Below are 56,040 nucleotides of genomic sequence, written 5' to 3'. Positions count from 1 at the left end.
GCCATCCGGGCCGGTTCCGCGACCCATGCGCTGGTCATCGGGGCGGAGAAGTTCACCGAGGTCGTCGACTGGACGGACCGCTCGACCTGTGTGCTGGTCGGCGACGGGGCGGGCGCCGCGGTGGTCAGTGCCTCGCCGGAGCCGGGGATCGGTCCGGTGCTGTGGGGCTCGGTGCCGCAGATGGGCGGTGCGGTACGCATCGAGGGCGAGCCGGCCCGGTTCTCCCAGGAGGGCCAGACCGTCTACCGCTGGGCGACCACCCAGCTGCCGGCCATCGCCCGCAAGGTGTGCGAACGCTCCGGGATCACGCCCGCCGACCTCGCCGGCGTGGTGCTGCACCAGGCCAATCTGCGGATCATCGAGCCGGTCGCGGAGCGGCTCGGCGCGGTCAACGCGGTGGTCGCCAAGGACGTCGTCGACTCCGGGAACACCTCCGCCGCCTCCGTGCCGCTCGCCCTGTCCAAGCTGGTCGAACGGCGCGAGATCAGCGCCGGTGATCCGGTGCTGCTGTTCGCCTTCGGCGGCAACCTCTCGTACGCGGGGCAGGTCATCCACTGCCCGTGAGGCGGGCGGCGGCGCGTCCGATTCGTTCAAGACCGGGCCGCGGCGGGCTGCCTACGCTCACCGCATGACCACTTCTTCCTCCACCACACCGTCCACACCGCGGTTCGCTGCCATCGGGATGGTGGTGGCCGACATGGCCGCGGCCCTCGCCTTCTACCGCCGCCTCGGACTGGACGTCCCCGCCGACGCGGACCACGCCCCGCACGCCGAGGCACAGCTCCCCGGCGGTCTGCGGCTGATGTGGGACACCCACAAGACCGCGCGTGCCATCGACCCGGACTGGACGCCGCCGCAGGGCGGCACGCCGACGGGGCTGGCGTTCGAGTGCGCCGGCCCCGACGAGGTCGACACCGTCTACGCGGAGCTCACCGCCGCCGGCTATACGGGCGAGAAGCCGCCCTGGGATGCCTTCTGGGGGCAGCGCTACGCCGTCGTACAGGACCCGGACGGCCATGGGGTCGATCTGTTCGCGCCGCTGCCCTAGCGGACGGCCGCTGCCATGGGGCGGGCGCTGCCTGGCGGCCCGGCGCCTTCCCCGTACGGGCCGTCATGATCCCGGCGGCCCCCTAGCCGATGTCCCCGGGGTGCTCGCGCAGGTACATCGCGCCGCAGCTGTGGCAGAAGGGCTCGCCCTTGGGCGTGCCCCAGACCGCGGCCGTTTGGGTGGCGGCGGACGGTGCCAGCTCCCGCCCGCACATCGCGATGGTGCCTTCCAGCCGCACCATGTGCCAGATCTTCACCGGCGTGTCCGCGTGCGGCAGAACGCCTTCCTCGTACTCGGCGCGCATCTCGTGCTCCATGGCGGTGCACCTCCCTACGCCCACGATGCGCCAGCGGATCGGCGGCCACAACGGCAGGCGGGACCGGCACCGGGCCGGAAACCCGGTGGCCGGGCCGGTCAGAACACCGACCACCCGGTCAACGTCGTGAAGTGGTCCAGGGCCGCGGCGCCCGCCACGGAGTTGCCGCGGGCGTCGAGCCCGGGGCTCCACACGCACAGCGTGCAGCGGCCCGGGATCACGGCGATGATGCCGCCGCCGACACCGCTCTTCGCGGGCAGCCCGACCCGGTAGGCGAACTCCCCGGCCGCGTCATACGTCCCGCAGGTCAGCATCACCGCGTTGATCCGCTTGGCCTCGCGGGCCTCCAGCAGGCGGCTGCCGTCGGCGCGCAGCCCGTGGCGGGCGAGGAAACCGCCGGCGACGGCCAGATCCCGGCAGCTCATCTCGATCGAGCACTGCCAGAAGTAGTGCTCGATGACGCTGGGAACGGGGTTCTCCAGGTTGCCGAAGGACGCCATGAAATGCGCCAGCGCGGCGTTGCGGTCGCCGTGCTCGGCCTCGGAGTCGGCCACCGCCTGGTCGAAGGCGAGGTCCGGGTTGCCGCTCTCCTCCCGCAGGAAGTGCAGCATCGAGGTGCTGGCATCGCCGGTGAGGGTCTGCAGCCGGTCGGTGACCACCAGCGCACCCGCGTTGATGAACGGGTTGCGGGGGATGCCGTTCTCCGCCTCCAGCTGGACCAGCGAGTTGAACGGCGTACCGGACGGCTCGCGGCTCACCCGCTTCCAGATGTTGTCGTGGCCGTCATGGCTCTCCGCCATCACCAGCGCCAGCGAGAAGACCTTGGAGAGGGACTGGACGGAGAACGGGACCTCCCAGTCGCCGACCCCGTACACCTCGCCGTGGATGTCGGCCACCGCGATCCCGAACCGGTCCGCTGACACCCGCTCCAGCGCCGGTATGTAGTCGGCGACCCGGCCCTGTCGCACGAACGGCCTGGCGAGGGCCGCCACCTCTTCGAGAACGGCCTGGTAGTCCATGACGGACACGCTAACCCGCGGCGAGCAGCACCCCCATCGGGGCCCCCGCCAGCGACTTCACCTCGCGGGCGAGATGCGCCTGATCCGCGTATCCGGCGCACGCCGCGACCTGTGCGCCGGGCATCCCGGAGCGCGCCAGATCGAGCGCACGGACGAACCGGAGCACCCGGGTCAGGGTCTTGGGGCCGTAGCCGAACGCGTCCAGGCTGAGCCGGTGCAGCTGGCGTTCGCTGAGCGCGACGCACCGGGCCACCTCGGCGACGGGACGGCCGCGCGCGAGCGCCGCGGCGACGGCGGCGGTGCGGCCCCCTGTCGTGGTGGCGTCCTGGAGGCGGACCGCTGCGGTCTCCTCCAGGACGCGGCCGACGCTGTCCCCGCTGCCCGGCGCCCCGGCCGCCGCCAGCCGCCCGGCCAGCTCGCGCACCCGGCCTGCGGGCCACAGGTCCGTCAACGGCACCCGCTGATCGCGTAGTTCATGGGCCGGTACGCCGAAGACGGCCGGGCCCTGGCCCGGTGCGAAGCGCAGCCCCACGATGGGGGCACGTCCTCCGCCCCCGAGGGTGCCGGGCACGTCCCCTCCCGGGAGGAACGGCCCGGTGTCCGGGCCTGCCACCAGCAGCCGCTCCTGGCTCCAGATCAGGTCCGTGCAGCCGTCGGGCAGCACCGGCCGGCCCGAGGGCAGCCCGGCGCGGGTCCACAGCACCGCACCGGCCAGCCGCGATGCCCGCTCCCGGTACCGGCCGGATACGCCGGGTGGCCCATCCGTGTCGCGCTCTTCGCCCACATGCCCCAGCCTGACACGGGAACCCCACGGCCGACCGCGCCGTTGATCCCTTACGACACGGACCTCACGGAGGTGGCACATGTCAGGGTTTCTCGACCGCGCGAAGGAACAGGCCCAGAGCGCGCTGAACCAGGGCAAACAGAAGGTCGACGAGGTGCAGCAGAACCGCGCCGGCAACGACCTGCTGAGAAAGCTGGGCGCCGCGTACTTCGCCGAGCGGCGGGGCAGCGGTTCACCCGAGGCGACCCAGGACGCGCTCAACGTCCTGGAAGCACATGTCAACGCGCACGGTGACGCGTTCCTGCACACGAGCGGGTAGCGCACCCCGTCAGGTGGAGGGCACGGCAGGGCACGGTCCCGGCGGACCTCCGGACGGCCAGGGCGCGGCGGGCGGCCGAAACCGCTCGCACATGCCCGAACGGCTGGTCCGCTTTCTGCCGTTCCCCTCCCCCGGTACGGCACCGTCCCGTACAAGCGAGGCATGAGGCGGTGCGCGGTCGGCGGCCGCCGCGTCCGCATCGGAGTGGGCCATGTCCGTACCGCTGTCCGCCGCCCGGTTCCTCCACGCGCTCACTTCCGAAGGGCTGCGGGTCGACGAGATCGCCGGCTGGGAGACGCACAACCGCAACGCGAAGGGTCCCTGGGGCCCGGTGCACGGCGTGATGGTGCACCACACCGGCACCTCCGGCGCCGCGAGCACCGTACGGCTCTGTCACGACGGCCGTCCGGACCTTCCGGGGCCGCTGTGCCATGGCGTGATCACCAAGGACGGCACGGTGCATCTGGTCGGCTGCGGCCGCGCCAATCACGCGGGCCTCGGCGACAGCGACGTCCTGCGCGCGGTGATCGCCGAGAAACGCCTGCCGCCGGACAACGAGGCCGACACCGACGGCAACCCCGCCTTCTACGGCTTCGAGTGCGAGAACCTCGGCAACGGCACGGACCCCTGGCCGGCCGCCCAGCTGGACGCGCTGGAGAAGGCCGCGGCGGCGGTGTGCCGGGCACACGGCTGGACCGAGCGTTCGGTGCTCGGGCATCTGGAGTGGCAGCCGGGCAAGGTCGATCCGCGCGGCTACACGATGGACTGGCTGCGCGGACGGATCGGCGCCCGGCTGAAGTGAACGCCCGACGGTACGGAACGCGCCCGCCCCGCCGGCACCCGGGACAATGGACGGCGTGACCAGCACCGCCCCCGGCCCGCTGCCGGATCCGCGATCCCTGCGCCCGCGCCTGCCCTCGCCCCTCCAGGAGATCGAGGACGAGCCGTTCGCGCGCCGCGGCGTACGGCTGCTGCTCAAGCGGGACGATCTGATCCACCCGGATCTGCCGGGTAACAAGTGGCGCAAGCTGGCGCCGAATCTGCGCGCCGCGGCCGCGGCCGGCGACCGTGCGCTGCTGACCTTCGGCGGCGCGTACTCCAACCATCTGCGGGCCACCGCCGCGGCGGGCCGGCTGCTCGGCTTCGCCACCATCGGTGTGGTCCGCGGCGACGAGCTCGCCGAAGCACCGCTCAATCCGTCGCTGGCCCGCTGCGCCGCCGACGGTATGCGGCTGCACTTCCTCGACCGGGCCCGCTACCGCCGCACCGGTGACCGGGACGTGCTCGCCGCGCTGCACGACCGCTTCGGCGCGTTCCGCGTCATACCGGAGGGCGGCAGCAACTCCCTCGCCGCACAAGGCTGTACGGAGCTGGGCCGGGAGCTGCGCGGGGCCGCGGACACGGTCGCGGTGGCCTGCGGAACGGGCGGCACCCTCGCCGGGCTCGCCGCGGGGCTGGGTCCGGGGCAGCGCGCCCTCGGCCTTCCCGTACTCAAGGGCGGCCACCCGCACTTCCTCCGGGCGACGGTCGAGGAGCTGCAGCGCGCGGCGTTCGGCGGACCGCGCGGCGACTGGCGGCTGGACGCCCGCTTCCACTGCGGCGGCTACGCCCGCCGCACCCCGGAACTGGACGCGTTCGCGGACGCCTTCGAGGACCGGCACGCACTGCCCCTGGAGCGGATCTATGTCGCCAAGCTGCTGTACGGGCTGACGACGCTGGCCGGGGAGGGCGCCTTCGCCCCCGGCAGCACGGTGGCCGCCGTGATCACCGGCACCCCCTGGGCCGAGCCTTCGGCCGAGGGCCGCCGCCGGTCCGCGCACTGCCCGTGAGGCGGCGCCCCGTCCCGGCCGTCGGCCACGGCTACGAGGCCTCCTCCCGGTAGGCCGTCGCCTCCTCCAGGTCCAGCCTGCGCAGCAGCGTCCGCAGCATCTCGTCGTCGATCCGGCCGGCGTCCCGCAGCTGGACGAACACCCGCCGCTCGGTGTCGATCATCTCCCGGGCCAGCCGCCGGTAGGTCTCGTCGGCCGACTCCCCGGTCACCTCGTTGACCGCGCCGAGCCGCTCCCACACGGAGTTACGGCGCCGCTCCATGATCGTGCGCAGCCGGTCGGCGAGCGGCCCGGGCAAGGCGTTGCGCTCGTCCCGGAGGAGCTCCTCCAGACGCTCCTCGGCGGCGCGCGAGGCCTCGTTCTGCGCCTGCGCCTCGGCGAGCGTCTCGGCCTGGGGGTCCGGGCGGGCAGCTTCAGCACGCGGATCAGCGGCGGCAGCGTCAGCCCCTGGATGACGAGGGTGGCGATGACCGTGGTGAAGGTCAGGAAGAGCACGAGGTTGCGGGCCGGGAAGGAGCCGCCGCCGGGCACGGTGGCCGGGATGGAGAACGCGATGGCCAGCGACACCACCCCGCGCATCCCGGCCCAGCCGACGACGACCGGTGCCTTCCAGCTCGTATCCGGCTCACGGGCCCGGATCCGGGCCGACAGGGCGCGCGGCAGGAAGGTCGTGGGAAAGACCCACACGAAGCGCGTCAGCACCACGACGAGGAAGATCACGGCCGCGTACCAGAGCGTCTGCCCCGCGCTGAAATCCCCCAGTCCGCGCAGCACGACCCGCAGCTGCAGCCCGATCAGCGCGAAGACGGCGGACTCCAGGACGAAGGAGACCACCTTCCACACGGCGTCCTCCTGGAGCCGGGTCTCGAAGTCGACCTGCCAGGAGCGGTGCCCCAGGTAGAGGCCGACCACGACGACGGCGAGCACCCCGGAGGCGTGGAGCTGCTCGGCCGCCGCGTAGGCGAAGAACGGGATGAGCAGCGAGAGGGTGTTCTCCAGCAGCGCCGACTCGCGCAACCGGATGCGCAGCCAGTGCAGCGGCACCATCAGAACGACACCGACGCCGATACCGCCCAGAGAGGCGAGGGCGAATTCCTTGATCCCGTCGCTCCAGGTGGCGCCGACCCCGAGGGCCGCGGCCAGCAGGACCTTGTAAGCGGTGATCGCGGTGGCGTCGTTGAACAGCGATTCGCCCTGCAGGATCGTGGTGATCCGGTGCGGCAGCCCGAGCCTGCGGGCGATGGCGGTGGCCGCGACGGCGTCCGGCGGGGCGACGACGGCCCCCAGGACGAGCGCGGCGGTCAGCGGCAGGCCGGGGAGGACGAGGTACGCCACATAGCCGACCACCAGCGTCGCGAACAGGACGTAGCCGACCGACAGCAGCGCCACCGGCCGCAGATTGGCCCGCAGGTCCAGATACGAACTGTCCAGCGCCGCGGTGTGCAGCAGTGGGGGCAGCACCAGCGGCAGCACGATGTGCGGATCGAGGGTGTAGTCCGGGATCCCCGGGATGAAGGACGCCACGAGCCCTGCGGTGACCAGCAGCAGGGGCGCGGGGACGGGGGTACGGCGGGCCAGCCCGGCGACCGCCGCGCTCCCCGCGACCAGCAAAAACAGCGGCATCACAGCCATCGGACCCGTCCCGTCCCCGAACCCTTCGCCACCCGTCCCGGCGATCTAACCTGGCCATCATGAGCGAGTGCACACACGTTGCCGAGCAGCCGCGCCCCGAACCGGGCCCCCTGAGCGCCACCTGCCTGGAGTGCCTGGCCGTCGGCAGCCACCCCGTACAGCTGCGGAAATGCCTGGCCTGCGGCCACGTCGGCTGCTGTGATTCCTCGCCGTACCGGCATGCGACCCGGCACTTCGAGGAGACCGGCCATCCCGTGATGCGGACGCTTGAACCGGGCGAGTCCTGGCGCTGGTGCTTCGTCGACCAGCAACTGGTGTGAAGTACCTCAGGGCGCCCGTTTAGCCTTCACCTATGATCCGCGAAGCGACTCCCGACGACGTCCCCGTCATCCTGGCCATGATCGGCGAGCTGGCGGCGTACGAGCGTGAACCCGAGGCCGCGCAGGCCACCGGGCCGCAGCTGAAGGAGGCCCTCTTCGGGCCGCAGCCGGCCGCCTTCGCACTGATCGCGGAGGCCGAGGGAGCCCCGGTCGGCTTTGCCCTGTGGTTCCGGAACTTCTCGACGTGGACGGGCACGCACGGTGTCTACCTGGAGGATCTGTACGTCCGCCCCGAGGCGCGCGGCGGCGGCCACGGCAAGGCGCTGCTCGCGGCCCTCGCGGAGATCTGCGTGGCCCGCGGATACGAGCGTTTCGAGTGGCCAGTCCTGGATTGGAATGAACCGTCCATCGGCTTTTACCGGTCCGTCGGCGCTTTGCCCATGGACGAATGGACGGTCTTCCGGCTCACTGGAGAGGCACTGCACAACCTTGCGGGCAGCTCACGTGTCAACGGAGCGTAATCGTCATCGATTTGACAGTGCACACCTCTAGCCACTGTCCGTACCCGTGGCTTTACAATCAGTGACAGCGATGGCGCCGGGCGAACCGGGGCCGGATCGCCGCCGGCAGGCAGCCGTGCTCCTTCCGGGCGACACCGGCCCACAGATCGCGATAGCGTCACAGCCGAACCATGTGTCGCGCCGGATCGTTCTCCTTTCGTCCGAGGGGAGAAGGGACCGGCGCGCATATCCCGAACAACGCGAATATCGCGCATTCCAGCTCAACCAGCTTGTGCCACCTTGGAGGTGAGGGTGTCCCAGATCGCAGGCGAGCCCGGGACTCAGGACTTCGTGGAAGTCCGTCTGCCCGCTGCGGGTGCCTACCTGTCCGTGCTGCGTACGGCTACTGCCGGACTCGCAGCCCGCTTGGACTTCACCCTCGACGAGATCGAGGATCTGCGCATCGCGGTCGACGAGGCCTGCGCGATCCTGCTGCAACAGGCCGTTCCCGGCAGTGTGCTGAGCTGCGTCTTCCGCCTCATCGACGACGCACTGCAGGTGACCGTTTCGGCCCCGACAACCGATGGCCGCGCCCCGGAGCGCGACACGTTCGCCTGGACGGTGCTCTCCGCACTGGCCGGCAAGGTCGATTCCACGGTCGCGGAGGACCGCACGGTCACCATCAGTCTGTACAAGGAGCGCGGCACCGGTCCCGGACCGTCATGACCGAACAGGGGGCCCCGTGAAAGATCTCGAGCGCGGCGGGCGGATGGCGTCCAGTGCGACCATCCCCGAGCAGCAGGCCCAGCCACATCCGGTGGGCGTAGACGACCACGGCGGCCGGTTGGATGCGGCGGAGCAGGCAGAGCGGGCGGACCACATGGAGCAGAGCGAGCAGCCGGGCCGGCAGGCGCATCAGCACGATGCGCCGGCCCCCGAACACCAGCGGCAGAATCAACAGCATCCCCACGAGCCGCACGACCGCAGCGGCGCCCGGGCGATGTTCTACGAGCTGCGCAAGCTGCCCGACGGCTCCCCGGAGCGCGCGGAACTGCGCAACGCCCTCGTCCGTATGCACCTCCCGCTCGTCGAGCATCTGGCCCGGCGGTTCCGCAACCGTGGTGAGCCGCTGGACGATCTGACCCAGGTCGCCACCATCGGTCTGATCAAGTCCGTGGACCGCTTCGACCCGGAGCGCGGCGTGGAGTTCTCCACGTACGCCACCCCCACCGTCGTCGGCGAGATCAAACGGCACTTCCGTGACAAGGGCTGGGCGGTCCGCGTCCCGCGCCGCCTCCAGGAGCTGCGGCTGTCGCTGACCACCGCGACCGCCGAGCTGTCCCAGCGGCACGGACGCGCACCCACGGTCCATGAACTGGCCGAGCATCTGGCGATCTCCGAGGAGGAGGTCCTGGAGGGGCTGGAGTCGGCCAACGCCTACAGCACGCTCTCCCTGGACGTCCCGGACACGGACGACGAGTCCCCGGCCGTCGCCGACACCCTCGGCGCCGAGGACGAGGCGCTGGAGGGCGTGGAGTACCGCGAGTCCCTCAAGCCGCTGCTGGAGGACCTCCCGCCGCGCGAGAAGAAGATCCTGCTGCTGCGCTTCTTCGGCAATATGACCCAGTCGCAGATCGCCCAGGAGGTCGGCATCTCCCAGATGCACGTCTCCCGGCTGCTGGCCCGCACCCTCGCCCAGCTGCGCGACAAGCTGCTCGTCGAGGAGTGAACGACGACTGAGCGGGGCGGGCGGGGCTCTTACGGGCTCCGCCCCTCGTGCGTTCCGGGCCCGGTCCGTGTCCCTTCAGACCCGGCCGTCCGCCCGTCCCTTCAGACCCGACCGTCCGGACGGTCGGGTCTCGGGACGGTCCTCAGGGCGTCTCCCGCGGCCCGATGCCCAGCGCCTCGGTGGCCGTCGGATTGACCAGCAGAACGAGCACGGTCAGCGCGGCCACGGCCAGCCCGACCCCGGCCGCGATCAACGCGCCACCGCCGTTGACGAGCGTCCAGGCCACCGGCAGCGCCACGATCTGGGTGATCAGCGAGGGCCCCCGGCTCCAGCGGCGGCGCAGCCACAGCCCCCGCGCGGCCACCAGCGGCAGCACCGCGAGCGCCAGGACGGTCAGCCCGCCCATTTCCGCCTGCTGCGGGCTGTCCGGCGATCCGGCGAGACCCATGATCAGCATGTACGCACCGAGGGCGGCCAGCGCGAGACCTTCGACCGCGGTGAGCGCTGCTGCGGCGCTCAGCCGGGCGGGCCGCGGGCCGGTCGGCTCGGGCGCGGCGGGGGCGTCGGCGGCTCGGGACGCGGACTGCTTCTGCTGACTGCTCACCCCAGCAGGGTAGCGCCGGCAGCCACGGCGGCCGGGGCTGCCCCGGAGCCGGACGGGCCGTATGGCCGGTACCAGCAGGTAGGTACGCTGCTCCATATGCGCGCACTTCTCGTGGTCAATCCCGCAGCAACCACCACCAGTGCCCGCACCCGTGAGGTACTCACCCACGCGCTCGCCAGCGACCTCAAGCTGGAGGTCGCACAGACGCGGTACCGCGGGCATGCCCGCGATCTCGCCCGGCAGGCCACCGAGGGCGGGGAGACCGACCTGGTGGTGGCGCTCGGCGGCGACGGCACGGTCAACGAGGTCGTCAACGGTCTGCTGGCGAACGGCCCCGATCCGGACTCGCATCCCCGGCTGGCCGTCGTCCCCGGCGGCTCCACCAATGTCTTCGCCCGCGCGCTCGGGCTCCCCAACGACGTCGTCGAGGCGACCGGCGCCCTGCTGGACGCACTGCGCGACGGCAGCGAGCGCACGATCGGCCTGGGGCTGGCCGCCGGCACCCCGGGCAGCGAGGACGAGGGCGTACCGGAGCGCTGGTTCACCTTCTGCGCCGGGTTCGGTTTCGACGCCGGTGTCGTCGGCCGGGTCGAGCAGCAGCGCGAACGCGGCAAGCGTTCGACCCACGCCCTGTACGTGCGACAGGTCGTACGGCAGTTCCTGGGCGAGGCGAACCGCCGGCGGGGCGTCATCACCCTCGAACGCCCTGCCGGGGCCGAGGGCTCCGCGAAGCGCGTCGAGGACCTCGCGCTGGCCATAATCTGCAACACCGCTCCGTGGTCCTACCTGGGCAATCGGCCGATCTACCCGTCACCGGACGCCTCGTTCGACACGGGCCTGGATCTGTTCGCACTGAGCAAGCTCTCGCCGCCCGCGGTGACCCGGTACGTCACCCAGCTGCTGACGTCAACACCCCAGCGCGGACCCCGGGGCAAGCACGCACTCTCACTTCATGACCTCACGAACTTCACCTTGCATTCGCAGGTTCCCCTGCCGTTCCAGATGGATGGTGACCACCTGGGACTGCGTACGAGTGTGACGTTCACAGGCGTTCGCCGTGCACTGCGTGTGATTGTGTGAGCAGTAGAGCCTAAAGTCCTTTCACTCGAACGTTTAGGCTGGTTCCCACCCCCTGGAATGACGGCTGTGAGCTAGGCGACACCAAGGAATCAAAAAAAAGTTTCCGGAAGGGGTTGTATCCGCAGCCGAGGTTTGCGAGTCTCTTCATGGCGATCGGGACGGCCGCTTTACCGGCCCCCTTGAGAGCCCGAATCCTCCTCCTCATTCCACAGGACCGCGCCAGTTCTCGACTGGAGTTCGGCCCTTCCCTTGTGGAGGGATTCGTGAAAGCGTTCACATTCACAAGCAACGATCCCGTCACACGAGGAGATGGAGCAGCCATGGACTGGCGTCACCGCGCCGTTTGCCGCGAGGAAGACCCCGAGCTCTTCTTCCCTATCGGCAACACCGGTCCTGCGCTGCTGCAGATCGAGGAAGCCAAGGCCGTCTGCCGCCGCTGCCCCGTCATGGAGCAGTGCCTGCAGTGGGCGCTCGAGTCCGGCCAGGACTCCGGCGTCTGGGGTGGTCTGAGCGAGGACGAGCGCCGCGCAATGAAGCGCCGTGCAGCTCGCAACCGGGCGCGCAACGCCAGCGCCTGAGCCAGCAGCCCCGTGGCCCCCGAGCCGCAGCGCGCAGTACCCCCGATGCACGTCCGGAGCTGACAGGCCCGGTCGTTATCGCATCGCAATAGCTTTGAGCCCCGGACCGGATGGGTCCGGGGCTTCCTGCTGTTCAGGGCCGGGCGTGGGCCGGTGGCCCCGTCGGCCGGCCCCGGTCTCAGTGCTGCTTCTCGGCCCGTACGGGTACGTCGAGGATGACCTGGGTACCGCGCTCGGGCGCCCGCACCATGTCGAACTTTCCGCCCAACTCCCCCTCCACCAGGGTCCGTACGATCTGCAGCCCCAGGTTTCCGGCGCGCTGCGGATCGAAGCCCTCGGGCAGGCCGCGGCCGTTGTCCTGGACGGTGACCAGCAGCCGCGGCTCGGTACGGCTGCCGCCGCGCACCGCGCCGACCTCGACCGTGCCGTGCTCCGTCTGGTCGAAGGCGTGCTCCAGGGCGTTCTGCAGCACCTCGGTGAGCACCATCGACAGCGGGGTGGCCACCTCGGCGTCCAGGATGCCGAAGCGTCCGGTGCGGCGGGTGGTCACCTTCCCCGGGGAGATCTCCGCGACCATGGCCAGCACCCGGTCCGCGATCTCGTCGAACTCGACCCGCTCATCGAGGGTCTGGGACAGCGTCTCGTGCACGATCGCGATCGAACCGACCCTGCGCACGGCCTCGTTGAGCGCCTCGCGGCCCTGTTCGGAATCCATCCGACGGGACTGCAACCGCAGCAGCGCGGCGACCGTCTGCAAATTGTTCTTCACCCGGTGGTGGATTTCCCGGATGGTGGCGTCCTTGGTGATCAGTTCCCGTTCGCGACGTCTCAGTTCGGTCACATCGCGCAGCAAAACCAGCGAACCGCTGTGTGTCCCCTTGGGTTTGAGCGGAATGGCGCGCAATTGGATAACGCCTTCCTCGCCCTCGACCTCGAATTCCCTGGGGGCCCAGCCGCTGGCGAGCTTGACCAGCGCCTCGTCCACCGGACCGCGGGCGGGCGCCAGTTCGGCGGTGGCCTGGCCGAGGTGATGGCCCACGAGGTCCGCGGCGAGTCCGAGCCGGTGGTAGGCGGAGAGCGCATTGGGGCTGGCGTACTGGACGACACCGTCCGCGTCGAGCCGGATCAGTCCGTCGCCGGCCCGCGGCGAGGCATCCATGTCGACCTGCTGGCCGGGGAAGGGAAACGTTCCGGCAGCGATCATCTGGGCCAGGTCGGACGCGCTCTGGAGGTAGGTGAGCTCCAGCCGGCTGGGGGTGCGTACGGTCAGCAGGTTGGTGTTGCGGGCGATCACACCGAGCACCCGGCCATCGCGGCGTACCGGGATGGACTCGACGCGTACCGGGACCTCCTCCCGCCACTCCGGGTCGCCCTCCCGGACGATGCGGCCCTCGTCCAGGGCGGAATCCAGCATGGGACGGCGGCCACGGGGAACGAGATGGCCGACCATGTCGTCCTGATAGGAGGTGGGGCCCGTGTTGGGCCGCATCTGGGCGACCGATACGTAGCGGGTGCCGTCGAGGGTGGGCACCCACAGCACGAGGTCGGCGAAGGAGAGGTCGGAGAGCAGCTGCCACTCCGAGACCAGCAGATGGAGCCACTCGAGGTCGGTGTCGCTCAGAGCGGTGTGCTGGCGTACGAGATCGTTCATGGAGGGCACGTCTTGGAGCCTACCGGCGTACGGTGTATCTGTTGTGTCTGCATGGGCATGGACAAGTAAGAATGGTCTAGTCCAGAATTCAGCAAAGACCTCCGCTCTCCCCGCACAGGAGAGCGGAACGAGGCCGAAGGCGCTCTCTGCCCTGACTGCGCCGAGGCCTCCGATCGACCGGTCCCTGGGCGGGACCGTGCCCCTACCGCACACAGGGGCGCCTTCCGCCCGCTAGGCGGGGCCGGCCGATGTCAGCTCCGGGCTGCGGTGCCGGACAGGTTGAGGGTCCTGTCCCGGCGCCGCGGCCCGCGGGTGCTTCCGGGGCCTTCAGCGGGTGGTTGCGCCCGCCGCCCCTCCCGGCCGGGCGTTCAGCGGGGCGTTCCGCTCGCCGCCCCCGGCCAGGCCTTCAACGCCAGCTCGGCGATCGCTTCCAGCTCCGTGCGCTCCGCGCCGTCCCGCGCCTGCTGGGACATGCCCTGGACGACGGCACCGACGTAGGTGGCCAGCGCGTCCGCGTCCGTGTCGGGGGGTAGCTCGCCGGAGGCGATGTCCGCCCGGATGGCGCGGGCGATCCCCCGGACGTTCGAGCGCCTCATCTCCCGCAGGGATGCGGCGACTTCGGATGACGCGGGCGAGGTGTTCAGGGCGGCGCTGATGACGAGGCAGCCGCGGGGGCGACCGGGGAGGGTGTATTCGACCGCGGCCTCGCGCAGCGCCCGCTCGACGCCCCGGCGGGCGGTCGGCTCCTCGGCCACGGCGCGGGCGAGGAAGCCTCCGTGGTGCCGTCCGTACTCGGCCACGACCTCGTCGAACAGTGCCCGTTTGTCGCCGAAGGCGGCGTAGAGGCTGGGGGCGCTGATGCCCATGGCGCGGGTCAGGTCGGAGATCGAGGTGGCTTCGTAGCCCAGCTCCCAGAAGGAGCGGACCGCCTGCTCCAAGGCCGTCTCCCGGTCGAAGGACCGGGGCCGGCCGCGTCGCTTCGTCGCCTCGGTCGTGCGGGTCTCCTTGGTCGCCATGACGGAATTCTATAGCGGGCGGTACGGAACGCGTGCTACGGTTTTTCTGTAGCGAGCGATACATAAATGGCTCGGTGCGAGGGCGCGCACGTCGGCACGGGCGGACGCAGGCGGGCGTGCGGCCACAGACATCCATGTCCGGATCAGGGAGGGGCACTGCCATGAGTGCGCTCAGCGGCAAGACGGCACTGGTGACCGGCGGCAGCAGAGGGATCGGACGGGCGATCTCGGAGCGGCTGGCGCGGGACGGCGCGCGCGTCGGGGTGCATTACGGCCGGGACGAGGCCGCGGCCAAGGAGACGGTGGCGAGCATCGAGGCCGCGGGCGGGCAGGCCTTCACCGTGCCCGCGCGACTGGGCGGGGCGGGTGGGCCCGAGGCGCTGTGGGCGGCCTTCGACCCACAGGCGGACGGCCTCGACATCCTGGTCAACAACGCCGGCACGGACGGCAGACGGGAGCCGATCCCCCGGGTCGCCGAAGCGGACTTCGACCATGTCTTCGCGGTCAACACCAAGGCACCGTTCTTCATCACCCAGCTCGGTCTGAGCCGGCTGCGGGACGGCGGCCGGATCATCAACACCTCGACGGGGCAGACGCACGGGAGGGCCAAAACCGAGCTGATCGCCTACGCCATGACCAAGGGCGCGATCGATGTCTTCACCCGGACCCTGGCGAAGGAGCTGGCCCCGCGCGGCATCACGGTCAACGCCGTCGCCCCCGGCGCGGTCGACACGGACATGAACGCCGGCTGGTTGCGCGGAGCGGCGAACGCCGAGGCGCAGTCGACGGTCCGGGCGATGTCCCCGCTGGGCCGGATAGCGGACGCCACCGACATCGGTGATATCGCGGCCTTCCTGGCCTCGGACGACAGTCGTTGGGTGACGGGACAGTGGATCGATGCGACGGGAGGTGCGCTGCTCTGACGGCATCCGGAGACGTCCGACGGGGCCTGATGCCGTCCGGCGGGGCCGAAAGGCGGTTGCCGGTTGCCGGTTGCCGGTTGCCGGTTGCCGGTTGCGGAGGACAGGTGCCCGACTCGTCATCACCCCGACGGGAAAACGTGCCCTTGTGTTCGGAAGCGCCGCCGGGTCCGGAGGCCTCCGCTCTGATAGATTGGTCTATACCACATGGGACCATTCTCCAGAACGGCAGGCCAAGCGTGGAAGTTGTCATCGTTCCGGACGCCACGGCAGGCGGCGAGCTGATCGCGGGAGCCATCGCCGCCCTGCTGCGCCGTAAGCCCGATGCGCTGCTCGGTGTGGCCACCGGCTCTACCCCGTTGCCGATTTACGAGGCGTTGGCGGCGAAGGTCCGGGCCGGCGCGGTGGACGCCTCACAGGCGCGTATCTGCCAGCTCGACGAGTACGTCGGTCTGCCGGCCGGGCACCCCGAGTCCTACCGTTCGGTGGTCCTGCGCGAGGTGGTCGAGCCGCTCGGCCTCGGCGAGGGCTCGTTCATGGGGCCCGATGGTTCGGCCGAGGACGTCCAGGCCGCCTGCGAGGCGTACGACCGTGCGCTGCGTGCGGCCGGCGGTGTGGACCTCCAGCTGCTCGGCATCGGCACGGACGGGCACATCGGCTTCAACGAGCCCTGCTCGTCGCTCGCTTCGCGTACCCGCATCAAGACGCTGACCCAGCGGACCCGGGAGGACAACGCCCGGTTCTTCGACAGCCTCGACGAGGTGCCGCACCACGTCATCACCCAGGGCATCGGCACCATCCTGGAGGCCCGCCATCTGGTGCTGCTGGCCACCGGCGAGGGCAAGGCCGATGCCGTGGCCCATGCCGTCGAGGGCCCGGTCGCCGCGCTGGTACCGGCGTCGGCGCTGCAGCTCCATCCGCATGCAACGGTCGTCGTGGACGAAGCCGCGGCCGCCAAGCTGAAGCTCGCCGACTACTTCCGTGCCACCTACGCCGCGAAGCCGGAGTGGCAGGGGATCTAGGGGATCTGGGGAATCCGGGAGTCCGGGGTCCCAGGGCGGCGGCAGCGCGTCGTCGGGCGGCATCCCGCGGGGTGCGGCAGCAGGGCCGCCGGGAGGCGGCCGGAGTGGGTGCCGGGCGGCGGCCGGAGTGGGTGCCGGGCGGCAACCGGGGTGGTCCTGCGGGCCGCCCCTGCCGCGTCGCGTCCGGGGCGGCCCGCCGTCGGACCTGAGTGAGCGGCAGGTTCCGAGGGAGCGAGCGCCGAGTGCCGCAGGGAACCCCCGCGCCCCAGCGGGGCAGCCCGCATCGCGCCCCCATCAGCTCCGACGCAAGTGGGCCAGTGCCCGCGCCCCATGGCTCCGACGGGGCGCGGGCCTGGGCTCACTCCCCGCTCGCCGGCTCCCGGCGCCCCGTGAGGACTTCGGCGGCGGCCCGTCCGCAGACGCGGGCGGCCCCGTGGGTGGCGATATGGGGGGCGCCTCGGGGCGGGGACTGGGGGACGCCCATTTCGACGACCGCGGTGTCGGGGCGGGCGGCGAGGAGGGTGCCCAGCGCGTCGGCCATCCACGGATGGCGGTGGACGTCGCGGACCACGGCGACGACGCGGCGGTCCCCGGCCGCCGTGAGCAGACCGTCGATCAGCCCGGCGGGGCCGGCCGCGGCGGCGGACTCGGCGGTGCAGGTGGTGGTCCCGGTGCCCGGGAGCAGACGGGCCAGTTCGGCGGCGACGCCCCAGGGCGTGTCCTCCCCCACGGCGATATTGGCGAGGGGGGTGAAGGCGGCGACGTAAGCGGGCGTGGCCAGTGGCTCGTACGGGCCGTCGGCGGTGAGGCGCAGGGCGCGCCGGGCCGCGGTGAGACCGATCCCGGGCGCGGGCACGGTCCCCTCCCCCGCGCCCGCGCCGCGGGTCCAGCGCGCCAGGGCACGCACCCGGCCCGCGGCGTCGGCGAGCCGGTTCTCCGACAGCTCACCGTCGTGCACCGCCCGCACCAAGGCGTCACGCAACCGCAGCACGGTGTCCTCGTCCGCCAGCCCGCCGCCCACACAGATGGCGTCGGCACCGGCCGCGATGGCCAGCACGCTGCCGCGTTCGAGGCCGTAGGTGGCGGAGATGGCCTGCATCTCCATCCCGTCGGTGACGATCAGTCCGTCGAAGCCGAGTCCGCCCTCGGCGACGGGGGCGCGCAGCAGACCGTGCAGCGCGGCCGGGCTGAGCGTGGCGGGGTGGTCGCCGTCCAGGGCGGGCAGCAGGATGTGTGCGCTCATCACGGCCCGGGTTCCGGCGGCGATGGCGGCGCGGAACGGCACCAGTTCGCGTTCGTGGAGGGTGGCCAGGTCGGCGGCGATGCGCGGCAGGTCGTGGTGGGAGTCGACGGCGGTGTCGCCGTGGCCGGGGAAGTGCTTGGTGCAGGCGGCGACACCGGCGGACTGCAGGCCGTCGACGTAGGCGGCGGTGTGCCGGGCCACCAGCTGCGGGTCGGCGCCGAAGGAGCGGACGCCGATGACCGGGTTGGCGGGGTTGGAGTTGACGTCGGCGGAGGGCGCCCAGTTGAGGTTGATGCCGCAGTCGGCCAGCCGGCGGCCGAGTTCACGGGCGACTTCGCGGGTCAGAGCGGTGTCGTCGACGGCACCGAGTGCATGGTTGCCGGGGAAGGAGGAGCCGCCGCGCACTTCGAGGCGGGTGACATCGCCGCCTTCCTCGTCGATGGCGACGAGGAGGTCCTCCCGTTCGGTACGCAGCCGGCCGGTCAGCGCGGCGAGTTGTGCGGGGTCGGCGACATTGCGGCCGAAGAGGCCGACCGAGGTCAGGCCCTCGCCGAGCCGGCGCAGCAGCCAGTCGGGGGCGACGGTGCCGTCGAAGCCCGGCTGGAGGACGGCGAGCGCGTCGCGGGTGAGGGTGTCGGCGGAGCGTACGGAGCGTACGAGCGGGGTCATGGGCTGCGTTATCCCTTCACTGCGCCGGAGGTGAGACCGCCGACCGCCTTGCGTTGCAGGAACAGGAAGAGGACCAGGATCGGGACGGCGAAGATCGAGGCGGCGGCCATGGTGGCACCCCAGTCGTCCCCGAACTGGCTCTGGAACTGGGAGAGCCACAAGGGCAGGGTGCCCATGGCCGGTTCCTTGTTGAGGACCAGCACGAGCGGGAATTCGTTCCAGGCGGTGATGAAGCCGAAGAGCGAGGTGGCCATCAGACCCGGCGCCAGCAGCGGGAAGACCACCTTGAGGAACGCCTGCCGGCGCGAGCAGCCGTCGACCATCGCGGACTCCTCCAGCTCCTTGGGCACCGCGGCGACATAGCCACGGAGCGTCAGCAGGGTGAAGGGCAGCACCATCAGCATGTAGAAGCAGGTGAGCGGCACCAGGCTGTTGAGCAGATCCGCGTCCCGGACGATCAGGTAGATGGAGATCACCATGACCTCCCAGGGCGCCATCTGGGCGATCATGAAGGTCAGCAGGATGCCCCTGCGGCCCTTGAAGCGCATACGGGACAGGGCGAAGGCCCCACAGAGCGCGATCACCAGCGAGAGGCCCACGGCGAGCACGGTCACCACGACCGAGTTCCCGGCCAGGGTCCAGAAGTGGGGGGCGCTCACCGCCGTCGCGAAGTGCTCGAAGGTGCCGTGGAAGGGGAACCACACGGGGTCTTCGGTGATGATGTCCCGGGTCGGCTTGAAGGCCGTACTGAACATCCAGTAGACGGGGAAGACGAAGCCGAGGGCGAGCACGATCGCCGTGGCGTTGGGCCAGATGCGGCCGGCCGTCGCAGAAGCAGTGCGCTTCACCGCTCGTTCTCCTCTTGCTGTTCCTGCCTGAGCGTCAGTCTCAGGTAGTACGCGGTCATCGCCAGCAGCACCACGATCGTCAGCAGGGAGATCGCGGCGCCCATGCCGAAGTGGAGGTTGCCGACGCCCTCGGTGAAGGCGTAGATCGGCAGTGTCTCGGTGAGCCGGTCGGGGCCGCCCTCGTTGATCGCGAAGATCTGCGGGAACGCCTTGAAGACCCAGATGATCTCCAGGAACGTCGTGGCGAGGAAGAACGGCTTGAGGAAGGGGAAGGTGACCGACGTGAAGACCTGCCAGGTGCCGGCGCCGTCCATCCGGGCCGCTTCGTAGAGCTCCCTGGGGATGGTCGTGGTGGCGGCGTAGAGGTTGAGGGCCACGAAGGGCAGCGACTGCCAGACGATGAGTACGGTGATGACGAAGAACGTCGACAGCTGGGTGCCGACCCAGTCGTAGTGGGCCATGGCGTGCCAGCCGGCCTTGTCCAGCAGCCAGTTGACGACGCCGTAGCGGGAGTCGAAGAGCCACTGGAAGACGGTGGTGGCGGCGATCACCGGCATGGCCCAGGCCAGCACCAGCGCGAGGGACAGCGTGAGGCGCATCTTCTTGCCGAGCCGGGCCAGCAGCAGTCCGATCAGCACGCCGAGGACCATGATCAGGACGACATTGACCGCGGTGAAGACGAGGGTGCGGAGGGTGACCCGCCAGAACTGCTCGCTGCCCAGGATCTCTTGGTAGTTGCCGGTCCCACGCCAGTCGGTGAGGTGCTGGATCAGCTCCTTCATATTGAGGTTCTGGAAGGAGAGCAGCAGGTTGCGGACCATGGGCCAGCCCAGGAGGACCGCGGTCGCGAGCAGGGCGGGCAGCAACAGGAGATACGGGGCGCGGCGGGTGGGGGCAAGAGGAGCGCGGCGGGTGGGGGCAAGAAGAGCGCGGCGGGTGGGAGGGTGAGCAGTGCGGCGGGCGGGGGCAGGGGCGGCGCCCCCGCCGCCCCTTGTGGGCGGGGCGCCCCCCTTGCCGGTCTGCGGCGCGGGCTTGTCCACACCGTCGTCGAGCTGCACTGCCATGGGCCCCTGCTCCCCCTTGTTGCCGTGAAACCTCGGTGCACCTGCTGCCACACGCATCACGCACCTACGGGGCCGGGGACGGCCGGCCCCGTAGGCGGCCGGCGGTTACTGCTTGGCGAGCCGCGCGTTGATCTCGGATTCGATGTCCTTGGCGGCATCGGCCGGGGACTTACCGCCCAGAACGGCCGTCATATAGCTCTTGATCGGGTTCGGTACGTTCTCCACCGCGGCCCACTGGGGAATCAGCGGAGTGGTGCCGCCGGACTTCTCCGCCGCGGGCGCAGCGGCCGCCGCGGCCGGGTTCTCCTGTGCGGCACCGGCCAGGTCGGCGGACTTCGGAGTCCAGCCGACCTCCTTGACCATCTGTCCGTCGTTCTGCTTCGACAGGGCAATCTTCAGGAATTCCTTGGCGAGTTCCTGGTTCTTGCCCATACCGGCGACGGCGAAGTTGGAGCCGCCGAGGAATACGCCCTCGGGCTTGGCCGCGGTCTCACCGGGGATGGTGAAGAAGCCGATGTCGTTCTTGATTTCCGGGTTGGCCTTGATCGCGGTGGCGGCCTCGTAGCCCATGGCGATAACGGCACCGGTCCTGCCCTTTGCGAAGACCTCGGCCTGCTGCGGAGTGGCCTCGTCCTTGTTCTTGGGGGCGGTGCTGAAGGCCTGGTACTGCTTGTAGATGTCCATGGCCTTGGAGACCTTGGGGTCGCCGAGGTTGGAGACCCACTTGCCGCCCTGCTTCTTGACCAGGTCGGCGCCGGTGCCGATGGTCAGGCCGTCGAAGAAGTACCAGTTCTGGCCGGGGAGATACAGCGGCTCGGCGCCGGTCTTCTTCTTGATGGTGTCAAAGGCTTTGAAGAGCTCATTGCGCGTCTTGGGGGTGCCCTTGAGACCGGCCCGGCCCCAGATCTTCTTGTTGTACATCACCACGCGGTTTCCGGCGTACCACGGCAGTGCGTACTGCTTTCCGTCCACGAGCGAGGCCTTGTTGAAGGCGTCGTTCCAGTCGGATCCGATCTCCTGCTTCAGATCGCCGAGATCGGCCAGGGCACCCGCCTTGGCATAGGCGGCGGTCTGGGTGTTGCCGATTTCGACGACGTCCGGCGGGGTGTCCTCGGAAAGGGCGGTGCTCAGCTTCTGCTGAATGCCGTTCCACTGCTGGACCTTGAACTCGACGGTGGCGCCGGTCTTCTTCTTGAACTGCGCGGAGACCTGTTTGGTCCACTGCGCCGGATTCGAACCACTCATCACCCAAACGGTCAGCTTCTGGCCCTTGAAGCCATCCGCGCCCGCCTTGTTGCCGTCGCTGGACCCACAGGCAGCGACACTCACCAGCATTCCCGCGACCGCCGTCGCTGCTATGAGCCCACGCTTCATTGCGCTCTCCCCCAATGGCCGGGTGTGGTCTTTAATGGTTTAGACCAGTGCCCGCAGCTTGGCCTAGACCTTTTGGGGTGTCAAGGGTGTATAAGAGTCGCTGTCAGGTCCGTTACCGGACCGACATCTGGCGAGCCGGGACCTGCAAGGGAGCGCGGGAAACCCACCCGTGCCACGATGTGAGCCGCTACGTACGGAGGAGCCGGTGACGGCAGCACCACAGGAGTCGGAGAGGCGGGGCATGGAGACGGACGGGGGCAACGGTGCCGGCAGCGGGGGCGGCACGCGCACCGCGCGGGTACCCAAGTACTACCGCCTCAAGCGGCACTTGCTGGAGATCACCGAGACCCTGCCGCCCGGCACCCCCGTCCCGCCCGAGCGCACCCTCGCCGCGGAGTTCGACACCTCGCGCACGACGGTGCGTCAGGCCCTGCAGGAGCTGGTCGTCGAGGGCCGATTGGAACGCATCCAGGGCAAGGGCACCTTTGTCGCCAAGCCCAAGGTGTCCCAGGCACTGCAACTGACGTCCTATACGGAGGACATGCGGGCCCAGGGGCTGGAGCCCACCTCCCAGCTGCTGGACATCGGCTATGTCACCGCCGACGACCGGCTCGCGGGCCTGCTCGACATCACCACCGGCGGCCGGGTGCTGCGCATCGAACGGCTGCGACTGGCCAGCGGCGAGCCGATGGCCATCGAGATCACCCATCTGTCGGCGAAGCGCTTTCCCGCGCTCCGCCGCAACCTCGTCAAATACGCCTCCCTCTACACCGCGCTGGCCGAGGTCTACGACGTCCGCCTGGCGGAGGCCGAGGAGACCATCGAGACCTCGCTCGCCACCCCGCGCGAGGCCGGTCTGCTGGGCACGGACGTCGGCCTGCCGATGCTGATGCTCTCCCGGCACTCGCTCGACGCACAGGGGCAGCCGGTGGAGTGGGTGCGCTCGGTCTACCGGGGCGACCGCTACAAGTTCGTCGCCAGACTGCGCCGCCCCACGGACTGACCCGTCACCCCGGGGGCCGCCCCGGGGTACGGCACACCCCTCGACGCCCCCGCTTCCGTCACCGCCCGCCCCAAACCGGGATGAACCAGGCAATTGACCGCGCAGCGGGGGTGCCTCCGGGTGGATTCTTCATACCGATATGCGGACAGCTAGTGACGCGCGCCACGCCCCTGCCATAGATTTCCAGCCGATTACACAGGCAGCAGCCAGGGGACGGAGCCGCGGTCATGACACAGTCAGTCGAATCACCGGATCGCAGACAGGTGGTCACACCCACGCGGGTGATCGCCGGAGTCTGCCTGATCGCTCCGTTCGTGGCGATGCTGTGGGTGAGCTCGTACGCCAGGATCGAGCCGAAGCTCATCGGGATCCCGTTCTTCTACTGGTACCAGATGACGTGGGTGCTGATCTCGACCGTGCTCACGGTGGTCGCGTACAAGCTGGTGCAGCGTGAGCAGCGCGCCCGCAAGGGCGGTGTGGCCCGGTGACTCTCACCACGACAGCGGCGAGCACCTCCGAGGCTCTCGCCGCCTCCTCGACCAAGGGCATCAACGGCGTGGCCCTCGCCGTCTTCATCTTCTTCTTCCTCGCCGTGACGGTCATGGGGTTCCTGGCCGCCCGCTGGCGCAAGGCCGACCAGTCCGCCAGCCTCGACGAATGGGGGCTGGGCGGCCGCAGCTTCGGCACCTGGGTGACATGGTTCCTGCTGGGCGGTGACCTCTACACCGCGTACACCTTCGTGGCCGTCCCGGCGGCGATCTACGCGGCGGGAGCGGCCGGCTTCTTCGCCGTGCCGTACACGATCCTGGTGTACCCCCTCATCTTCACCTTCCTCCCCCGCCTCTGGTCGGTCTCGCACAAGCACGGCTACGTCACCACCTCCGACTTCGTGCGCGGCCGCTTCGACTCCAAGGGCCTGTCGCTGGCCGTGGCGCTCACCGGCATCCTCGCCACGATGCCGTACATCGCGCTCCAACTGGTCGGCATCCAGGCCGTCCTGGACGTGATGGGCATCGGCGGCGGCGAGCACACCAACTGGTTCGTCAAGGACCTGCCGCTGCTGATCGCCTTCGCCGTGCTGGCCGCGTACACCTACTCCTCGGGTCTGCGGGCACCGGCGCTGATCGCGTTCGTCAAGGACGGGCTGATCTACCTCGTCATCGCCGTCGCGATCATCTACATCCCGATCAAGCTGGGCGGCTTCGACGCGATCTTCGACACGGCCGGCAAGGCGCTCGCCCAGCCCGGCCCGGTCGCCGGCAAACCGCGTGGCGAGCTGATCAGCGGCCCCAACGCCCAATGGGGGTATGCGACCTTGGCGCTCGGCTCGGCGCTGGCGCTCTTCATGTACCCGCACTCGATCACCGCGACGCTGTCCTCGCGCAGCCGCAATGTGATCCGCCGCAACACCACCATCCTGCCGCTGTACTCCCTCATGCTGGGCCTGCTGGCGCTGCTCGGCTTCATGGCCATCAAGGCCGGCACGGACATCCAGGGCAACCCGCAGCTGGCCATCCCGCAGCTCTTCGAGGACATGTTCCCGAGTTGGTTCTCCGGCGTGGCGTTCGCCGCGATCGGCATCGGCGCGCTGGTGCCCGCGGCCATCATGTCCATCGCCGCGGCCAACCTCTTCACCCGCAACGTCTACAAGGACTTCCTCAAGCAGGACGCCACTCCCGAGCAGGAGCACAAGGTCGCCAAGCTGGTCTCGCTGCTGGTGAAGGTCGGCGCGCTGGTCTTCGTCCTCACCATGGACAAGACGATCGCGATCAACTTCCAGCTGCTGGGCGGCATCTGGATCCTGCAGACGATGCCGTCCCTGGTCGGCGGCCTGTTCACCCGCTGGTTCCACCGCTGGGCACTGCTGGGCGGCTGGGCGGTCGGCATGCTCTACGGCACGCTCGCGGCATATGGCGTCGCCAGTCCGACCCAGGCCCACTTCGGCGGCTCCAGCAAGGAGATCCCGGGCATCGGTGAAATCGGCTACATCGGCCTGACCGCCTTCGTCCTGAACGTCGTGGTGACGGTCGTCCTGACCATCGTCCTCAAGGCCGTCAACGCCCCCGAGGGCACCGACGCAACCAGCCCCGCCGACTACGCGGCAGACGCCGGCGACGAGGGCGTCGCCGCCGAACTGCCCCCCGCCACGGCAGGCGCACCGGCCGGCCACTGAACCACCGGCCCGCACACGGCTACGGGCCGCCACGTCCCCCGGGGCGCGGCGGCCCGTAGCCGTTTCCTGCCCCGGGGCGCGGCCCGTGACGGGCCGGCGAGCGCGGTCATGGAGCCCTCCGCTGCTGCCGCCGGACGGGACGAATTGCGTGCCGCAGGCCAGGGGGAGGCCACTGACAGGCACTGTGTGATCACTCACGACACACTAGATGTGGTGGTGCAAGTGAAGAGGCGCCACCACATGTATGCTCGACCTCGCTGTCGCCGCAGGGGAATCCGGTGGGAATCCGGAACTGTCCCGCAACGGTGTTGGAGCGGGCTCGGCCGGCCGGACAACGGCCCTGGCACGCGCCCGTGAAGTCCGAAGACCTGCCGACGGTACGCCCGCACCGCCATGGGTGCGGACGTCGATACGTCCGGGCCCCGAGGGTTGGGCCGGTGGACGCCGCGCGGTGTGCCCGCGCACCCCTGACCTTCACGGGGTGCCGCATGCCCGCGTGCGCCCGTCGCGTCCCTCTCCTCCTGGCCCCCGCCGAGTGAGGGAGAGCACCACGTGACCATCGCGTCAACGGAGCCCGCGTCAGACGCCGAGGTCGTGCCGCCCGCGGTGGCCACGCCTGCCGGTCCCGCCGACGGCGGACCGGGCGAGGACGGTCCGGGCGTCGCCCTGTTGCGCACCCTGACCGAGCTGACCGCGGACCTGACCGCGACCGACCCCGGCAAGGTGGCCGCCGCCGCGCTGCGCGGCCGGCACGCGGGCTCCGACGAGGCCGAACTGCGGTCGCTGGCCACGGACGCCGCCGCCGGTCTGATCGGTGACGAGCCGCAGTACTCCAAGCTCGCCGCGCGCCTGCTCACCCTTGCCATCGCGGAGGAGGCGGCCGGACAGGGGGCGGTCGCCTTCTCCGCCTCCGTCGAAACCGGCCACCGCGAGGGCCTGATCGCCGAGGAGACCGCGGAGCTCGTACGGACCCACACGGCCCGTCTGGACGCGCTGGTCGACAAGGCGCTGGCCGACGGTGCCGATGACCGGTTCGGCTACTTCGGACTGCGCACCCTGCACTCGCGCTACCTTCTGCGCCACCCCACCACCCGTCAGGTCATCGAGACCCCCCAGCACTTCCTGCTGCGGGTGGCCTGCGGCCTCGCCGAGGACCACAGCGAGCGCGCGCTGGACGAGGTCGCCGAGCTCTACCGCCTCACCAGCTCGCTGTCCTACCTCCCCTCCTCCCCCACCCTCTTCAACTCCGGTACCCGCCACCCGCAGATGTCGTCCTGCTATCTGCTGGACTCGCCGCTGGACGAGCTGGACTCGATCTACGACCGCTACCACCAGGTCGCGCGGCTCTCGAAGCACGCGGGCGGCATCGGCCTCTCCTACTCCCGCATCCGCGCCCGCGGTTCGCTGATCCGCGGCACCAACGGGCACTCCAACGGCATCGTGCCGTTCCTGCGCACCCTGGACGCCTCGGTCGCGGCCGTGAACCAGGGCGGCCGGCGCAAGGGCGCCGCCTGTGTCTACCTGGAGACCTGGCACGCCGACATCGAGGAGTTCCTGGAGCTGCGCGACAACACCGGTGAGGAGGCCCGCCGTACGCACAACCTGAACATCGCCCACTGGATCCCGGACGAGTTCATGCGCCGTGTGGAGGCGGACGCCGACTGGTCGCTGTTCTCGCCCTCGGACGCCCCGGAGCTGGTGGACCTGTGGGGCGACGCGTTCGACGCCGCCTACCGCAAGGCCGAGGCCGAGGGCCGGGCGCTCAAGCAGATCCCGGCCCGGGTGCTGTACTCCCGCATGATGCGCACCCTGGCGCAGACCGGCAACGGCTGGATGACGTTCAAGGACGCCGCCAACCGCACCGCCAACCAGACCGCCGAGCCCGGCAAGGTCGTGCACTCCTCCAACCTGTGCACCGAGATCCTGGAGGTGACGAACGACGGGGAGACCGCGGTCTGCAACCTGGGATCGGTGAACCTCGCGGCCCACCTGGGTGCCAACGGTGAGATGGACTGGGAGCGGCTGGACGCCACGGTCCGCACCGCCGTCACCTTCCTCGACCGTGTGGTGGACATCAACTTCTACCCGACCGAGCAGGCCGGGACCTCCAACTCCCGCTGGCGCCCGGTGGGTCTGGGCCTGATGGGCCTGCAGGACGTGTTCTTCCGGCTGCGGCTGCCCTTCGACTCGCCGGAGGCGCGGGAGCTGTCGACCCGGATCTCCGAGCGCATCATGCTCGCCGCGTACGAGGCGTCCGCCGACCTCGCCGAGCGGCACGGCCCGCACCCGGCGTGGTCCGCGACCCGCACCGCCCGTGGTGTGCTGCACCCGGACCACTACCCGAACGCCGAGCCCGGCTGGGCCGACCGCTGGGCGGCGCTGCGCTCCCGTATCGCCGTGACCGGCATGCGCAACTCCCTGCTGCTGGCGATCGCGCCGACCGCGACCATCGCCTCGATCGCGGGCGTGTACGAGTGCATCGAGCCGCAGGTCTCCAACCTCTTCAAGCGCGAGACGCTCTCCGGCGAGTTCCTCCAGGTCAACGCCTATCTGATCGAGGAGCTCAAGGCGCTGGGGCTGTGGGACGCACGGACCCGGGACGCACTGCGCGAGGCCAGCGGCTCGGTGCAGGACGTCAGCTGGATCCCGGCGGAGATCCGTGCGCTGTACCGCACGGCCTGGGAGATCCCGCAGCGCGCCCTGATCGACATGGCCGCGGCCCGTACGCCCTACCTCGACCAGAGCCAGTCGCTGAACCTCTTCATGGCGTCGCCGACCATCGGCAAGCTCAGCTCGATGTACGCCTACGCCTGGAAGCGCGGCATCAAGACGACGTACTACCTGCGCTCCCGCCCGGCGACCCGGATCGCGCAGTCCGCGCGCGGCGGCGCCGCCACCACCGCCCCCGTACCGCAGCAGGCCACCGACCCCGAGGCGGTCGCCTGCTCCCTGGAAAACCCCGAGTCCTGCGAGGCCTGCCAGTAATGACCACCGAGACCAACGCCGCGGCCGCGCACACCGCCACCACCGGCACCAAGAACCTCCTGGACCCGGGCTTCGAGCTGACGCTGCGCCCGATGCGGTACCCGGACTTCTACGACCGCTACCGCGACGCGATCAAGAACACCTGGACCGTGGAGGAGGTCGACCTCCACTCCGACGTCGCCGACCTCGCCAAGCTCTCGCCGGGCGAGCAGCACATGATCGGCCGGCTGGTCGCGTTCTTCGCGACCGGTGACTCGATCGTCTCCAACAACCTGGTGCTGACGCTCTACAAGCACATCAACTCCCCCGAGGCGCGGCTGTACTTGAGCCGTCAGCTCTTCGAGGAGGCCGTGCACGTCCAGTTCTATCTGACGCTGCTGGACACCTATCTCCCCAACCCGGACGACCGCGCCGCCGCCTTCGCGGCCGTGGAGAACATCCCGTCCATCCGGGAGAAGGCCGAGTTCTGCTTCAAGTGGATGGACTCGGTCGAGAGCATCGACCGCCTGGAGTCCAGGGCGGACCGGCGCCGCTTCCTGCTGAACCTGATCTGCTTCGCCGCCTGCATCGAGGGGCTGTTCTTCTACGGCGCCTTCGCCTACGTGTACTGGTTCCGCTCGCGGGGCCTGCTGCACGGGCTGGCCACCGGCACCAACTGGGTCTTCCGCGACGAGTCCATGCACATGGAGTTCGCGTTCTCGGTGGTGGACACCGTCCGCCAGGAGGAGCCCGACCTCTTCGACGACAAGCTGGAGCAGCAGGTCACCGAGATGCTCAAGGAGGCCGTCGAGGCGGAGCTGCAGTTCGGCCGCGATCTGTGCGGTGACGGCCTGCCGGGCATGAACACCGACTCGATGCGCGAGTACCTCCAGTGCGTCGCCGACCAGCGACTGCAGCGGCTCGGCTTCGCGCCGGTCTACGGCTCGGAGAACCCGTTCTCCTTCATGGAGCTGCAGAACGTCCAGGAGCTGACCAACTTCTTCGAGCGCCGGGCGTCCGCCTACCAGGTCGCCGTCGAGGGTTCGGTCTCCTTCGACGACGACTTCTAGGAACCCACCGCGGCCCCCCTTCGACCCGCCCACCTGCCATTGTGAGCGTTCTGTTACCTCGGCAACCGGAGTCAGAGCCACCACATCTAGCTGGGCATGAAGCGCACGAAGGGGCGTCGCCGGTTCATCGACTATCCGCGGCAGGGACGGGAGGGTCCGCGCCGCTGGCTGCCGTCATGGCGCCAGTGGCTCGGCACCCTCTCGCTCGGCATCATCGGCCTGGCCGGGCTGTTCGCCGCGGTCTACGCGACGATCGATGTGCCGAACGAGAATGCGCTGGCCGGCCAGGAGGCCACCGTCTATTACTGGGCGGACGGCAGCCAGATGGTGAGCGTGGGCGCCGTCAACCGGCAGAACGTCACCCTCGACAAGGTTCCCGACTCCGTCGAGAATTCCGTGATCGCGGCGGAGAACGCCACCTTCTACAGCGACGCCGGAGTCTCCCTCCAGGGCATCGGCCGCGCCCTGGTCAACATGGTCTCCGGCGAGGAGACCCAGGGCGGCTCCACCATCACCCAGCAGTATGTGAAGAACACCTATCTCTCGCAGGACCAGACGGTCACCCGCAAGGTGAGGGAATTCATCATCTCGCTGAAGGTGAGCAACCAGAAGTCCAAGCAGGAGATTCTGCGCGGATATCTCAACACCAGCTGGTTCGGCCGTGGTTCGTACGGCATCCAGGCCGCCGCCCATGCGTATTACGGCATTGACGCCAAGGACCTCGATCCCAGCCGGGGCGCCGTGCTGGCCGCCTTGCTGAAGGGGTCGGAACAGTACGACCCGGGGCTGAGCGAGGCCAATCACGCGCGGGCCGTGGCACGGTGGAAATGGATACTCGACCGGCAGGTCGCCACCGGGAAGATGAGCGAGGAGGAGCGGGCGAAATACCGCACCTTCCCCGAGCCCCGGGGACTGTCCAAACCCACCAGCCAGGCCGGCCAGACCGGCTATCTCGTCGATGTCGCCAACAAGTTCATCAAGGCCGAGACCGGTCTGACCGACAAGGATCTGGCACGCGGCGGCTATCGCATTCACACCACCTTCGACAAACAGCGCACCCACCGGCTGGAAAAGGCCGTGCGGGACGTCCGCCGGGACACCATCGATCCGACGCAGCGCGCGGCCGACAACTATGTGGAATTCGGCGCGGCCTCCGTACGCCCCAAGGACGGGGCGATCGTCGCGCTCTACGGCGGCGCGGACGCCACCCGGCACTTCAGCAACAACGCGGACACCACGGCGGTCCCGGCCGGCTCAGCCTTCAAGCCGTTCGTGCTGGCGGCCGCACTCCAGCGGCCGGACGACGAGCCCGCGGCCACCACGGCACAGCCGGTGGACCACAAGACCGGGTTCGAGGATCTGTCCGAGGCGCTGATGAAGGCCGAGAGCCCGCCGTTCGTCCAGGCCGGGCAGCGTATCGGGCTGGAGCGGATCCGTGATCTCGCGGTGGCCGCGGGGCTGCGCAAGGAGAGCATGGCCCGCCTGGAGCAGACCTTCCCGCTGGGCACCTCCGCCCCCAGCGCGATACGGATGGCGAGCGCCTACACCACCTTCGCCAACGGCGGGCTGCACACCGACCCGTACGCGGTGTCCGAGGTGACCCACAACGGCAAGAAGGTATCCGGCTTCCACCGCCCCGAGCCCGTGCAGATCCTCGACGCCGGGGTCGCCCAGCAGGTGTCCAGCGCCCTGGAGGGAGTCGGCTGGCGCACCCTGGGGCAGCCGGACGACGCGAAGCCCCAGCAGCCGGTCGCGGCCGGCCGCACGGAGCCGGGCGACCGGATGAAGTCGGCGTGGTTCATCGGCAGCCCGTCGGCCCTCGGCCCGGAGTTCGGTTCCGTGCCCGGCACCGGATCGGGCAACGCGGGCGGTGTGCGCCCCGACCGGGCGCCCGGCGCCGCGGTGGGAAATGAGCCGACCACCGCCGTCACCATGTTCCGCAACAAGCCCGGGGCGCCCGAGCTGCTGCCGATGCAGGGCGTCGGCGGGTCCAGTACCGAGCTGGGGACCGACATCCCGCCGAAGATCTGGCGCGCCTACCAGCAGGCGTCATGAGTGAGGCGCCCGGCCGCCGGCCGGGCGCCCGCCCGTTCGCCTCAGTCGTTGGCGACGACGGGGTAGCGCGGCTCCAGCTCGGCCATCTGCTTCAGCGCGTCCTTGCGGTCCCGCTTGCCGAGCCGGTCGATGTAGAGGTAGCCGTAGAGGTGATCGGTCTCGTGCTGCAGGCAGCGCGCGAAGTAGCCGGTGCCCTCGACCGCGATCGGCTCGCCCTTGGCGTCCTGGCCGCGGACCACGGCGTAATCGGGGCGGGCCAGCGAGGCGTAGGCGCCGGGCACGGACAGACAGCCCTCGTTGGAGTCGTCCAGGATCCGGCGCTCGGACGGCAGCTCGTCCAGCACCGGGTTGCAGATCGCGCCGACGTGCCGCACGCCCTGGTCGTCCAGGCAGTCGTAGACGAAGACCTTCAGATCCACACCGATCTGGTTCGCGGCCAGGCCCACGCCCTCGGCGGTGCGCTGGCTGGCGAACATGTCGTCGATGAGCTGGGCGAGCTGGTCGTCGAACTCCGTGACGTTCTTGCACTCCTTGTGGAGCACGGGATTGCCGACGACCGTGATCGGCCGCGAGGTGCCGCGCTCACGGTGCGCGGTCTCCCGCTCCTCCGCGTCCGTGACGTCGTCGCTGAATGCTTCGTCCACGCGCTGGTCACCATCTTGATCAAACACAGGCTGCTGGGCCATCTCCGCCGTACGCCTTCCTGAAAACCCTGAGTAGTCGCCCTACAGCCTACGGGGGCCCGCTCGGGCTCTCAGCAGACCTCTTCAAGATCCCGCCATTCCCGGGTGTCCGGGCTGTCCGCGACCCAGCCGTCCAGCAGGCCGCGCACCAGGGCGGACGGCGCCGCGATACCGCACTCGCGCTCCGGCACCCACAGCGAGCCCGAGCCCGCGGTGCGGTGTCCCAGCGGCCCGGGGTGGCCCGGCTCACTGTGGTCGTGCGGGTCCAGATGCTCGCCGTCGCCCTCGTCGCTGGGCATCCGGCTCTCCGAGCACGTACGGCACAGCAGCCGCACGGACGAGGACCAGTCCTCGGCGGCGAAGCCCGCATCGGCCGCCAGCCGCTCCAGGGCGTCCCGGTCGGCCTCCGTGGCGGCCTCCAGGAGCACCACCCAGGTGGGGACCGGAGAGGGCGCCCACAGCTCGATCTCGTCGAAGACCGGATACGCCCGGGTCGCACCGTCGGCACCCGCCGCGATGGTCCGCTCGCCGTGCGGGACGCCGTCGTGCAGCACCACCTCGCCCCAGCGCCGCCCGGAGGACGGCAGCGGGATCGACAGCACCTCGATACGGGCCGGGTCCAGCCGGCGGCCCCAGACCACCTCGGCCTCGCCCTCGGGGGAGAGGCGGACGGCGGCGCTGCCCAGGGCCATACCGAGCGGTTCGCCGGACGGCGAGCCCTCGCTGGGGACCTTGAGGCCGTAGGCCTGCCAGGACCGGCGGGCCAGCGGCCAGTCCTGCAGGGCGGTGGCGGCGATGCCGACGTTCCACCAGTCGGGCGCCCCGCTCTCGCGGTCCAGCAGCGCCACGGCGCGCAGACCGGCGGCCCTGGCCTGCTCCCAGTCGTGCCGGAACTTGTGCAGCAGCGCGAGGTTGAACCAGGACTCCGACAGCCACGGCTCCATGTCCGCGGCGCGGGTCAGCAGCGCTCCCGCGTCCTCGTAACGGCCGTCGCCGATCAGCGTGAAAGCGCGGTCGGTCGCCTGCCGCCACGAGGCGGAGGGCCGATGCCGTACCTTGCCGAAGATCCTCACGATTCCCGCCTGCTGGTTGCTCTTGATGCCGCTGAGATGGGGTCCCGAGCGGCGTCCGGGGCCTTCTGAGGGGCCCACTCGACAACCTGCCACAGATTGCCGTCGGGCTCAGCCTGGTTTGCTGGTCCCCCTGCGGCTCCTTGCCCTTCGCCGACCCCCTGAACCCCCTGAAAGGGGCTTCCTTCGCATCCAACCATGCCCATCTCGGAGGGCGCTCATTACCCATGGGTTCCATGACATCGGGCGCTCGCTACGGGCTCAACGGCCCGGATACGGGAGCCGGAGCGACGAGAGTGCCCCCGAAGGCGGCGGTCGACCGGCCGTGGACCGACTCCTGCACCGGCCGTGGACCGTTACCTGCCCTACCGGGGCATACGCATCCAGGGCGGGGTGGCGTACGCCGGGAGGCCGGGCACCGCCCGTCCCGCGCCGCCGACAGCAGTCGGTCATCTCACACCGCCCGGCCACCGCACGCCAGCACCCGGGCCAGCGCCTCGACGACCCGGGGCTCGTGGTCCTGCGCGGTGGCCAGCCGCAGCCGCTCCAGGGCGCGCAGCGAGCCGCCCGGTCCCGCCGACTCCCCCGACAGATCGTCGTAGGCGTTGACCGTGCGGACGATACGCGCCGTGACCGGCTGGTCCCGGTACGGATCGGCCTGCCGCTCGACGATCATCGCGACCTCCGCGGGAACCCCGGTCTGCCGGACCACGGCGCCGCCCAGCAGCGCGATCCGCCGCTGTTCGGCGGGCGGCAGCGGCGCGGTGGCGCCGTCCGGCACCGGGTCCAGGAGCGAGAGCTGGCCGATGTCGTGCATCAGCGCGGCGTATTCGAGCACGTCCAGGTCCGGTTCGTTCAGGCCGAGTTCACGGCCCACGGCGCGGCTGAGCGCGGCCACCCGGCGGGCGTGGCCGTGCGGGGTGTAGCCGGCGATCTCGGTGGAGCGGGCCAGCGAGGCGATGGTCTGGCGGTAGGTGGTACGGACGGCCGCGAACCGGCGGAAGGCGAACTGGGTCAGCAACAAGGGCAGACAGAAGACCGGCAGCGCCCACAGCCCGGCGACCGCGGTGGCCAGCGAGATCACCACTCCGGTGGCACAGATCGCCGAGCCGATGCCGGGCAGCGCCCGCAACTCGTCGCGCAGCAGCGGCCCGTACGGCCAGCCGGTGCGGGCGCGGGCGAGCACGGCCGCCAGCACCGCGTCGCACAGCGCGGTCAGCGCCATCAGGCCGATCATGAACAGCGGGTAGACCGGTCCGGCGGCCACCCAGGTGTTCAACGTCCCGGTGTTGTAGAGGGGCTGGAAGCAGGTGGCGGCGAAGCCGATGGTCAGCATCCGGCGCGCGAGATGGTCGAGGGCCGGCCCCCGGCCACGGGCGATCTGCGGGACGAGTCCGACCAGCCCGGCCGCCAGGACCACGGCCACGGTCTGCGGTACGCCATGGGTCGTCGGCCGTCCGCCGGCCTCACCGAGCAGGGCGTACGCGAGGGCGCCGGCCGCACCGAGCGGGGCGCCCTCCCGCTCTCCCGGCACCCGCCCCCCGGCCGCCGGTGCGGGGCCCCGGCCCACCAGCTCGCCCACCGCGATCAGCACCCCGAAGGCCAGCGCGATCCCGGGCTCGGCCAGGCCCTCCCAGAGCGTCCGGCCGAGCGACCAGCACGCCAGCGCGCCGGCCGGGGCGTAGACCGCGGCGATCACCGTGCTTCCCCGTGTGGCAGGCACGCCGACGCGGGGGGCGCGGCCGTCCGCCGCCCGGCTCCCGGGCGGCCGGGGGCCCTCCGGGGCGCCGCTCATCGCGTGCCGTCCCGCCCGGCCCCTTCGGGACGCAGCGCGGGCCGCCGAGCCGGTCGCCACCCGCCGACGGCCGGTTCCCCGGCCCCGTGCGGCGTGACGGCTCCCTGCGGTGCGACTGTTCCCTGAGGTGCGTCGGCTCCCTGTGGTGCGCCGGCTCCCTGCCCCTCCCGCACCGCATCGGGCTCCGCGTCCGCCGCCGTCACCAGGTCCGGGTGCCAGCCGTACCGGTCGAGCGACGCCACCAACGCCCGCACCATCCGCGGGTCGAACTGCGCCCCGGCGCACTTCCGCAGCTCCGCCACGGCCACCGGCACCGGCCGTGCCCGGCGGTAGGAGCGGGTCGAGGTCATCGCGTCGAAGGCGTCCGCGACCGCCACCACCCGGGCGAATTCCGGGATCTGATGCCCTATCAGTCCGTAGGGATAGCCGCGCCCGTCCAGCCGCTCGTGGTGGTGCAGGATCGCCGCCCGCGCCTCCCCCAGGAAGCCGATACCCCGCACGATCTCGTGCCCGTACTCGGGATGCAGCTCGATGATCCGGCGCTCCTGCGGCGTCAGCGGCCCGTCCTTGCGCAACAGCCGGGTGGGGACGCCGAGTTTGCCGACGTCGTGCAGGATGCCGGCGAACCGCAGCACCTCCACCCGGCCCTCCGCCATGCCCAGCTCCCGGGCGATCATCACCGAGGCGCGCCCGACCCGCTCGCTGTGCCCGCGGGTGTAGCGGTCCTTGATGTCCACGGCCTGCACGAGGGCGCGGATGGTGGCCTGATGGGCGGTGCGTTCACGGTGGTACTGGACGAAGACCCAGCACGACAGGCACATCGGCAACAGCACCAGCAGTGCCGCCGCCGGGCCGTACGAGCTGCGCCACAGGACCGCCATCATCAGCCCGGCCAGGCCGTGCACCAGATGCGGCCCCAGCGAACCGGTCAGCACGCCGCGCCAGGCGGTGCGCAGGGGGTGCCGCTCGGCGGCGACCAGCACGCCGCCGTCGAGCGCCGCGAGCACCGCACAGAAGGTGGTGGCGGCGGCCGCGGCCGGCAGCAGCAGAACGGGGAACTGCGGTGCGGACAGCGGGTGGTGGCCGATGGCCCGGAAGACCTGGGCGGCCGCGCAGCAGGCCAGCGCCAGCTCGGCGGCGTGCCAGAGCCTGCGGGCCCCGGCCGAGCGCGCCTCGGCCGGCCCGGTCAGCGCCCCGGGGACGGCAGCCAGTGCGGCCAGCGGCGGCGGCAGCAGAAAGACCCCGGCGAGAAGTACGGGGCTGGCCCAGCCGGCGATGGAGCCCCCGGACGCCCCGGCGGAACCCGCGCCGTACGGCACCCGGCCGCTCACCAGCGGACAGCGGTGCAGCTGTTCGCACAGCGCGTACAGGACGGCCAGGGCCAGGGTGCTGCTCCAGGGGGCGTCGGCGCCGAGCCGTAACGCCGGGGCGGCACACAGCGCCGCGGCCAGCGCGGCGCAGCCGATATACCCTCGCGCGGCCGCCGGAAGTCCCCGCATCGCGCCCTCCTCACCGTGCCCACCGCTCGCCCCCACGCTCGTGAGGAGCAGAGGGCCCCCGCCCTGCCTCCGCAGTGCGCTGGGGTCCGGTGAGAATAGAGGGGCTGGGCCGCCGGGGAAGGTGCATCAGCGGATCGGGCAGGACGAATCGCCCCGCCCCTCACCCCTTAGGGTGACGTGCCGCGTTATTCGGCCCGCGCGGTCTCGCTCCGTGCATCGGTAGAACCGGTCGCCTCGGACGGACCGGTCCCCTCCTCGGAGGCGGCCGCCTGCTCGCGCTCTGCCTGTTCCTTCTTGGCCTGTTCGAGCACGCTCACCTCGGGCACGGTCTCCCCGGCCCGGATGAGGTCGATCCGGCCCATGACCTTGGAGCGCAGATCGCTGGGGACGTCGTCATGGCCGCAGCAGCGCTTGACGAGCTTCTTGACCGCCTGCTCCAGGCCGTACTTCTCCAGGCACGGCGAGCATTCGTCGAGATGCACCTGGAAATCTGCGCACTCCCCCTCGGGCATCTCCCGGTCGAGATACTCGTAGAGGTGGTCAAGGACCTCTGAGCAGTCCTTCTCGTGCGGCTCTCCGCAGCTCATGATCCCGAGCCTTTCCGGTCGTGCGACTCCGACGTGCGCGCGGACTCCGGGTCCGCGGTCGCCGCCCCCGCCGGGACCAGCCCGCGCTCACGGGCGTAGTCCTCCAGCATGCCGCGCAGTTGGCGCCGGCCGCGGTGCAGACGGGACATCACCGTGCCGATGGGTGTCCCCATGATGTCCGCGATCTCCTTGTACGCAAACCCTTCGACATCCGCCAGGTAGACCGCGATACGGAACTCCTCGGGAATCTCCTGGAGCGCGGCCTTCACATCGGAGTCGGGGAGGTGGTCGAGCGCCTGCGACTCGGCCGAGCGCAGTCCCGTCGACATATGCGACTCGGCGCGCGCCAGCTGCCAGTCCTCGATCTCCTCGGCGGCGCTGCGCTGGGGCTCACGCTGCTTCTTGCGGTAGGAGTTGATGAAGGTGTTCGTCAGGATGCGGTACAGCCACGCCTTGAGGTTGGTGCCCTCCCGGAACTGGTGGAAGGACGCATACGCCTTTGCGTAGGTCTCCTGCACCAGGTCTTCCGCGTCCGCCGGATTGCGCGTCATGCGCAGCGCGGCGGAGTACATCTGGTCCAGGAACGTCAGCGCATCCCGCTCGAAGCGCGCATTGCGCTCGGCAGCGCTCTCCTGAGCCTTGTCCTCAGCCGTGCCGTCGGTCCCTGTGACCGGACCCACCTCCTCCAACACCGTCATGGATCCCGATGCGGACCCACCCGATTCGGAGAATAGACGACGATCCGGTGCCGCCGCCGCTCCAGCCAGGGCGGGCTGCGTCACCTGCATCTGCGACCACGGCAGGTCGGCGGCCGGGCGGGCCGGGCAAGCGATTCCCATGCGGCGGGCTCCCATTCCTCGTACTTCACCGGACGTATTCGCGTACTACGCCTGGCACAACAGCGGCATGCGGCGCGGCATTCCCGGCGCCCACGGTCAAGGACGGGCTTCCGGGGGCCGGGTTCCGGACGGAGTGCGGGCGGTATTCCGGGACCGGGGTCGGACGGGATACGGGCGGGCGGCGGGCAGACCTCCGTACGGCTTCCCGACGGCCCTCCGGCGGACCCGGCAGACCGGCAACAGTTGGCAAACCCGCTTGCCGCTTCGGCAAGCGGGCGAGGGAGGAGGGAGCAGGGGACGGTCAGCCGAACATCCCGTCCAGCCAGGCCGCCGCCGCGTCCGTGATCACGGCCATCGACTCCGCCTCCTCGACGCCCGCCTTCTTCGGCACCGCGAAGCCGTGGTCACCGTGCGCCACCTCAGTGATCTCCGTACCCGGCGGGAACTCCTCCGGCCGGCCGAACGGATCGCGGCCGCCCTGGACGACCAGCGTCGGCACCCCGGCACCGGTCAGCTCGTCCGCCCGGGACTTCTCCGGCCGGCCCGGCGGATGCAGCGGGAAGCTGAGCGCCAGTACGGCCTGCGCACCCAGGTCACGCGCCGTACGGCAGGCCACCCGGGCCCCGGCGCTGCGGCCGCCGGCGACCACCGGCAGCCCCGGCTTCTCCAGCGCCGGCCACAGCGCGGTCCATCCGGAGTCCAGCGTCTTCGGCGCGGGCGCCAGCTTCTTGCCCGCCACCCGCCACGGCTGCTCGACCAGCGCCACGGTGTACCCGCGGGCCGGCAGCGCGGCCGCCAGGGCCCGTAGATCGCGTGCCTCGATGCCACCGCCGGCGCCGTGGCTCACGGCCACCACGGCCCGCGCCGGTGTGGCGTCGCGGTGCCAGGTGATCCGGGCGTCGCCCGCCGGTGTCACGACCGTCTCGGTCTCCGTCGCCCCAGTGCTCATACGCCCATCCTGCCCCTGCCGCACCCGGAAGGTCACCGCAGCACGCCGACGCGGGCGCCCGGTGCCGGGCCGCCCCACGGGTCAGAACAGCGTGCCCACCTCGGGACCGTCGAGCTCGGCGACCAGCTCGGGTCCGTTGTTACGGACGTTGCTGACATCGGTCGGGACGGGATGGGCTCGCATCAGTCCGGCCGGCGGCGGCGCCAGCAGTTCACGCACCTCGTCGGGTCCGGTGCGGGCCGGGTCGAGCCAGGCGTCCCAGCGGTCGGGGGTCAGCACCAGCGGCATCCGGGGGTGGATATCGGCCAGCGACTGCGGTCCCGCGCCGCCGGAGGCCCCGGCCAGCGGGGTGGTCTCGGCCTCCGTGGTGACGACCGTGCAGGTCACCCACCAGGCCAGTGGGTGATCGCCGGGCAGCGTTTGGTCCCGCCAGAATTCGTACAGCCCGGCCATCGCCATCGCGGAGCCGTCCGCGGGCGTCACGAAATACGGCTGCTTACGGGGCCGCTTCTTCTTGCCCTGCTCCTCCAGCTGCCGCTCCGCGGCTTCGGTGACCCACTCGAAATACCCGTCCCCGGGGAGCAGGCACCGCCGGGTCGCGAAGGCCTGCCGGAAGGACGGCTTCTCGTGCACCGTCTCGGCCCGCGCATTGATCATCTTCGCGGCGGCCTCGGGTGATTTCGACCACGACGGGACCAGGCCCCACTTCAGCGTCCGCAACTGGCGCACCGGGCCGTCCGGCTCGAAGGCGTCGGCCGCCGGGCCCTTGAGGGGACGTTCGAGCACCGCGTGCACCTGGTCCGTCGGCGCGACATTCCAACTGGGCGCCAAGGTCTCCGTCGGCTCCCACTGCTGAACGCCGAAAATCCCCACCAGGTCCTCGGGACGACGACTCGCCGCATACCTACCGCACATGCATGCCACACTGCCATGCCACACGAAGGGGAGACATGGACACCGACCACCTCACCGACATATGGAGCCGAGTCTTCGGGACCCAACCCGCCCCGTCGCTCTGGCTGGTGATCATCACGGCGGTGCTCGCACTGGGCGCCATCGTCCCGCACACCGCCTGGCGGCTGTCGCGGAACGCCGTCACCATCGCCCACGAGGGCGGGCACGGACTGATCGCCCTGCTCACCGGCCGCCGCCTGGACGGCATCCGGCTGCACTCGGACACCTCGGGTCTGACCGTTTCGCGTGGCAAGCCGACCGGTCTGGGCATGGTGCTGACCGCCGCGGCCGGCTATATCGCACCGTCCCTGCTGGGACTCGCGGGCGCCGCACTGCTCGCCGCGGGGCACATCACGGCCCTGCTGTGGGGCGCGACCGCGCTGCTGCTGGCGATGCTGATCATGATCCGGAACGCCTACGGCGTGCTCACGGTCGTGCTGACCGGCGCCGCGTTCGTACTGGTCTCCTGGCTGACGACGGCGGATGTACAGGCCGCTTTCGCCTATGCCGCGGTGTGGTTCCTGCTGCTGGGCGGGGTGCGGCCGCCGTTCGAGCTGATGGGCAAGCGGCGGGGCGGCGGGGCGGCGGACTCCGATCCGGACCAGCTGGCGCGCCTGACCCACGTTCCGGCGGCCCTCTGGCTCGGCCTGTTCCATGTGGTGACGCTGTGCTCCCTGATAGGCGGCGGGCGCTGGCTGCTCGGGCTCTGACGCCGCCCGCCTCGGCCGGCGGCCGCTCCTGTACCGCCACGCCCGGTGCGTCCGCCGCATCCCCGCCCCCGGCCCGCGAGCGCACTATCAGTGCCGCGTTTCGGATGGGTTGCGCCACTTTTGATCAAGATCGGCACCCTTGCCCAGCCATTAAAGTAAAGGCATGACCGAGAGCCCCGCACACCCCGCCCCATGGCCCGCCCCCCTCGCCGCCGGGGCCGTCGATGCCACCGTCACCGTGCCCGGCTCGAAATCGGTCACCAACCGCGGCCTGGTCCTGGCCGCCCTCTCCTCCGAGCCCGGCTGGCTGCGCCGGCCGCTGCGCTCCCGGGACACCCTCCTGATGGCCGAGGCGCTGCGCACCCTGGGCGTCGGCATCGAGGAGACCGCGTCCTCCAGCTCCGCCGGCTCCGCCGTACAGCCCGGCGGCGGTGAGGCCTGGCGGATCATCCCGGCGGGCCTGCACGGCCCGGCCACCATCGACGTCGGCAACGCCGGCACGGTCATGCGCTTCCTCCCCCCGGTCGCCGCACTCGCCGACGGCCCGATCCGCTTCGACGGCGACCCCCGCTCCTACGAGCGCCCGCTCGGCGGCGTGATCGACGCGCTGCGCACCCTGGGCGCCCGGATCGACGACGACAACCGCGGCGCGCTGCCGATGACGGTCTTCGGCAGCGGCGCCCTGGACGGCGGCCCGGTCGAGATCGACGCCTCCTCGTCCTCCCAGTTCGTCAGCGCCCTGCTGCTGTCCGCCCCACGCTTCAACCAGGGCGTCGAGGTCCGGCACGTGGGCGGGGCGCTGCCCTCCATGCCGCACATCCGGATGACCGTCGACATGCTGCGCAGCGTCGGCGCGCAGGTGGACACCCCGGAGGCGGGCGGCGAGCCGAACGTCTGGCGGGTCACTCCCGGCGCCCTGCTCGGCCGTGATCTGGTCGTCGAGCCGGATCTGTCCAACGCCCAGCCGTTCCTGGCCGCGGCGCTGGTCACCGGCGGCCGGGTCACCATCCCGGACTGGCCCGGGCACACCACCCAGCCCGGCGACGCGCTGCGCGAGATCTTCACCGCCATGGGCGGTTCCTGCGAGCTGACCGACCGCGGACTGACCTTCACCGGCAGCGGCCGTATCCACGGCATCGACGTCGACCTGAGCGAGGTCGGCGAGCTGACCCCGGGCATCGCCGCGGTCGCCGCCCTGGCCGACTCCCCCTCCACGCTGCGCGGTGTGGCGCATCTGCGGCTGCACGAGACCGACCGGCTGGCGGCGCTCACCAAGGAGCTCAACGAACTCGGCGGCGATGTCACCGAGACCGCGGACGGGCTGCACATCCGGCCGCGCCCCCTGCACGGCGGGATCTTCCGCACCTACGAGGACCACCGGCTGGCCACCGCAGCGGCGGTCATCGGCCTGGCGGTCGACGGCGTGGCGGTGGAGAACGTCGCCACCACCGCCAAGACCCTGCCCGACTTCCCCGCGATGTGGACGGACATGCTCGATCCGGCGTCCGTCACCGCCCGGAGAGTCTGAGGGATACCGCCGCCATGCGCCGCTACGGCAAGAACCCCGACGAGGACGACATCCGCGTCCGCCCCAACCCCAAGGGCAACCGTCCCCGGACGAACATCCGCCCCAAGCACGAGGACGCCGGCGAGGGCCTGGTGCTGACCGTCGACCGCGGCCGTCTGACCTGCCTCATCGAGGACCGTACGGTCACCGCGATGAAGGCCCGCGAACTGGGCCGCAAGAGCGCGGTGGTCGGCGACCGGGTCGCCGTCGTCGGCGATCTGACGGGCGCCAAGGACACCCTCGCCCGGATCGTCCGGGTCGAGCCGCGATCCTCGACACTGCGCCGTACGGCCGACGATGACGACCCGTTCGAGCGGGTCGTGGTCGCCAACGCCGACCAGCTCGCGATCGTCACCGCCCTCGCCGACCCCGAGCCGCGCCCCCGGCTCATCGACCGCTGTCTGGTCGCCGCCTTCGACGCGGGCCTCGACCCGCTGCTGGTGCTGACCAAGTCCGATCTGGCGTCCGCGGACAGCCTGTTGGAGTCCTACGGCGACCTCGGTGTCCCCTACCTCGTCACCAACCGCGACGAACTCGCCGACGGCAGCGCCGCCGACCGGGTCAGGGCCGCGCTGTCGGGCCGTATGACGGCGTTCGTCGGACACTCCGGGGTGGGCAAGACCACTCTGGTCAACTCCCTGGTCCCGGAACGCCGTCGGGCCATCGGCCATGTCAACGCGGTCACCGGCCGCGGGCGGCACACCACCACCTCCGCGCTGGCACTCCCGCTGCCCGACGACTCGGGCTGGGTCATCGACACCCCGGGCGTACGGTCCTTCGGGCTGCATCATGTCGACCCGTCCCGGGTCATCCAGGCCTTCCCGGATCTGGAGCCCGGCACCGCCGGCTGCCCGCGTGCCTGCAGCCACGACGAACCGGACTGCGCGCTGGACGCGTGGGTCGCCGACGGCCACGCCGACCCGGCCCGTCTCTACTCGCTGCGCCGCCTCCTGGCCACCCGCGAACGACGCGAAGGCGACTGACCGCCGACGTTTGCTGCCGCCCGTCCGAGGTAGATGCATAATCACGCCAAGCCCGGCGTAGGGGGCAAACAGACCCGGTCGCCGAACGAGGCCCGAACGAGTGAATGTGATGTCCCGTCGTTGCTCACGTAAGACAGGCCCAAGCTGACGGAGGCAAGGGGACATGGCGTGGCTGCTGGTCGTGGTGGCGGGGATCCTGGAGACCGGCTTCGCGGTCTGCCTCAAGCTCTCGCACGGCTTCACCCGCCTCTTCCCCACCGTCGCCTTCGCGGCCTTCGCCCTCGGCAGCTTCGGTCTGCTGACACTGGCGCTGCGCAAGCTCGACGTCGGCCCGGCGTATGCGGTGTGGACCGGTATCGGTGCGGCCGGTACGGCGATCTACGGCATGGTCTTCCTCGGCGATGTGGTCTCCACCCTCAAGATCGTCTCCATCACCTTGGTCATCGCCGGCGTGATCGGGCTACAACTGTCGGGGTCGGCACACTGACCCGGAGCGTGTCCGCGCGGCGAGCGGCGCGGGGGCCCTGCGGGCACGACGCCCGTCAACTCGTCCGCGTGTGACGCCCGTCGACTCGTCCGCGTGTGGTACCCGTCGCAGTCGCGTCCACGTGTGACGCCTGCCCACCGCCGCGGCCGTGACGCCCCGTCACCCCCGGTCTGTCGACGACGTGCCGGCCGGCGTCCGGGCGAAGGCACCCCGCACGAGCCGGGACACCGCCTCCGTCTCCAGCTCCCTGCGCGACCGCTGGGCCGGTATGCGTCCGGGAGCCTGCGCCACAACGGGAGCCACCGGGGCGACGACACAGGCCAGGGTCAGCCGCGCCGCGGTCTCGCAGGCGGTGCCCAGGGCGGGCAGCTCCTCCGCCGGCCAGTCGGGCTCCAGCGCCGCGACCGCCTGGTCGCAGAAGCGGCCGACGAGCTCCGCGGGCCCCGGCAGCGGCCCCTCGACGGTCGTCGCGGCACGCTGTACGGGGACGCCGTACCGGGCGGCCCGTACCGGCGCGGGGGCGGCGGGCACCGGCGCAGGACTCGGCAGCCGGTCGCCCCAGCATCCGGTCAGCGCGGCCCTGACCAGGGGGTTGGCGCGGGCGGTACGCAGCGTCCAGGCGGCCGCGGCCACCACCCGGCCCGCCGCGTCGCCCCGCGTCCCGGCGGCCGAGGCTCCCCGGGACAGCGCCCGTGCGACCCCGGCGAGGTACTTCTCGGTCTCCCGGCGGACCAGGGCGCGGGCCAGCCCTTCCTTGCTGCCGAACTCGTTGTAGAGCGTCTGCCGGGAGACCCCGGCAGCGGCCGCGACATCAACCATCCGCACGGCCGTCCAGGCCCGTTTCGTCAGCGCCGTATAGGCGGCATCGAGCAGGGATTCACGCGCTGCGGGCATCCGTCGCCTCCCCGGCCGCCGGCCCAGGTGGCCGGTGTGCGCACAGAATTGACGCGGCGCCAGATGCTGTCAAGGGTCGTCGCAGCACGCGCTCACCGGCATGGCCCGGCGCCGCCACACGCCCGGTGGCGCACAGCCGTGTGGCTCCTGCCCATACCAATCGATACTGTTCGCACATGCCCGACTATCACGATGATCTTCGCCTCGGCCATGTTCTCGCGGACGCCGCGGACGCCGCCACCATGGAGCGCTTCAAGGCACTCGACCTCAAGGTCGAGACCAAACCGGACATGACACCGGTGAGCGAGGCGGACAAGGGCGCCGAGGAGCTCATCCGCGGCCAGCTCCAGCGGGCCCGGCCACGGGATGCGGTGCTCGGCGAGGAGTTCGGCAGCGAGGGCGCGGGACCGCGTCGCTGGATCATCGACCCGATCGACGGCACGAAGAACTACGTCCGCGGGGTGCCGGTCTGGGCCACGCTGATCGCGCTGATGGAGCGCGGTGCGGGCGGCGACCGCCCGGTGGTCGGCATCGTCTCCGCGCCGGCGCTGAACCGCCGTTGGTGGGCCGCCGACGGTCTGGGGGCCTTCACGGGCCGCAGTCTGACCTCCGCGAGCCGGCTGCAGGTCTCGAAGGTCGGCCGTATCCAGGACGCCTCGTTCGCCTACTCCTCGCTGACCGGCTGGGAGGAGCGCGGCAAGCTGCCCGGTTTCCTCGATCTGAGCCGGGACTGCTGGCGCACCCGCGGCTATGGCGACTTCTGGCCGTACATGATGATCGCCGAGGGTTCGGTGGACATCTGCGCGGAGCCGGAGCTCTCACTGTGGGACATGGCGGCGTGCGCGGTGGTCGTGAAGGAGGCCGGCGGGCAGTTCACCGGCCTGGACGGCAAGCCGGGCCCGCACAGCGGTAACGCGGCGGCCTCCAACGGTCTGCTGCACGAGGATCTGCTGAGTTACCTCGGCGACTCCTCGCGCTGACCTGCGACGGGACGGGTATTCGGACACCCGTCCCGCACTTGCCCCTTGTTGCATCGGCGTAGGCATGTGAACATGAGAATCCCCCACTTTGTGAACTTGTGAATCCCTTCGCAAGGCACATTCACCAAGGAGGTGGCTCCACTCCATGCCCATGCACGTCAAAGACGCCATGAGCACGGTGGTCCTCACCATCGGGCCCGCTCACACCCTCCGTCAGGCGGCGCAACTGATGGCGGCCCGCCGCATCGGCGCGGCCGTGGTCCTCGACAACGACAACAGCGGCATCGGCATTCTCACCGAGCGCGACATCCTCAATTCCCTCGGCGCGGGCGAGAACCCCGACCGGGAGACCGCCCAGACCCACACCACTTCGGACGTGGTCTTCGCCGCTCCGGACTGGACCCTGGACGATGCCGCGGACGCCATGGTGCGCGGCGGCTTCCGCCATCTGATCGTGCTCGACGACCATGAACCGGTCGGCGTGGTGTCCGTACGCGACATCATCCGCTGCCGGTCGGCCGTCACGGAGCGGGTCGACGCCGTACCGGCCTGAGCACGGCGGCCGGACGCACGAAGAGGCCGGAGCCCCATGGCATCCGGCCTCTTCGGCTCGTACGGCAAGCGACATCCGGGCAGCCCCTACGGCGGGCAACCGCTTCCGCGCGAGCGGCGGCGGTCAGCCGCAAGGACCGCCGCTCAGCCGCGCAGGGCCTGGACCGCGGCTTCCAGCCGCTTGCCGTAGTCCGCGTCCGCCTTGCGGAAGTTCTCGATCGCCCGCTGGGCGATGTCGTCACGGGAGACCTGGGAGATGAAGCCCGCCAGGTTGTTGATCAGGCGCTCCCTCTCGTCCTCCGACATCAGGCGGTAGAGGGTGCCGGCCTGGACGAAGTCGTCGTCCTCGGCGTGCGAGGGCGCCGCGTGCTCGCCGGTGGCGCCGCTCACGTCCGCCTGCTGCCACAGCGGCCGCCCGGTCTCGGCCGGGCCGCCGAAGCTGTTGGGCTCGTAGTTCTTCTGCCCCGCGTGCCGGCCGTCGTACAGCGCGCCGTCCCGGCCGTGGCTGCGCGCCTCGGTGGCGTGCGGGCGGTTCACCGGGAGGTGGTCGGCGTTGATGCCGACGCGGTAGCGGTGGGCGTCGCCGTAGGCGAAGAGACGGCCCTGGAGCATCTTGTCGGGGGACGGGCCGATGCCCGGCACGAAGTGGTGCGGGGAGAAGATCGACTGCTCGACCTCGGCGAAGATGTTCTGCGGGTTGCGGTTGAGCTCCAGCTTGCCGATCTCGATCGGCGGGTAGTCCTCGTGCGGCCAGACCTTGGTCAGGTCGAACGGGTTGAAGCGGTAGGTGGCCGCCTCTGCCGCGGGCATGATCTGCACCTGGACGGTCCAGCTCGGGAAGTCACCGCGCTCGATCGAGGTGCGCAGGTCGCGCTGGTGGCTGTCGGCGTCCTCACCGGCGAGCTTGTCGGCCTCGGCCTGGGTGAGGTTCTTGATGCCCTGGTCGGTCTTGAAGTGGTACTTGACCCAGAAGACCTCACCGGCGGCGTTGTTCCACTGGAAGGTGTGCGAGCCGTAGCCGTTCATGTGGCGGAGCGTGGCAGGGATGCCGCGGTCGCCGAACAGCCAGGTGACCTGGTGGGTGGACTCGGGCGACAGACCCCAGAAGTCCCAGACGTTGTCCGCCTCCTGCGAGCCGGTGTACGGGTCGCGCTTCTGGGTGTGGATGAAGTCGGGGAACTTGATGGCGTCCTTGATGAAGAACACCGGGGTGTTGTTGCCGACGAGGTCGTAGTTGCCCTCTTCGGTGTAGAACTTCAGCGCGAAGCCGCGCGGGTCACGCACCGCGTCGGCCGAGCCGAGGTTGCCCGCGACGGTGGAGAAACGCAGGAAGGTCTCGGTCTGCTTGCCGACCTCGGAAAGGAAATTGGCGCGGGTGTACTTGGTCAGATCCGCGGTCACCGTGAACGTGCCGTACGCACCGGCGCCACGGGCATGCACGATGCGCTCCGGGATGCGCTCGCGGTTGAAGTGCGCGAGCTTCTCGATCAGGAGCTGGTCCTGGATGAGTCCGGGACCGCCGATGCCGGCCGTCTCGCTGTTCTGGTTGTCCCCGACCGGAGCGCCGGACTCCGTGGTCAGCGGTCCAGTGGTGCTCTCTACCGACACGTGCGCCTCCTGAAAAGTCTTCTCCACCTGCCCTTGGCTTGCGCCGATCACGATCCTACATTGGACAATGTCTAAGTCAAGAAGGAGCCGAAAGTCGTACTCGATCCGGTGATGGACCTGCCACTGCTACCCTGGCTCTATCTGACTGATAGGTGATTGGCATGAGTGACCTGCTGGAACGGCTCCGGGGACGCGGCTGGCGGCTGACCGCGCAGCGACGCGTCGTCGCCGAGGTCCTCGACGGGGACCACGTCCACTACACCGCCGACGAGGTGCATGCGCTGGCATCCGACCGGCTCCCCGAGATCTCCCGCGCCACCGTCTACAACACCCTGGGCGAGCTGGTCTCCCTCGGTGAGGTGATCGAGGTGAGCACGGACGGCCGGGCCAAGCGCTACGACCCCAACGCCCACCACGACCACCAGCATCTGGTCTGCTCGCGGTGCGGCACGATCCGCGACGTCCACGTCCAGGGCGACCCGCTCTCCGCTCTGCCCGAGCCGGAGCGCTACGGCTTCCAGGTCTCCGAGGTCACCGTGACCTACCGGGGCATCTGCCCCAACTGCAACGCCCCGTCCTGACGCCAGGGGAGGCCGGCCCCCCTCCGGGCCGCCTCCGCACCGCGTCACGCCGTACGCCTGACCGAGCCCGCGCCCCTCCGGCCGCGGGCTCCTTCGCGTGCCCCGGCCGCCCACCGGTCCCCCCGGCACCGCACCGTCACCTCTCCCCCGCCGCACAACCATGCCCGCACGCCCCTTGCCCGGATCTGACGCACCGTCATATCGTCGGCGCGCCGCGCTTTCCGGCCACCGGGCCCGACCGGGTCCGGGCCCCGCACCACGGCGGCACCCTGTCCGCACTCCGCAAGGAGCACCCCGTGGGAGAGCCGCACCCTTCGCCCGCACCGCACCGCCCACCCGCCGACCCGTCCCCCCGCCCGCCGGCCCTGCGCGCCCGCGCCCTGGCCCGCTCGTTCGGCCGCGGCGGCACGGCGCCGGCCGCCCTCGGCCCCCTCGACACCGAGATCGCCCCGGGCGAATTCGTCTGCCTGGTCGGCCCGTCCGGCTGCGGGAAGTCGACGCTGCTGCGGATCACCGCCGGCCTGCTGCGCCCCAGTGAGGGCGAGTTGGAAATCCGGGCGGGCACCGACCGGCCGACCGCGATGATCTTCCAGGACTACGGCATCTACGACTGGAAGACCGTGCTGGCCAATGTCCGCTTCGGCCTCGACATCCAGCGCGTGCCCCGTAAGGAGGCCGACGAACGGGCCCGCTCCTGGCTCGCCCGGATGGGGCTCGCCGACTTCGCGGACGCCTACCCGGCCGCGCTCTCCGGCGGCATGCGCCAGCGCGTCGCCATCGCCCGTGCGCTCGCCGTCGAGCCCGGGATGCTGCTGATGGACGAGCCGTTCGCGGCCCTCGACGCCCAGCTGCGCACCATCCTCCAGGACGAGCTGCTCGACCTCACCCAGACCACTCGCACCACCACCCTCTTCATCACCCACAGCCTCGAAGAGGCCCTGGTGCTCGGTGACCGGGTCCTGGTGATGTCCGCCCGGCCCGGCCGGATCATCGCCGAACGCCGCCCGCCGTTCGGCCGCCCCCGCACCGGCGCGGTCCGGGACACCCCCGAATTCACCGCCCTGAAGGCCGAGTTGTGGCAGCTGCTGCGCGGCGAGGTCGACGGCACCGGCACGGCAGACCCGGCCGCCAAGGGGGTGCTCCCCGTATGACCACCGCCCTCCACCCGCCCGGCCACGAGGACGGGCCGCCCGCCGCGTCCGGCCGGCTCCTCGTCCGTCGCCCCGGCCCCCAGGAACTGCGTCCCCGGCGCACCCACCGCCGCCGGCGCACCCTGGAGATCTCCCTCGCCGTCGCGGTCCCGCTGGTGCTCGTCCTGCTGTGGCAGCTGGCCGCCGGCCAGGCCTGGATCGACGCCCGCATCTACCCCGCGCCGTCCACGATCCTGGCCGACGGCTGGGACCGCGCCCTGGCCGGCGACCTGTGGCCGGACGTGTGGGCCACGCTACGGCGCGTCCTGGCCGGCTACGCCGTCGGCACCGTCTCCGGCTACCTCCTGGGCCTGCTGATGGGCTCGCTGCCGCTCGTACGCGCCGCCCTCGAACCCCTCTTGGACGCCCTGTACGTCGTCCCCAAGCTCGCCCTGCTGCCGGTCTTCCTGAATATGTTCGGGCTCGGCGAAGGACCGCAGGTCGCCCTCGTCGCCGCCACCGTCTTCTTCTTCGTCTGGATCTCCACCATGGCGGCGGTGCTGGCGATCCCCTCCGGCCACCGCGACGCCGGCCAGGTGTTCGGCGCGAGCCCCTGGCAGATGTTCCGGCACGTCCTGCTGCCCGCCTCCCTGCCCGCCGTCCTGGTGGGCGCCCGGATCGCCGCGGGCGTGGCCGTCCTGGTCATCGTCGCCTCGGAACAGATCGCCGCCACCGACGGCCTCGGGCATCTGATCTTCGACTCCCGCGCCCTGTTCCAGAACGACGTGATGTGCGTCGGCATCGTCTGCGTGGCCGTCCTCGGCGTGCTCTTCTCCGAGCTGGTACGGCTGGCCGGGCGCCTCCTCACCCCCTGGGCGCCCCGCGACCGCGGCCGGTCCCGGAGCTGATCCACCGCACCGCCTCGTCCGCCTCGACGCCGCCCCGCACGGAGGTCCCATGCGTTTCCGCACCACCACCGTCGCCACGCTCCTCACCGCGCTCGCCCTCGGCGCGGGCTGCGCCGCCCCCAAGGACGGCGCCGCCGCCACCGGACCCCGCACCATCAGGCCCGTCGCGGGCTGCGGCAAGGCCTCCTGGACCGACCCCGCCGACCTCGCCCCCGGCCGCACCCCGGCACGCTGCGACAAGGGCGCCCCGGCCCCGCGCCCCCTCACGAAGCGCCGCACACTCACGATCGCCACCGGCACCCTCAACGCCGAGTACGTGGCCCCGCTGCGGCTGGCCCTCGCCAGGGGTGAGTTCCGGAAGGAGGGCCTGGACGTCCGGCTGAAGGTCCTGCCCACCCCGGAGGCGCTGCCGCTGCTGGCCAAGGGCGATCTGGACGCCCTGTGGGCGGCCCCCGAGGCCGCCGTCGTCAACGGCATCAACGGCGGCTTCGACATCCGCTGGGTGGCCGGCAACTTCTCCCCCGACCCGAGTTCCAGGAGCGGCCTGTGGGTGCGCCTGAAGAGCGGGGAGAGCGCCACTTCGGTCTCCCTCAAGGGGTCGAGGATGGGCACCATGATCGGGAAAGGCTCCGTGATCATGTACCCGATGGCCACGTCCTTCGCCGGACACGGCACCGACATCCACTCCGTCACCTTCCAGCAGCTCGGCTCCTCCGACGTACTGACCGCTCTGACCGGCGGCGGGGTGGACTCCGCCTGGCTGCTCGACCCGGTCTGGCGACGGGTCGACGGCGACAAGAAGTACGCCTTCCTGGGCGGCCAGCCCCAGGGCGAACCGCTCGGTGGCGCCCTGTACGGCCCGAACCTGCTCCAGCGGGACCCGGACGCCGGGGTCGCCTTCCTGCGGGCCTACATCCGCACGGTCAATACGTACTTCGCCGGCGACTACAAGGCCGACAAGGCGTTCGTCGCCGAGCTCGCCGGGCTGCTCAAGGTCGACGGGAAGATCCTCGCCTCGGTCCCGTCCCTCCGGATGGACTGGGAGATCCGAAAGGGCACCGCGGCCCGGCTCCAGAAGGCCTACCGGGACACCGGCGTCACCAAGGGGGCACCACTGCCGGAGAACCGGATCGTCGACCGCAGCCTGTACGCGGAGGCGGTCGGCCACCGACTGCAGCGGTAGACACGACGAAGGCCCGGATCCTCAAGGATCCGGGCCTTCGTCTTGCAGTAGCGGGGACAGGATTTGAACCTGCGACCTCTGGGTTATGAGCCCAGCGAGCTACCGAGCTGCTCCACCCCGCGCCGTTGTTGCCTTACTTTAACCCCGGGCCGACGACCAGCGCAAATCCCTTCCGCGCGGCCCAGGGCCGGGCCCTGTGGACCCGGCCCCGGCCCCGGGCCTCCGGTGCCTCCGTACGCCCGCTACGCGCTGAGCTCCTCCTGGAGCGCCGTCCGCAGCCGCGCCGCGCGCTCCGCCACCTCCGGCGGCCCCAGCTCGACGGCGCGCGCACACCAGCTCTGCGCCTCCGCCAGCGCACCGCGCCGTGCGGCGAGCAGCGCCAGCCGCAGCGCCGCCCGGCCATGGCCGGTCTCGGCGGCGCGCTGCCACCACAGGGCGGCCTCGGGAAGGCTGCCCTCGCGGGCCAGCAGCAGCCCGAGGTTGAAGGCGCCGTTACGGCTGCCGGCCTCGGCCGCCGCGCGGTACCAGTTGGCGGCCTCGCCGGCATCCCCGCGAGCCGCCGCAAACATGCCGACCCGGACCTGGGCGCGGCGGTGACCCTGGCGGGCGGCTCGCTCGTACCACTGCACGCTCTCGTCGTCCGCCGTGCGCTCGCCGTCCGCCGCCCCCTCGCCCGCGGCGACCGCCCTGCGGTCGAGGAGGTCCGCGAGCCGGAAGGCCGCCTCGGCGCTGCCGCCACCGGCCGCACAACGCAGATTGCGCTCCGCGTCCTGCAGCTCACCGTCCCGCAGCTGCACGATGGCGACCTGGAGCGCCGCCTCCGTGTGCCCGGCCGCGGCCGCCCGCTCGTACCAGGTGTGCGCCGTACGCTCCGCACCGCGCCCGGTGAACAGGATGCCGAGGTTGAACGCGGCGTCCACACTGCCCGCCTCGGCCGCCTTGGAGAACCACGGCTCGGCCCCCGAGGCGTCGCCCCGCTGCAGCAGCAGGATGGCCAGCGCGTTGGCGGCCTCGCGGTGCCCGGCATAGGCGGCCCGGCGGTACCACTGCTCACCGCGCCCCTCCCGGCCCTGCTCGGCGCAGAGCAGCCCGATGTTGTAGGCGCCGTTCACGTCCCCGGCGTCCAGCGCGACGCGGTACCACCGCTCCGCGGTCTGGAGTTCACCCCGGTCGGCGTGCAGCGCTCCCAGCGCATTGGCAGCGTTGCCATCGCCGTCCTGGGCCGCCCGCCGCCACCACTCCGCAGCGCTCTCCTCGTCCCCCGCGTCACGCAGCAGGAAGCCCAGCGCACAGGCCGCGCGCGCCTCACCGTCCTTGGCGGCGGACAGATACCAACGGCCCGCCTCCTGGACGTCACCGCGGTCCTCCAGCAGCGCACCCAGCTGCAGCGCGGCCCTCCGGTGACCGCGCGCGGCGGCCTGCCGGTACCACTGCTCGGCCTCCTCCTGCTGGGTCAGCTCGCCGTACGCGGGCACCGCACGCCGCTCCGCGTCGCGGCCGTCCTCGATGAGCCGGGCCAGCCGGTAAGCGGCCTCACGGTGGCCGCGCTCGGCGGCCGTACGGAACCAGCGCTCGGCACCGATGTCGCCGCGGTGCTCCAGCAGATCGGCGAGTGCGTACGCGCCCAGGCAGTGGCCGGACTCGGCGGACTGACGCAGCCAGTACTCGGCGGCCGGCTCGTCGCCGCGCTCGCGGTAGTGGCGCCCGAGGGCGTGCGCCGCGGCGGCGGAGCCGGCGACCGCTGCGATACGCCACCAGCCGGCCGCCTCGTCCCCGTAGCCCCGCTGGTGAAGCAGCACGCCGAGGTTGTTGGCCGCGGCGCGGTCACCGGCGGCGGCAGCGGAACGCAGATGCGACTCGGCGCCGTCGAGGTCGCCGCGGCGGAGCAGCATCGCGCCGAGCGCGCTCATGGCGGCGGTGTCGCCCGCCTCGGCGGCCCGGCGGTGGCCGGACTCGGTCACGGCATCGGACGCTTCGGCGGCTTCCACGGCCTCCATCGCGTCCATCTGCAGCTCGGATTCGCGCCCGTCGTCGGGCGCATGCACAAACCGGTCTGTCTCCAACAACCTTGCCTTGTCCCCCATAAGACCCATCGTCGCATCACCTGTAACCCGCGTACACCTGGTATACCGCAGCCAGTGAGGTCACTTCAGCGGTTTGTCGACTTCCCGACACGACGACTTGGCAAACTCAAGCACACACCTTCCCCACATCGGCCGCGCGACCCGGCTTTGAACGGAATCGACCTGAACACAAGACGAAGGCCCGGATCCTTGAGGATCCGGGCCTTCGTCTTGCAGTAGCGGGGACAGGATTTGAACCTGCGACCTCTGGGTTATGAGCCCAGCGAGCTACCGAGCTGCTCCACCCCGCGCCGTTGTGTCCTCAAGGTATCACGACGGCGGGGCGGTCCCGCACCGCCGTGGCCCTGTGACCACCGGTTCGCATCGGTGGCCACAGGGCCGGGGGCATACGGCCGACCGGCTCAGCTGCCCGGCTTGCCGCTCTTCTCGGAAGCCTTCGCCGCCCGGTCCAGGGCCGCCTTCAGCTTCTTCTGGGCCTCGCCGTAACCGGCCCAGTCGCCCGAGGCGCGCGCCTTCTCGCCCTCCTCGTAGGCCTTCTGCGCGTCGCCCAGCGCCTGCTGCACCGTCTGGCCCGACGGGGGCGGCTGGCTGGTGTCGCCGCCCGGCGGGTTCTCCGAGCCCGTACTGGGCGCCTTCTTGCCGAAGACCACATCCAGCGCGTCCTTGAGGGAGTCCTCCAGGACGGGCTTGTTGTCGCCGTAACTGACCAGCACCTTCTTCAGGAGCGGGTAGTTGGTGTTGGCACCGCGCAGATACACCGGTTCGACGTAGAGCAGTCCGCCGTCCAGTGGCACGGTCAGCAGATTGCCGTACTCGATCTCCGAGTCGCCGAGTTTCTTGAGGATGTTGAGCTCATTGGCGATGTTCGGATCGGAGTTGAACTTCGACTGCACCAGCTGCGGGCCGGGCACCGGCGTCTGTGAGGGCAGTTTCAGCAGTCTGATCTTGCCGTAGTCGCCGCTGGTCGCATTGGCGTCGACGGCCATGAACGCACCCAGATTGTCGCGCTTGTTGGGCGTGAAGGTCGTCGTCAGCGAGAACGCCCGGTTCTTCTGGTCCGGCATCTTCATGCTCAGGTAGTACGGCGGTACCGCGTTGCCCGACTTGGTCGTCGGGTCGTTCGGGATCTGCCAGCGCTCGGAGCCGGTGTAGAAGGTGCCGGGGTCCGTGACGTGGTACGTGGTCAGCAGCTGGCGCTGCACCTTGAAGAGGTCCTGCGGGTAGCGCAGATGCTCCTTGAGCGCCGGGCTTATGGCGCTCTTCTTCTCGACCGTGCCGGGGAACGACTTCATCCAGGTCTTGAGGACCGGGTCCTTGTCGTCCCACTGGTAGAGCTTCACCGAACCGTCGTAGGCATCCACCGTCGCCTTGACGGAGTTACGGATGTAGTTGACCTGGTTCTGCTGGGCCACCACAGCGCGCTGGCCGTCGGTGAGCGAATCGGCCGTGCTGTCCCCGAGCGTGGTGCGCGAGGCGTACGGATAGCCGTTGCTGGTGGTGTAGGCGTCCACGATCCACTTGACCCGGTGGTTGATGACCGCCGGGTAGGCGTCGCCGTCGATGGTCAGCCAGGGGGCGACGGCTTCGACGCGCTCCTTGGGCGTGCGGTTGTACAGGATCCGCGAGCCCTTGCCGATCGCCCCGGAGTAGAGGATCTGCGGCTCCCCGAACGCCACCGCGTATGCGGCGCGGTTGACCGGGTTCGAGAGGTTGACGCCGCTGCTGCCCTTGTAGCTGTAGCTCTTCTCGCCGCTGTCGTCGGAGTAGTCCAGTTCCTTCTGCGGACCGCCGACGATGGAGTACTGCGAGGTCTTCTCGCCGTAGTACACCCGCTGCTGGTACGAGCCGAGCTGCCCCTTGGCCGGCAGATCCGACTCGGTGTACTTCGGACCACCGCCGTCGGCGGGCTCGGTCCCCTTGGCGGCGACCGCGCCGTAGCCGTGGGTGTACTTGAAGTGGTCGTTGATCCAGTTGCGTTCGGGGATACCGGCGATGTTCAGCTCGCGCAGACCGATGACGGTGTCCTGCTCGGCACCGTCCGTGTCCTTGTACCGGTCGACGTCGAGGGTGGAGGGGAACTGGTAGTACCCGCGCACCTGCTGCTGTTGCTGGAAGGCCGGCGAGACCACATTCGGGTCGAGCAGCCGCACGCTGGCCGTGGTGTCGGCGTCATCGCGCAGCCGCTGGCTCTCCGCCTTGTCGGCGGGCTTGTAGTTGCCCTTGTACGGCGTGACCTCGGAGTCCTGGATGTCGTACGCATCCCGGGTCGCCTTGATGTTCTGCTTGATGTACGGCGCTTCCTTGGCCTGCTCGTTCGGCTGAACCTGGAACTTCTGCACGATCGCCGGGTACAGCCCGCCGATGAGGATCGCCGAGAGCACCATCAGACCGAAGCCGATCACCGGCAGCTGCCACGTCCGCCGCCAGAGGGTGGCGAAGAACAGCACCGCACAGATCGCCGCGATGAAGAACAGGATCGTCTTCGCCGGGAGATAGGCGTTGGCGTCGACATACCGCAGGCCCGTCCAGTTGTCGGCCGACTTCAGGCCGCTGGACTTGACCGCCAGGCCGTACCGGTCGAGCCAGTACGCGATCGCCTTGAGCGAGACGAAAATACCCAGCAGCACCGACAGATGGCCGGTGGCCGCCGCGGTCGCCCGCGAGCCGGGGCTGGTCAGCCGCAGCCCGCCGTACAGGTAGTGCGTCAGCGCCGCGGCGACCAGACACAGCACCGCACAGGCGAAGCCGAAGCTCAACAGGAAGCGGTACCAGGGCAGATCGAAGGTGTAGAAGGCGATGTCCATGCCGAACTGCGGGTCCGTCTTGCCGAACGGCACGCCGTTGACCCACTGCAGCCAGGTCCGCCACTCGCCCGAGGCGGAGGCACCGGCGATCAGGCCGATCACCGCGGTGATCGCGATCAGCGCCCACTTCTTGAACGGCGCGATGCCCATCCGGTAGCGGTCCAGGCTCTGCTGCTCCACGGACATCGCGCTCAGCGGCGGCCGCAGCCGGTGCGCCAGCCAGACGTTGACGCCGACGGCCACGGCCATCAGAACGCCGAAGGAGAAGAACAGACCGATCTTGGTCCACAGGGTGGTGGTGAAGACCGAGGAGTACTTGACCGAGCGGTACCAGAGCCAATCGGTCCAGAACCCTGCAAACAT

The 56,040-nt window shown here is 70.9% G+C and carries 51 protein-coding genes, 2 tRNA genes, 1 pseudogene and 1 riboswitch (2 of these 55 only partly in view); of the genes and pseudogenes, 29 read left to right on the top strand and 25 right to left on the bottom strand.

Annotated features, from left to right (window positions below):
- Both ACWGI6_RS12190 and ACWGI6_RS12185 read left to right on the top strand, forming a co-directional pair.
- A protein-coding gene (locus ACWGI6_RS12190; RefSeq protein ID WP_393907602.1) for a beta-ketoacyl-ACP synthase III crosses the window boundary here: on the top strand, positions 1-564 show its 3' portion. It extends 375 nt beyond the left edge of the window; 564 of the gene's 939 nt are visible here — the last part of the coding sequence; its start codon lies off the left edge, out of view; the stop codon is at positions 562-564.
- Positions 565-628: 64 nt separating this feature from the next.
- Positions 629-1,048: a VOC family protein gene (locus tag ACWGI6_RS12185; protein WP_393907603.1), complete on the top strand. Its 420-nt coding sequence runs from the start codon at positions 629-631 to the stop codon at positions 1,046-1,048.
- Positions 1,049-1,130: 82 nt separating this feature from the next.
- Here the strand turns inward: ACWGI6_RS12185 and ACWGI6_RS12180 are convergent, their stop codons facing one another.
- The 3 genes from ACWGI6_RS12180 to ACWGI6_RS12170 form a co-directional block, all read right to left on the bottom strand.
- Complete coding sequence (locus ACWGI6_RS12180; RefSeq protein WP_453267396.1) at positions 1,131-1,364, bottom strand: hypothetical protein; 234 nt, start codon at positions 1,362-1,364, stop codon at positions 1,131-1,133.
- A gap of 98 nt (positions 1,365-1,462) precedes the next feature.
- Positions 1,463-2,383, bottom strand: coding sequence for a glutaminase (locus ACWGI6_RS12175; protein WP_393907605.1), 921 nt, complete (start codon positions 2,381-2,383; stop codon positions 1,463-1,465).
- A gap of 10 nt (positions 2,384-2,393) precedes the next feature.
- Positions 2,394-3,167, bottom strand: coding sequence for a helix-turn-helix domain-containing protein (locus ACWGI6_RS12170; protein ID WP_453267395.1), 774 nt, complete (start codon positions 3,165-3,167; stop codon positions 2,394-2,396).
- A gap of 79 nt (positions 3,168-3,246) precedes the next feature.
- Between ACWGI6_RS12170 and ACWGI6_RS12165 the strand changes: the two genes are divergently transcribed.
- From ACWGI6_RS12165 to ACWGI6_RS12155, 3 genes are all read left to right on the top strand, one after another.
- Complete coding sequence (locus ACWGI6_RS12165; RefSeq protein ID WP_393907607.1) at positions 3,247-3,486, top strand: hypothetical protein; 240 nt, start codon at positions 3,247-3,249, stop codon at positions 3,484-3,486.
- A 211-nt stretch (positions 3,487-3,697) separates the two neighbouring features.
- Entirely contained in the window at positions 3,698-4,288 is a 591-nt protein-coding gene (locus tag ACWGI6_RS12160; protein ID WP_453267394.1) for an N-acetylmuramoyl-L-alanine amidase, read from the top strand.
- Between the two features lie 46 nt (positions 4,289-4,334).
- The gene (locus ACWGI6_RS12155) at positions 4,335-5,315 is read left to right on the top strand and encodes a 1-aminocyclopropane-1-carboxylate deaminase/D-cysteine desulfhydrase (RefSeq protein WP_453267393.1); all 981 of its coding nucleotides are present in this window, start codon (positions 4,335-4,337) and stop codon (positions 5,313-5,315) included.
- A gap of 31 nt (positions 5,316-5,346) precedes the next feature.
- On the opposite strand, the pseudogene ACWGI6_RS12150 reads toward ACWGI6_RS12155, so the two are convergent.
- Positions 5,347-6,947, bottom strand: a pseudogene (locus ACWGI6_RS12150) (Na+/H+ antiporter).
- Positions 6,948-7,006: 59 nt separating this feature from the next.
- Here ACWGI6_RS12150 and ACWGI6_RS12145 point away from each other — a divergent pair.
- From ACWGI6_RS12145 to ACWGI6_RS12130, 4 genes are all read left to right on the top strand, one after another.
- Positions 7,007-7,267, top strand: a complete 261-nt coding sequence (locus tag ACWGI6_RS12145; RefSeq protein ID WP_453267392.1) for a UBP-type zinc finger domain-containing protein — start codon at positions 7,007-7,009, stop codon at positions 7,265-7,267.
- A gap of 32 nt (positions 7,268-7,299) precedes the next feature.
- A complete protein-coding gene (locus tag ACWGI6_RS12140; RefSeq protein ID WP_453267391.1) occupies positions 7,300-7,788 on the top strand; it encodes an N-acetyltransferase family protein in 489 nt (162 codons plus the stop codon).
- 291 nt (positions 7,789-8,079) lie between these two features.
- Entirely contained in the window at positions 8,080-8,493 is a 414-nt protein-coding gene (locus tag ACWGI6_RS12135; RefSeq protein ID WP_393907613.1) for an ATP-binding protein, read from the top strand.
- Between the two features lie 43 nt (positions 8,494-8,536).
- Complete coding sequence (locus ACWGI6_RS12130; RefSeq protein ID WP_453267423.1) at positions 8,537-9,496, top strand: RNA polymerase sigma factor SigF; 960 nt, start codon at positions 8,537-8,539, stop codon at positions 9,494-9,496.
- A gap of 142 nt (positions 9,497-9,638) precedes the next feature.
- Here ACWGI6_RS12130 and ACWGI6_RS12125 read toward each other — a convergent pair whose 3' ends face one another.
- Entirely contained in the window at positions 9,639-10,100 is a 462-nt protein-coding gene (locus tag ACWGI6_RS12125) for a hypothetical protein (protein ID WP_453267390.1), read from the bottom strand.
- A gap of 96 nt (positions 10,101-10,196) precedes the next feature.
- Between ACWGI6_RS12125 and ACWGI6_RS12120 the strand changes: the two genes are divergently transcribed.
- Both ACWGI6_RS12120 and ACWGI6_RS12115 read left to right on the top strand, forming a co-directional pair.
- Complete coding sequence (locus ACWGI6_RS12120; protein ID WP_453267389.1) at positions 10,197-11,180, top strand: diacylglycerol/lipid kinase family protein; 984 nt, start codon at positions 10,197-10,199, stop codon at positions 11,178-11,180.
- A 320-nt stretch (positions 11,181-11,500) separates the two neighbouring features.
- Positions 11,501-11,758, top strand: coding sequence for a WhiB family transcriptional regulator (locus ACWGI6_RS12115; protein WP_003983230.1), 258 nt, complete (start codon positions 11,501-11,503; stop codon positions 11,756-11,758).
- 178 nt (positions 11,759-11,936) lie between these two features.
- Here the strand turns inward: ACWGI6_RS12115 and ACWGI6_RS12110 are convergent, their stop codons facing one another.
- Positions 11,937-13,409, bottom strand: coding sequence for a sensor histidine kinase (locus tag ACWGI6_RS12110; protein ID WP_393907727.1), 1,473 nt, complete (start codon positions 13,407-13,409; stop codon positions 11,937-11,939).
- A gap of 368 nt (positions 13,410-13,777) precedes the next feature.
- Positions 13,778-14,425: a TetR/AcrR family transcriptional regulator gene (locus ACWGI6_RS12105; RefSeq protein WP_453267388.1), complete on the bottom strand. Its 648-nt coding sequence runs from the start codon at positions 14,423-14,425 to the stop codon at positions 13,778-13,780.
- Between the two features lie 161 nt (positions 14,426-14,586).
- On the opposite strand from ACWGI6_RS12105, the gene ACWGI6_RS12100 reads away from it, so the two are divergent.
- Together ACWGI6_RS12100 and nagB are read left to right on the top strand one after the other, a co-directional pair.
- Positions 14,587-15,348 carry an SDR family oxidoreductase gene (locus tag ACWGI6_RS12100; protein WP_453267387.1) on the top strand — a complete coding sequence of 254 codons (762 nt, stop codon included), beginning with the start codon at positions 14,587-14,589 and terminating at the stop codon, positions 15,346-15,348.
- Positions 15,349-15,584: 236 nt separating this feature from the next.
- Positions 15,585-16,367, top strand: a complete 783-nt coding sequence (gene nagB / locus ACWGI6_RS12095; RefSeq protein ID WP_453267386.1) for a glucosamine-6-phosphate deaminase — start codon at positions 15,585-15,587, stop codon at positions 16,365-16,367.
- A 358-nt stretch (positions 16,368-16,725) separates the two neighbouring features.
- Here nagB and ACWGI6_RS12090 read toward each other — a convergent pair whose 3' ends face one another.
- The 4 genes from ACWGI6_RS12090 to ACWGI6_RS12075 all read right to left on the bottom strand — a co-directional run bounded on the left by ACWGI6_RS12090 (position 16,726) and on the right by ACWGI6_RS12075 (position 21,565).
- Positions 16,726-18,279: a glycoside hydrolase family 3 protein gene (locus ACWGI6_RS12090; RefSeq protein WP_453267385.1), complete on the bottom strand. Its 1,554-nt coding sequence runs from the start codon at positions 18,277-18,279 to the stop codon at positions 16,726-16,728.
- A gap of 8 nt (positions 18,280-18,287) precedes the next feature.
- Positions 18,288-19,127 (bottom strand): carbohydrate ABC transporter permease, encoded by an 840-nt coding sequence (locus ACWGI6_RS12085; protein WP_453267384.1) that lies wholly within the window; start codon positions 19,125-19,127, stop codon positions 18,288-18,290.
- Positions 19,124-20,191, bottom strand: coding sequence for a carbohydrate ABC transporter permease (locus ACWGI6_RS12080; RefSeq protein ID WP_453267383.1), 1,068 nt, complete (start codon positions 20,189-20,191; stop codon positions 19,124-19,126). Before ACWGI6_RS12080 ends, ACWGI6_RS12085 begins: the two co-directional genes overlap by 4 nt.
- Before the next feature lie 105 nt (positions 20,192-20,296).
- Positions 20,297-21,565, bottom strand: coding sequence for an extracellular solute-binding protein (locus ACWGI6_RS12075; RefSeq protein WP_453267382.1), 1,269 nt, complete (start codon positions 21,563-21,565; stop codon positions 20,297-20,299).
- Between the two features lie 241 nt (positions 21,566-21,806).
- Between ACWGI6_RS12075 and ACWGI6_RS12070 the strand changes: the two genes are divergently transcribed.
- The 6 genes from ACWGI6_RS12070 to ACWGI6_RS12045 all read left to right on the top strand — a co-directional run bounded on the left by ACWGI6_RS12070 (position 21,807) and on the right by ACWGI6_RS12045 (position 30,830).
- A complete protein-coding gene (locus tag ACWGI6_RS12070; RefSeq protein WP_393907728.1) occupies positions 21,807-22,568 on the top strand; it encodes a GntR family transcriptional regulator in 762 nt (253 codons plus the stop codon).
- A 227-nt stretch (positions 22,569-22,795) separates the two neighbouring features.
- Positions 22,796-23,056, top strand: a complete 261-nt coding sequence (locus ACWGI6_RS12065) for a DUF3311 domain-containing protein (RefSeq protein WP_453267381.1) — start codon at positions 22,796-22,798, stop codon at positions 23,054-23,056.
- 59 nt (positions 23,057-23,115) lie between these two features.
- Positions 23,116-24,741, top strand: a complete 1,626-nt coding sequence (gene mctP / locus ACWGI6_RS12060) for a monocarboxylate uptake permease MctP (RefSeq protein WP_453267422.1) — start codon at positions 23,116-23,118, stop codon at positions 24,739-24,741.
- 238 nt (positions 24,742-24,979) lie between these two features.
- A riboswitch (cobalamin riboswitch) is annotated at positions 24,980-25,131 on the top strand.
- A 162-nt stretch (positions 25,132-25,293) separates the two neighbouring features.
- Positions 25,294-27,726, top strand: a complete 2,433-nt coding sequence (locus tag ACWGI6_RS12055; RefSeq protein WP_453267380.1) for a ribonucleoside-diphosphate reductase subunit alpha — start codon at positions 25,294-25,296, stop codon at positions 27,724-27,726.
- Complete coding sequence (locus ACWGI6_RS12050) at positions 27,726-28,775, top strand: ribonucleotide-diphosphate reductase subunit beta (protein WP_393907625.1); 1,050 nt, start codon at positions 27,726-27,728, stop codon at positions 28,773-28,775. The genes ACWGI6_RS12055 and ACWGI6_RS12050 overlap by 1 nt, the downstream gene beginning before the upstream one ends.
- A 96-nt stretch (positions 28,776-28,871) precedes the next feature.
- Positions 28,872-30,830, top strand: a complete 1,959-nt coding sequence (locus tag ACWGI6_RS12045) for a transglycosylase domain-containing protein (protein WP_453267379.1) — start codon at positions 28,872-28,874, stop codon at positions 30,828-30,830.
- 41 nt (positions 30,831-30,871) lie between these two features.
- Here the strand turns inward: ACWGI6_RS12045 and def are convergent, their stop codons facing one another.
- From def to ACWGI6_RS12005, 8 genes are all read right to left on the bottom strand, one after another.
- Positions 30,872-31,516: a peptide deformylase gene (gene def / locus ACWGI6_RS12040; RefSeq protein WP_453267378.1), complete on the bottom strand. Its 645-nt coding sequence runs from the start codon at positions 31,514-31,516 to the stop codon at positions 30,872-30,874.
- Positions 31,517-31,584: 68 nt separating this feature from the next.
- Positions 31,585-32,586 (bottom strand): tetratricopeptide repeat protein, encoded by a 1,002-nt coding sequence (locus ACWGI6_RS12035; protein ID WP_453267377.1) that lies wholly within the window; start codon positions 32,584-32,586, stop codon positions 31,585-31,587.
- A 451-nt stretch (positions 32,587-33,037) separates the two neighbouring features.
- Positions 33,038-34,378 (bottom strand): HD-GYP domain-containing protein, encoded by a 1,341-nt coding sequence (locus tag ACWGI6_RS12030; protein ID WP_453267376.1) that lies wholly within the window; start codon positions 34,376-34,378, stop codon positions 33,038-33,040.
- Complete coding sequence (locus ACWGI6_RS12025; RefSeq protein ID WP_453267375.1) at positions 34,375-35,877, bottom strand: HD-GYP domain-containing protein; 1,503 nt, start codon at positions 35,875-35,877, stop codon at positions 34,375-34,377. The genes ACWGI6_RS12030 and ACWGI6_RS12025 overlap by 4 nt, the downstream gene beginning before the upstream one ends.
- Positions 35,878-36,062: 185 nt before the next feature.
- Positions 36,063-36,464 (bottom strand): mycothiol system anti-sigma-R factor, encoded by a 402-nt coding sequence (gene rsrA / locus ACWGI6_RS12020; protein WP_453267374.1) that lies wholly within the window; start codon positions 36,462-36,464, stop codon positions 36,063-36,065.
- Complete coding sequence (locus ACWGI6_RS12015) at positions 36,461-37,144, bottom strand: sigma-70 family RNA polymerase sigma factor (RefSeq protein WP_393907730.1); 684 nt, start codon at positions 37,142-37,144, stop codon at positions 36,461-36,463. Before ACWGI6_RS12015 ends, rsrA begins: the two co-directional genes overlap by 4 nt.
- A gap of 460 nt (positions 37,145-37,604) precedes the next feature.
- Positions 37,605-38,252, bottom strand: coding sequence for an alpha/beta hydrolase family protein (locus ACWGI6_RS12010; protein ID WP_453267373.1), 648 nt, complete (start codon positions 38,250-38,252; stop codon positions 37,605-37,607).
- 81 nt (positions 38,253-38,333) lie between these two features.
- Positions 38,334-39,167 carry an SOS response-associated peptidase gene (locus tag ACWGI6_RS12005; RefSeq protein ID WP_453267372.1) on the bottom strand — a complete coding sequence of 278 codons (834 nt, stop codon included), beginning with the start codon at positions 39,165-39,167 and terminating at the stop codon, positions 38,334-38,336.
- A gap of 35 nt (positions 39,168-39,202) precedes the next feature.
- Between ACWGI6_RS12005 and ACWGI6_RS12000 the strand changes: the two genes are divergently transcribed.
- From ACWGI6_RS12000 to ACWGI6_RS11985, 4 genes are all read left to right on the top strand, one after another.
- A complete protein-coding gene (locus tag ACWGI6_RS12000) occupies positions 39,203-39,916 on the top strand; it encodes a M50 family metallopeptidase (RefSeq protein ID WP_393907634.1) in 714 nt (237 codons plus the stop codon).
- 163 nt (positions 39,917-40,079) lie between these two features.
- Positions 40,080-41,444 carry a 3-phosphoshikimate 1-carboxyvinyltransferase gene (gene aroA / locus ACWGI6_RS11995; protein WP_453267371.1) on the top strand — a complete coding sequence of 455 codons (1,365 nt, stop codon included), beginning with the start codon at positions 40,080-40,082 and terminating at the stop codon, positions 41,442-41,444.
- 14 nt (positions 41,445-41,458) lie between these two features.
- A complete protein-coding gene (gene rsgA, locus ACWGI6_RS11990; protein ID WP_453267370.1) occupies positions 41,459-42,466 on the top strand; it encodes a ribosome small subunit-dependent GTPase A in 1,008 nt (335 codons plus the stop codon).
- A gap of 163 nt (positions 42,467-42,629) precedes the next feature.
- Positions 42,630-42,953, top strand: a complete 324-nt coding sequence (locus ACWGI6_RS11985) for a DMT family transporter (RefSeq protein ID WP_453267369.1) — start codon at positions 42,630-42,632, stop codon at positions 42,951-42,953.
- A 159-nt stretch (positions 42,954-43,112) separates the two neighbouring features.
- On the opposite strand, the gene ACWGI6_RS11980 is transcribed toward ACWGI6_RS11985, so the two are convergent.
- Positions 43,113-43,847 (bottom strand): TetR/AcrR family transcriptional regulator, encoded by a 735-nt coding sequence (locus ACWGI6_RS11980; protein ID WP_453267368.1) that lies wholly within the window; start codon positions 43,845-43,847, stop codon positions 43,113-43,115.
- Positions 43,848-44,023: 176 nt separating this feature from the next.
- On the opposite strand from ACWGI6_RS11980, the gene hisN reads away from it, so the two are divergent.
- Positions 44,024-44,827 (top strand): histidinol-phosphatase, encoded by an 804-nt coding sequence (gene hisN / locus ACWGI6_RS11975; RefSeq protein WP_453267367.1) that lies wholly within the window; start codon positions 44,024-44,026, stop codon positions 44,825-44,827.
- A 151-nt stretch (positions 44,828-44,978) separates the two neighbouring features.
- Entirely contained in the window at positions 44,979-45,380 is a 402-nt protein-coding gene (locus ACWGI6_RS11970) for a CBS domain-containing protein (protein ID WP_453267421.1), read from the top strand.
- 143 nt (positions 45,381-45,523) lie between these two features.
- On the opposite strand, the gene ACWGI6_RS11965 is transcribed toward ACWGI6_RS11970, so the two are convergent.
- Positions 45,524-46,987: a catalase gene (locus tag ACWGI6_RS11965; protein WP_453267366.1), complete on the bottom strand. Its 1,464-nt coding sequence runs from the start codon at positions 46,985-46,987 to the stop codon at positions 45,524-45,526.
- A 161-nt stretch (positions 46,988-47,148) separates the two neighbouring features.
- On the opposite strand from ACWGI6_RS11965, the gene ACWGI6_RS11960 reads away from it, so the two are divergent.
- From ACWGI6_RS11960 to ACWGI6_RS11945, 4 genes are all read left to right on the top strand, one after another.
- Positions 47,149-47,568 (top strand): Fur family transcriptional regulator, encoded by a 420-nt coding sequence (locus ACWGI6_RS11960; RefSeq protein WP_393907641.1) that lies wholly within the window; start codon positions 47,149-47,151, stop codon positions 47,566-47,568.
- 365 nt (positions 47,569-47,933) lie between these two features.
- Positions 47,934-48,719: an ABC transporter ATP-binding protein gene (locus ACWGI6_RS11955; RefSeq protein WP_453267420.1), complete on the top strand. Its 786-nt coding sequence runs from the start codon at positions 47,934-47,936 to the stop codon at positions 48,717-48,719.
- On the top strand, positions 48,716-49,606 hold the full coding sequence (locus ACWGI6_RS11950) for an ABC transporter permease (RefSeq protein WP_453267365.1): 891 nt from the start codon (positions 48,716-48,718) through the stop codon (positions 49,604-49,606). Before ACWGI6_RS11955 ends, ACWGI6_RS11950 begins: the two co-directional genes overlap by 4 nt.
- Positions 49,607-49,655: 49 nt before the next feature.
- Entirely contained in the window at positions 49,656-50,789 is a 1,134-nt protein-coding gene (locus ACWGI6_RS11945; protein ID WP_453267364.1) for an ABC transporter substrate-binding protein, read from the top strand.
- Between the two features lie 48 nt (positions 50,790-50,837).
- Here the strand turns inward: ACWGI6_RS11945 and ACWGI6_RS11940 are convergent.
- From ACWGI6_RS11940 to ACWGI6_RS11925, 4 genes are all read right to left on the bottom strand, one after another.
- Positions 50,838-50,911, bottom strand: a tRNA-Met gene (locus tag ACWGI6_RS11940).
- Between the two features lie 120 nt (positions 50,912-51,031).
- Complete coding sequence (locus ACWGI6_RS11935; RefSeq protein ID WP_453267363.1) at positions 51,032-52,882, bottom strand: sel1 repeat family protein; 1,851 nt, start codon at positions 52,880-52,882, stop codon at positions 51,032-51,034.
- A gap of 207 nt (positions 52,883-53,089) precedes the next feature.
- Positions 53,090-53,163 (bottom strand) — tRNA-Met (locus tag ACWGI6_RS11930).
- A 111-nt stretch (positions 53,164-53,274) separates the two neighbouring features.
- Positions 53,275-56,040, bottom strand: the 3' portion of a protein-coding gene (locus tag ACWGI6_RS11925) for a UPF0182 family membrane protein (RefSeq protein WP_453267419.1). Its footprint extends 120 nt past the window's final position; 2,766 of the gene's 2,886 nt are visible here — the last part of the coding sequence; the start codon falls outside the window, past its right edge; the stop codon is at positions 53,275-53,277.

The organism is Streptomyces sp. NPDC054786 (genome assembly GCF_053611685.1).
The sequence above is the reverse complement of the archived record's forward strand: the minus strand, read 5'-3'. Positions and strand labels throughout refer to the sequence as shown.

What these genes read in the sequence shown, in the direction of transcription:
- ACWGI6_RS12185 (WP_393907603.1), top strand. Translation starts at nt 629, where the DNA reads ATGACCACTTCTTCCTCCACCACACCGTCCACACCGCGGTTCGCTGCC.
- ACWGI6_RS12180 (WP_453267396.1), bottom strand. Translation starts at nt 1,364, where the DNA reads ATGGAGCACGAGATGCGCGCCGAGTACGAGGAAGGCGTTCTGCCGCAC.
- ACWGI6_RS12175 (WP_393907605.1), bottom strand. Translation starts at nt 2,383, where the DNA reads ATGGACTACCAGGCCGTTCTCGAAGAGGTGGCGGCCCTCGCCAGGCCG.
- ACWGI6_RS12165 (WP_393907607.1), top strand. Translation starts at nt 3,247, where the DNA reads ATGTCAGGGTTTCTCGACCGCGCGAAGGAACAGGCCCAGAGCGCGCTG.
- ACWGI6_RS12160 (WP_453267394.1), top strand. Translation starts at nt 3,698, where the DNA reads ATGTCCGTACCGCTGTCCGCCGCCCGGTTCCTCCACGCGCTCACTTCC.
- ACWGI6_RS12155 (WP_453267393.1), top strand. Translation starts at nt 4,335, where the DNA reads ATGGACGGCGTGACCAGCACCGCCCCCGGCCCGCTGCCGGATCCGCGA.
- ACWGI6_RS12145 (WP_453267392.1), top strand. Translation starts at nt 7,007, where the DNA reads ATGAGCGAGTGCACACACGTTGCCGAGCAGCCGCGCCCCGAACCGGGC.
- ACWGI6_RS12140 (WP_453267391.1), top strand. Translation starts at nt 7,300, where the DNA reads ATGATCCGCGAAGCGACTCCCGACGACGTCCCCGTCATCCTGGCCATG.
- ACWGI6_RS12130 (WP_453267423.1), top strand. Translation starts at nt 8,537, where the DNA reads ATGGCGTCCAGTGCGACCATCCCCGAGCAGCAGGCCCAGCCACATCCG.
- ACWGI6_RS12120 (WP_453267389.1), top strand. Translation starts at nt 10,197, where the DNA reads ATGCGCGCACTTCTCGTGGTCAATCCCGCAGCAACCACCACCAGTGCC.
- ACWGI6_RS12115 (WP_003983230.1), top strand. Translation starts at nt 11,501, where the DNA reads ATGGACTGGCGTCACCGCGCCGTTTGCCGCGAGGAAGACCCCGAGCTC.
- ACWGI6_RS12110 (WP_393907727.1), bottom strand. Translation starts at nt 13,409, where the DNA reads ATGAACGATCTCGTACGCCAGCACACCGCTCTGAGCGACACCGACCTC.
- ACWGI6_RS12105 (WP_453267388.1), bottom strand. Translation starts at nt 14,425, where the DNA reads ATGGCGACCAAGGAGACCCGCACGACCGAGGCGACGAAGCGACGCGGC.
- ACWGI6_RS12100 (WP_453267387.1), top strand. Translation starts at nt 14,587, where the DNA reads ATGAGTGCGCTCAGCGGCAAGACGGCACTGGTGACCGGCGGCAGCAGA.
- ACWGI6_RS12090 (WP_453267385.1), bottom strand. Translation starts at nt 18,279, where the DNA reads ATGACCCCGCTCGTACGCTCCGTACGCTCCGCCGACACCCTCACCCGC.
- ACWGI6_RS12080 (WP_453267383.1), bottom strand. Translation starts at nt 20,191, where the DNA reads ATGGCAGTGCAGCTCGACGACGGTGTGGACAAGCCCGCGCCGCAGACC.
- ACWGI6_RS12075 (WP_453267382.1), bottom strand. Translation starts at nt 21,565, where the DNA reads ATGAAGCGTGGGCTCATAGCAGCGACGGCGGTCGCGGGAATGCTGGTG.
- ACWGI6_RS12070 (WP_393907728.1), top strand. Translation starts at nt 21,807, where the DNA reads ATGGAGACGGACGGGGGCAACGGTGCCGGCAGCGGGGGCGGCACGCGC.
- ACWGI6_RS12065 (WP_453267381.1), top strand. Translation starts at nt 22,796, where the DNA reads ATGACACAGTCAGTCGAATCACCGGATCGCAGACAGGTGGTCACACCC.
- ACWGI6_RS12050 (WP_393907625.1), top strand. Translation starts at nt 27,726, where the DNA reads ATGACCACCGAGACCAACGCCGCGGCCGCGCACACCGCCACCACCGGC.
- ACWGI6_RS12045 (WP_453267379.1), top strand. Translation starts at nt 28,872, where the DNA reads ATGAAGCGCACGAAGGGGCGTCGCCGGTTCATCGACTATCCGCGGCAG.
- def (WP_453267378.1), bottom strand. Translation starts at nt 31,516, where the DNA reads ATGGCCCAGCAGCCTGTGTTTGATCAAGATGGTGACCAGCGCGTGGAC.
- ACWGI6_RS12030 (WP_453267376.1), bottom strand. Translation starts at nt 34,378, where the DNA reads ATGAGCGGCGCCCCGGAGGGCCCCCGGCCGCCCGGGAGCCGGGCGGCG.
- ACWGI6_RS12025 (WP_453267375.1), bottom strand. Translation starts at nt 35,877, where the DNA reads ATGCGGGGACTTCCGGCGGCCGCGCGAGGGTATATCGGCTGCGCCGCG.
- rsrA (WP_453267374.1), bottom strand. Translation starts at nt 36,464, where the DNA reads ATGAGCTGCGGAGAGCCGCACGAGAAGGACTGCTCAGAGGTCCTTGAC.
- ACWGI6_RS12010 (WP_453267373.1), bottom strand. Translation starts at nt 38,252, where the DNA reads ATGAGCACTGGGGCGACGGAGACCGAGACGGTCGTGACACCGGCGGGC.
- ACWGI6_RS12005 (WP_453267372.1), bottom strand. Translation starts at nt 39,167, where the DNA reads ATGTGCGGTAGGTATGCGGCGAGTCGTCGTCCCGAGGACCTGGTGGGG.
- ACWGI6_RS12000 (WP_393907634.1), top strand. Translation starts at nt 39,203, where the DNA reads ATGGACACCGACCACCTCACCGACATATGGAGCCGAGTCTTCGGGACC.
- aroA (WP_453267371.1), top strand. Translation starts at nt 40,080, where the DNA reads ATGACCGAGAGCCCCGCACACCCCGCCCCATGGCCCGCCCCCCTCGCC.
- rsgA (WP_453267370.1), top strand. Translation starts at nt 41,459, where the DNA reads ATGCGCCGCTACGGCAAGAACCCCGACGAGGACGACATCCGCGTCCGC.
- ACWGI6_RS11985 (WP_453267369.1), top strand. Translation starts at nt 42,630, where the DNA reads ATGGCGTGGCTGCTGGTCGTGGTGGCGGGGATCCTGGAGACCGGCTTC.
- ACWGI6_RS11980 (WP_453267368.1), bottom strand. Translation starts at nt 43,847, where the DNA reads ATGCCCGCAGCGCGTGAATCCCTGCTCGATGCCGCCTATACGGCGCTG.
- hisN (WP_453267367.1), top strand. Translation starts at nt 44,024, where the DNA reads ATGCCCGACTATCACGATGATCTTCGCCTCGGCCATGTTCTCGCGGAC.
- ACWGI6_RS11970 (WP_453267421.1), top strand. Translation starts at nt 44,979, where the DNA reads ATGCACGTCAAAGACGCCATGAGCACGGTGGTCCTCACCATCGGGCCC.
- ACWGI6_RS11960 (WP_393907641.1), top strand. Translation starts at nt 47,149, where the DNA reads ATGAGTGACCTGCTGGAACGGCTCCGGGGACGCGGCTGGCGGCTGACC.
- ACWGI6_RS11950 (WP_453267365.1), top strand. Translation starts at nt 48,716, where the DNA reads ATGACCACCGCCCTCCACCCGCCCGGCCACGAGGACGGGCCGCCCGCC.
- ACWGI6_RS11945 (WP_453267364.1), top strand. Translation starts at nt 49,656, where the DNA reads ATGCGTTTCCGCACCACCACCGTCGCCACGCTCCTCACCGCGCTCGCC.
- ACWGI6_RS11935 (WP_453267363.1), bottom strand. Translation starts at nt 52,882, where the DNA reads ATGGGTCTTATGGGGGACAAGGCAAGGTTGTTGGAGACAGACCGGTTT.